This window comes from Faecalicoccus acidiformans (assembly GCF_014202635.1).
GTDB lineage: Bacteria > Bacillota_I > Bacilli_A > Erysipelotrichales > Erysipelotrichaceae > Faecalicoccus > Faecalicoccus acidiformans.
Map to the genome: position 1 here is coordinate 56,546 of NZ_JACHHD010000006.1, position 45,839 is coordinate 102,384.

Consider the following 45,839-nt stretch of genomic DNA (forward strand, 5'->3'; position numbering starts at 1 on the left):
GTGTTCTCGAACTTCTATTTTTAAGGCAGCAAAAAGACTCCTGAAATAAGTTTTTATTTTATGCATGATGGAATCGACTCCTTAATGTATACATCAAGATTCCTCCGGCAATCGCAACATTGAGACTTTCAAATTGTTCCATTTCGATTTTAATCAGGTCATCACAAAGATCCAGAAGTTCTGGATGAACTCCTTGTCCCTCATTGCCTAAAACAATTCCATAGGGCTCTTGAACGCGTACTTGGCTTAGAGGTACAGATTTTTGATGTAGACAAGTGCCCAAAATTCTCATTCCTTTTTTTTGATGGGCGGATATCACATTCTGGAGATTGTCTCGTTGGATGGGAATATGGAAAATGGCACCTTGAGAAGCTTGTAAAACTTTTGGATTATAAAAATCAACTGTATGCTCTGAACAGTAGATCTTATCAATTCCAAATGAAAAAGCGGTGCGTATTAGGGTTCCGGCATTTCCAGGATCTTGGATATCGTCCAGAATTAAGACTGCATTTTCTTGCACAGGATCTTGTTTTGGTTTTTTACATAGTCCAATGATCTTGGCTTGAGAGTTTTGGTTTGATAGTTTTTGTAAGACGGGAGCAGAACAGAAGGTTGTCCGATCTTCAAAAAACGGATTCATTCCTTCTAATAAAAAGACTTCCATTAGGCATTGGGCACGTTCTGCTTCTTCAATCATATGTGCACCTTCTACAAGAAAGAGTCCAGTATGGTCTCTTTCTTTTTTTGTATGAAGTTTACAAAGCTGTTTTAAGTTTTTGTTCTGTGTTGAGTTGATGATTTTCATGGCTCTATTGTAGCATGCCTTTTGGAAAATGCCACGTTAACTAGGATGAGGTTCACGAAGGTAGAAAAACTGATCTCGGTACTGGCCGTGATATGTCCCGGGATACAAAGGCAGAGAAAAGAGAATGCGAAGCTAGTCAATAATACTTTTTCCCAAAAAACGAGATCCTTTTTCCAGCCAAAGTAGGTAAGCCATTCTAGAACAAAAGCACCTACACTTAGAATAGCAAGCCAAACATGAAGATCCTGAATCCAAACAGAAGATTGAGGCACATAAGGAATCGTGCAGGAAAGCACCATACTTATACAGATGATCTGATGAAGTCTCTTTTTAAAAGGAAATAATGTTTTTTGCCAACAACGTAAAGATAGATCATAAAAACCAAAAGCACTTATACAAGCCCATAAGATCAAATAGACCGGATGGCCAAGAGTATTTCCAATGTAACTGAGGTTATCATAAAAAACATCGATCCAACAAAAGGGCAGCAGGTTGATTAAAGGATTGAAGACACAAAAAATAAACAAATAGATCCATCTCTTAATACTCATGAAAAAATTTTATCGTTTTTTTGTTTTTTTGTCATTGTCTACCGTATCTAATAGTGAGGTTACAAAGAGGTGAAACACTATGCAAGAATGGGTCCGCGTCATTTCAAGAACATCTTCGGCCTTGGACGTTGTTTTAAATCGTCCAGATCAATTAGATGTCAATATTTTCAAGAAGATGGCAGCGGATGATTATTGCCTGAAATCGATGCTTCATGATCCAAAGCGGGCCTTGATTCGATATTCTACACAAGACCTGGTCACTTTATCCGATTTTTTAGACCAAGTATCCTTTGAAAATGAAGATGGATATCTTTTCTTAAAGAATCTTTTCGAATGTGCGATAGCAGTCAATCGCAACAAACCTGTCTTATTCGATCCATCATTTGTTTTTGTTTCAGGATACGGGGATGCCTTTTTCTTTTTGGTTGTACCTTTGCGTCTGGAAGAATGGATGTTTCAAAAAGTCCAGATTCAGGAATGGGTCCAGTATCTTCGTGATCATTTTAAGACGACGACAGATTATGAGATTCCGGGATTTCTGGTTCGGTTTTTACAGGCAAAAGAGTTCTCTTTGCCCAACCTGGTCTTAGGGTTAGATCAATTAAAACGAACCTTTCATCCGAAACGGTCCATATTTTTCTGGAATCATAAAAAAGAGATCTTTCGTTTAAAAGAGCCAGTTCGCATTTTATACGATTCATCTGTTTTATGGCAAGACGAACCATTATCATCTCAAGATCAGACGCAGTTGATTGGCCATACCATTGATCAAGGGGCTTGTTTAGAGTCTCTGCAAGATAACCAGCGCTTCGAATTGCGCTTCGAGACTACTTTGATCGGTCGCTCCATCGCATCGGATATACGATTACCTGACGACTCTATTTCCTTAAAGCATGCCGAGATTCTTTGTGAGAATGACCGATACTATATCAAAGATCTGAAAAGTAAAAACGGTACTTATCTGAATGACAAAAAAGTGATTCGAAAGATGCGCCTCAAGGATCAAATGGTTATTTCTTTTGGAAGTTGTAGTTTCCGCTTTCATCAAGAAGATGCCGGATCGTGATCGTTACCGACTCTGTAAACATCTGTCTGATAAAAACAATCTGAAAGTCGATCTGGTCGAAGATCAAATGACAGGGAAACGTTACATAAAAAAATCATTGGACCGCTTACAATGTTCTCCTCTTTTTTATCACCAGTTCAAGATGGAAATCGATGTATTGTCTCAAATTCAAACTCCGTATATTCCGCAACTAGTCGATGTATGGGAAAATGATCATTTGATTGCGCTGATAGAGACATGGTTTGAAGGAGAAGACTTAAAATCATGGGCTCGAGCACATCGAAAAAGTTTGCGACGATGTCGCAAACACTTCGTTTTGGAACTGATGGACCTCTTGGGAAAACTTCATGAACAGGGATTTCTTTATATTGATCTAAAGCCGGAAAACCTGATTGTCGTACAAGAGCATCTTTGTTTGATCGATTTTAACGCTTGTATTCCAACGGGTTCTCATCGGGCAAGTTTAGGAACACAAAGATATATGGCTCCAGAGCTTTTGGATTCACGAAGAAAGGAGGAATCAGCAGATATCTACACGATAGGAGCTGTGTTTAAGCAATTCTTTCCATTAGGGCTCATACGGTTCTGGCTGTGGAAATGCAGACGAAAGGATCCGTTGAAGAGGTATGCTTCTATTTCTGAGGCTCGACATGGATTGAATCGGCTGTTATGGGGAAAAAGAATCGGAATTTTAATGATTTCAATCATTCTGTCTGTTTTCTTCTCCATGTTTCGATCTTTTACACCCGCAGATGTTGTTCAAGAATATGAAAAGGAATTTCTGGAATTACGAGGATCGCGTCCTATCAAGGCACAGGAGCTTTTATCAAAGTGGATTATCGATCAACGTTTTGAAACAGATGTTTTGAAAGATGCAGATGTAGCTTCATTTTTTTTAGATCAAGGGATCTTGAGCGGAAATGAAAACATTATTCAGTATCTGATGGATCATGTGCCCCAAAGAACCTTGGAGTCTCTTTCATTAGAGTCGCAACTGGCTGTTTTACGCTTTCAGGATCCTTTGACATATCCCAATATACAAAAGCTTTTGAAACAAATTGTTCAGGAACCTTCCGGATTAAATCAAGCTTATCATTTTTTACAATTCGAACAAGTTTTATTGGATAAAGAGATCATATTAGAGAAAGAAGAACGAAATCTGGTTAATGATCTGATTTCCTCTTGGAATCAAGAATTAGTTTTAAAGGAAAAAGAGAGTTTCTTAGAACTGACACTTGTTCATACGGAGTACATCCTGTTTTTAAGAACGCGGAATATAAAAGATTTAGATGTACCAGAGCTGTGGCTGCAAGAGTTTCAGAATGAAGAGATCGTAGAGATCTTTAAGGATTTGGACAGGAGGACAGCATGAAAAAGATACTATGCTTATTGTTTTGTCTCGGCTTGGGAATGCCAATGTCAGTGCTGGCTCAAGAAGACAAGCCACCACCCGTGGAAGTGAAAGAGGAGCCTGTTTTATCGGTATGGTGTAATCAAAGAGAGGTGCTAGATCATCTTGATCTGTATGACGAGAGTGTTTTAGAAGTATATGTCGAAGAGGATGTCCAGTCAGTTTCGGTATGGATCGATGAAAACCCTTATCTCTTTGAGATCGTTGATGGAACTTTTGAGATCCCGGTGGGGCTGGATAATCAAAAGATACAAATCGAAGTTATCAACGTCTTGGAAGAAACCTTTACAAAAGAAATCCGAGTACATGCATTATCCAATCTGGAAGCTCAGTTACAATTGGAAAAAACATACACATTAAAAGATACACATCAGATTGAGTTTGGATCGGTTTGTTTAGACAAAGTACAGGCAAAAATCTATGTCAATGATGAACTTACGCAGACCATCGACTGTCAGGGAAAAAAACAAGTTTCATTCACTTTGTCAAGATCTGGAAAGATACAAGTGAAACTGGAATATTTAGATTGCAAAGAACCGGTATTGATCAATGGTTCAGAATCGCTCATGTTTTTCTTTTCGTGTGAACAGCCAAAGATTCAAATTCTTTCTCAAACCACGATATCTAATCAAGACATTCCTATACAATTTATCGGGCCAGATTTTATTGAGAGGGTAGAGGTTCGAGTGGACGATGGACAATCCGTTCATACGTATACAACTTTAGAAGATCTAACGCTATTAAAAAGAGAGGGAGAAGCAGTCACATATAGAATTACAGTGAATGGCAACGATTTGTTTGGTCGATTCTTTTCACACGATCAAATTGTAACGATCGATGCCAAGAAACCATATTTAACTGTATTACATGGTGATCAAATCTTGCATCCTGGTACTTTGAATCTGTTCTCTCAGCGCTCAAGTTTGAACATGGTTTGGGATGAGCCAACGTCGACGAAGGTTTTTGCCTGGGTACAAGGAAAGCAAATTGAAATCGAAAATTTGAATTCTCTTTGGACTTCTTGGCCTGATTTTTCCGCTTTTTCTGTGTTGATTCAAGGGCAAGATCCAGTGGGAAATGTTTCGAACTATACATTTGATCTTCAAGTGATACCTCCGGTTTTGCCTACAACTCCGAAAACTCCGATTCAGGATACAATGGAAGAGTTGAAGTCAGAAAAGCAATCCGATGAAAAAGAAGAAAAAGAAATAGAAACAGTCAATACAAGTTGGATACCTGGAAATATACAAGATATTCAAAAAGTGCATAGAACATGGAAAATCAATGATTCTCAACAAGTGATATTAGAAAAACAAGAAAAAGAGATCGAAGATCATACGCGACCGTTGATTCAAGTCCGTGCAGGAAAAGATTGCGATCTTGCGAAACTTCAACTGCATGATCGCGTTCTTATCACTTTAGTCAATACACAGTCGTATTCGCAAGATCGATTTGTCGAGATTGTGATTAATGGGAAAAAAGCAGACCTGGATCTTTTAAAAAAAGATGTCTTAGGGAATGAATTTCTTGAGTTTGTAATTGAAGATCCAACGACGACGATCGAAGCAAAGGCGATTGACAATTCAGATAACATCACGACATTTTATAAAACTTTAAAAGTTATGGAAGAAAGACCATTCTCATGGCTGCCCATAATCGGGATTGGAACAATCGTTCTTATCGGAGCTGTGGTTTTGATCATTTTAAGAAAACATGATAAGAATCAAGATTTTGAAGGATGATCGTTGTCTGTTTCAGGAAGTGGATGAGGAACTTGTATACGAAAATCTCAAATTTCAAAAAGAACGAGAATCGATCTATGTGGTTTTACCGGATCAAAAGATTCGATTATCAAAAAAAGGAGCTCGAATTCAGGCGGAAGACCAAGAATGGATGATCCAACTGGCACCCAATCCAAATATTTGGAAATTGCTTCCTGTTTTTAAAAAGATAACTTTTGGCAGGGATTCGACATGCGATGTTTCTTTATCAGATCCAACGATTTCTAAAATCCATTTTGTATTGAGTCAGGATCATTTCCAGGATCTAGGCAGTACCAATGGTACATATATCAATGGGATTCGGAAAAAAGAATGTCGATTGAAACCGGGAGATCATATTGTGTTTGGCAATCAGGAATTGTATTGGTTTGATGAAGTGATGGTCACTGGTTTTTCCTGCAAGGGACAAATATCTGTCATTTCTTCTTTTTCAAAACCAGACATTCCTCATTTATCTACGGGTCTTGTCCCTTTGGCAAAATGGGATGTCGTAGAAACGGAGTTGGAAAGTCCTCAGAGTGTGACTCCTATCAAAAAAACAAAATGGTTTCAAGCCGTAGGCTCTTCTTTTTTGATTTTGATTTCCGGTTTATGCAGTGCCATTGTGATTTGGTTATGGATGCCTGAGCAGAAATCTTCTATGAATATGCTTTTGTTGAATTCCCTTTCTATGGGATTGGCCTTTGCCGGCTATGGTTTATGGAATCGACATGTAACTTTTAAAGATCAGCAGACGGATATCAAAAAGCAAGAAACGAAGTATTTAACATACTTAGAACAATTTCGATCGCAGATTGTCATGCAAAAACAAAAGATTGAACATATCATTCAACAGCAACTCCATTTTTATCAACTTGATCTGTCGAATTTCCAAAATCAGGCAGATTGTGATTTTGAACTTTGGATTGGTTATTTGGATGTTCCATGGCTTAAAGTGATGTATCGAAAGCCAAATTATCTGCAGGCTGATGAACCATTGTATCAAAGGCAAGCAAACTTAGTAGAAAGTTTATTAACTCCTATCAAGGTGCCCAGGGTGCTTCATCAGAATGAGTCTGTCTGTATCCACCCTTTATCGGAAGAGATGATTGAGTCTTTCTTTCTGCAGTGGGTTTTGCGCGGCTATCGAAAGGGTCGTAAATGGATTTGGATTGATTCCAAAATGAATCCTCATCATCCCTTTTTGATGCATCCTGGTTGTCGTATCAGCGGTCATTCGACTTTGGTTCGGGACAAAAAAGAATGGGAGTCCTTACAACAAAAGATCGATCCTAAAGATGAATTCATTTTCTTGATTCGAGAATCGTTTGTTGACCTTAGTTCTATTTCACAAAAGATCTGTATCACTGATGTCATAAAGGATCCACAAAGAGTTCTATCTCCTGAACACATCGCTTGGACTCGGCCTTCAAGGAAACTGTATCGTGAGGTCTGCTTGTTGCAGAATCAAAAAGAATTGTCTCAATCTATTCTGCCGGCCTTTCAGAAAACAGAGAAAAGTCACAATCGTCCCGATTTGAATGTGATATTAGGAATGACGCAAGATCATGAAAAAGTGCATTTGGATCTAAGTGAAACTCAACATGGGCCTCATGGATTTATTGCGGGAATGACCGGAAGCGGAAAGAGTGAATTATTAACCAATCTTTTATTACAGTTGGTCTCTTTGAATACTCCAAATGAGCTTCAATATCTGCTGATTGATTTCAAAGGTGGAGCTTTTGGACAGGCGTTTTATGAGTTTTCTCACTGTAAAGGATATCTGACGAATTTAGAAGTTGAAGAAGCTGCACGCTTTGGAATCAGCCTTCAGGCATTTTTGAGACAGCGACAAAAGAGACTTCAGATCTTTGCGAAGGATCATCCGGGGATGAAGGTTCATATCGATGCTTATAATAAAGTTTTTTTTGATCATCCAATGCCCCATGTTTTGGTGGTAATTGATGAAATGGCACAGCTGAAGATGATCCTTCCGGATTTTATGAGTCAACTCAAAGAAATCGCCCGTATCGGCAGGTCATTAGGGATTCATTGTCTGATGTCAACTCAAAAACCTATGGGTGTGATCGATGATCAAATTTGGGCTAATACAGGTTTTCGAATTTGTTTGCAGGTAGGATCGAAAATGGATTCCTACGAAGTCCTTCATCATGAGAAAGCGCAAGATCTGAAACTGCCTGGAGAATTTATCTTACAAGTACAAAATGAGTCAACCGAATGGAGAGGGAGAAGCTTTTATCTTCAAGAAAAGATCTATCGGTTTGCGGACGGCTATCGCGAAGTGGATGCCAAAGGAAAAACGATTGGTCAGTACCATCAAGATCGATGCACTGTATTTGAACATATTGCATCGACTATACCAAAATCAGACTCACAAAGAGACTGGATCGTTTGTCCTCTGGATCAGAACGCTTTTGAAAATGAAGAAATTGCTTTGATTGATTACTGTGAGACTTGTTCAATGTCTGCATGGATCCCTAGACCGCAAACAATTACACTGGTTTATTCATCTTTCTTTTCAGAAACGAAAGAATGGTTACGCAATTTTTGCGGATGGGTGAAGGAACCTGTATTTGGGATGGAACCAATATACCTTTCATTTTGTGATCAAGTTTTAAGCATGCATGAAGTTTGCCGCATTCACAGTTTCCAAAGTCAGTCTCTATGGCTGATTCCTGGAAATCAATTGACATTTGATCAGTTACAGCCTCTTCAAAATGCGATGTGTACTTGGATCGTTCTATTGGATACATGGGATCAGAAAGCAAAATCCTGGCTCTCTTTGGCTCATCATAGAATCTGTATTTCTTATCGGTCGGTCGATGAGATTCGAGAATTTTTTGGGTGCTATGTTCAAGTTAATGTCTCTTGCACGCATGAGATAGGTTTAATCTTGGAAAAGAAACAATTGCATAAAATTCTATTTCATCATTTTGAAGGGAATAGGATCAAAAGTAAAAATTCAAGTTTTTCATTAAAGGCAGTTGAACATGATTTTTATTTAGGTTTTGATCCAGTTCAACAAAAAGAAGTATTTTGGACTCAACAAAGAAAACTGGTTTTTGCCTATGTGCAGCCATCTCTGCAAGAAATACTTGAAAAAGAATATATTTCACGACTTAAACAGATGAATCTTGTGATTCAAAAGAATTCTTTAAAACCAGCAGATGTCTATTTATTTAATTTGTTGTCTCCTGGATTAGATCCGCAAAATCCAGAGTTTCTTTCATTGATTTATGATGCGGATATCGTATGGATGGGAAATGGATTGCGAGAATATGTGTATTTATTGAAACGCTCCATGCCTTTGGGTTTGCCGACGAATCGTATTGTCTGGATTGGCAATGAAGTCTTTTATTTAGAAGAAAAAGAAGAGGAAGTATGAATGAGTTTTTGTTGCATATTCGAATATTCGATCAAAGAAAAATGCACCATGTTTGGATCCGGGATGTCGTATTGGTTCGAACTTTTTTAGAAGATATCTCTTTATCTTGGGATCTTCCCAAAACGGAGTTTGACCACTTCTTTTATCATTTAGAAAATCACAGAGTTTTGGATCCTGAGTTGTCTTTTGGAGACAATGCCGTTATATCCGGAGATCATTTTATTTTAGTATAGGAGTGAAAGTTTAATGAAAATAACAGTCAACATTGAAGAAGTGGCACAAGGAGCTGCTTATCTGAAACAAAAATCTTCTCAATATCAGCAGATGATCGAACAAATCTATGCACGTATGCACCAAATGCAGGCAGTTTGGCACGGAAGTGATCATCAAGCTTTCATCAATCAATTAGATCAATTTCGACCTCATTTACAAAAATTGACCAATGTAATTGATGAATATGCTCAATACTTGTCTCAAAGTGCTCGTCTATATCAACAAGTTCAGGAAGATCGTGTTGCCAAGGCGAGAACGTTGGCATAAAGGAGGTCACATATGTCATCTTTACATATTTCTTCTCAGGAAGTTTTTGATTATGCCAATCAGTTAAAAACAATGAATCAAAATGTTCAGGCTTTGTTTCACGATATCCAAAAACGCATGCATCAGATCGAATCGATTTGGCAATCGCCTGCTTCTATGCGATTGATGGAGCAGTTTCAACAATTGGATCCCGTATTTCGTTCTTATGTAGAAGCCTTGGATCAATATGCAATCTTTTTAGATCAAACAGCACAGACTTATCAGGAAAATGAACAGATTCTTTCGCAAGGGATCCAGGTATGAATCAAAGCTTGAAGTGGTATTACGAAGAATTAGCACAATATGTCTTATGGGCAAAGCAGCGAATGGAACTGGGGGCGGAGCCTAGAGAAGGTGTCGCCCTGGCTCTTCAATTTTCAAAATTGTATCAAATGATCCAACTTCAGATCCAGGAGCTGATCATTGATGTCGATTGATACAGGGATTTATCGTGATGTTGCCCTGGGCCTGGCTTGTCGCAGAAAGGCTTTTGTTGAGAGTGCAAATTATTCGATCGTTCAACGTCATTCCCAGATCCAGAGCCTCGTCAATGGCCTCGTGAATCATTTGAATCAAAGCGCCAATGTATATGAAGCAGCTGAAAACAATCTATGGAATAGCGGCTATATATCAACCTACATCCAAAATGGAACTGTGCAGACCACTCATTATGAAAACTGGAATGCGGTTGCGCATTTGATGAAACAAGATAAAAAAACACATTTATCAGCAAGTGCTTCTTGGGCGTATAAAGAAGCTGGTGCAACCTTTCATATGCGCTATGCGAGTGTCGCTGCCCGTGCCAAGATCGGCGACTTTCAAGTCAAAGGGTCTTGTGAGCTTGGGCTTTGGAAAGACAAACAGTGGGATCCGCGCCTGGAAATAAATGCTAAAGCGCAGGCTTCGTTGTTGTCTGCGCAAATCAGCGGCCGGGTTGGTACGAATAATGTGTATGCTACGGCAAGCGCTAAAGGATCGGCAGGGACAATCTATGCAGAAGCAACTTGTGTTTTGAACAAAAATGAACAGACTTTAGAAGCAGGCATCGGAGCAGCAGCACTTAAAGGGGAGGCGAGCTTGGCATTTAATTTTTTTGGAGCTCGCATCACTCTAACAGCGGAAGGTTCCTTAGGAAGTGCCGAAGCTAAACTTTCTTATCATCATAAGAATCGTGAATGGGAGTTTGGAACAAAATTGGGATTTATTGCGGGTCTAGGTTTTAAGATCAATGTCAGCTATTAAACAAAGAAAGGAGTACGATGCGCATGAAAGAGCTGATGCCGATTGGAACCGTAGTCACCTTAAAAAACGGTACAAAAAAATTGATGATCGTCGGTCGATTACAAGCACAAAAAGACTCGTCTAAAGTGTATGATTATGCCGCTTGTCTTTGGCCGGAAGGAACGTTGGATTCACAACATTTTTATCTTTTTGATCAGGAAGATGTCCATCTTCTGTATCATATTGGGCTACAGAATGTTGAAGAATTTCAGTTCCGCAGTGTTCTTGATGAAGAAATGAAGAAACTAAAAGAGGAAGGTCGTTATTGACCTTCCTCTTCTGCTAATTCAGGGTGATTGACGATATATTCTGGATTTGTGGAACGAATGCTGTCGAAGATCTCTTGATCATGGAATTCTAAATTATGCTTCTTCATATAGTAAACCAAACAATCGTTATCAATTTGATCACTGTTGCGTAATGTTAAGTTTTCCTGAATTTTCTCTTTGTTTTCGTCATAATCCTTGCTAACGAGGATGGCGACATAATATGGACCATCTTCCGATTCGTCGTCGGTCATGACTTCGTCGACGATTCCAGCTTCATCTTGCGAATAGAGGGTGTTGATGACATATGTTGGTAAAGTTTCTTCCATTAATGTCGATACGACGATTTCTTCGTTAGAGAAGTTAGCGGATTCTCTAGAATAAGTATCCCATACGGTTGCTTCATCTTTTCCGTCTTGAAGGGCGCTCAGAGCATTTTTGGCATCTTCTCGAGTGTCACATTCCAAGATTTTGGCAATCGTCGGTTTATAAGTTTTAGTAATTTCTTCTTTTGCATCCGTGAAATATTGATCGAGGAGCTTTTCTTGTTGGATTGTAGGGATGATCACTTTTTCGATGTAATCATCTTTGTCTTTATACCCTGCTTCTTTTAAGCTTTCCTCATAATTGTCCACACTGGAAGCATTGGACTCGTATTGTTCTTCTGCTTCTTTCTGGATTTCTTCGGTTCTTCCAATTTCTTCATCCATGATAGCTTGTCGAACTAATTCAATCGTCAAAGTTGAACCATTTGCATTTTTGACAAGATCATACTCATCACCACGAGTCACAGTGGTTTCACCTACCGTAAATAAAACATCGGAAGCATTATTGATGGTTGCGGAATTGCTGCAGCCTCCTATAAGCATACAGGTACATCCAATAACCAAAAGTCCCTTTACTTTATTCGCTTTCATCACTATCATCTCCTAACTGCTGGGCCAGATAGTCTTCCAGCTTATTCTGTGTTTCTTCATCTTCGAATTGGATATCTAGATCTTTAGCATACTCTTCGACGATACGATAACTTAATGTTGAATCAGCATTTAATACTGCAGAAAGAATGCTGTTTGAAACAGTTTCATTTTTAGAATCCCAAATGGATTGAATATCAGTTTCATCAACATGGACACGATATAAACTAGATAAGCCAGTATTTGAATCAGTAACTGTAATCCAGTCACTGGTTTCTCCTTTGTCCAGATCTAAAGCAGCTTGCACAACGGTAGCATCTAAAGAATTTGACGAGCTGCTGGATAAAGCTCCCGTGTCAATGTAGCCATAGAATCCTTCATTAGAAGCTGTTGAGGTATCTTCTGAATATGCTGTTGCGGCATCCGCAAAGCTTTCGCTTTCTAAAGCTTTATCGATGTTATCCTTTTTCTTTTGTTCATCCTCGGTCAAAGAAGTAGGATCGGTGACACTCATGGAGATGATGGAAATCGTACGCGGATTGTTTTCTTTTAAAGGCTCGGTACACTCTTCAAAATGATCTTCAATATAATCACGCTGTAACTGTGCTTCTTTGACGGTCATCAGACAATAATCATAAAGCTGCTCATACCCCTTATAACCATACATAGCCAACTCTTGAGCAATCGAAGCTTCATAATTTGTAGTGCCGGAGCTATTCGAGTTGATTGCATCTTCTAATTCTTTTGCATCCGTTTCCATGTCCTCGGTTGCTTCAATGCTTTGTTCCACGACCTGATTCCGATATAAATTATAGATTAGAGAACTGTCAAATGGTGTTGAATAATCGTATAGATCTTGAGCCGTGATGGACTTTTCATCGATGCTTGCCAGAACTTCCTGACCATCTGCAGATGCCTTGCTGACATTATATTTAGTCTCATCATAAATGAAGTAAGAAATAAATGCGATGATGATAACGGCGATCACGACAACAAACCAGTTGTTTCTTAAAAATTCATTCATGTCGATCCTCCTTAAAAATCTTTCTCATTATAGCCAATAACGACTTAAAATGCAATGAATCTTCCAATCGTCTGAATTGAGATTTAAGGACTTATTTGTTACACTAGTACAGGAAAAGAGGAAAGAGAAATGACAGAACTCGTTATTAAGGATTTACATGTATCTGTAGAAGATAAAGAAATATTAAAAGGATTGGATTTGGTGGTTCGTTCTAACGAATGTCATGCTTTGATGGGGCCAAACGGAAACGGAAAGAGTACTTTGTTGGCAGCCATCATGGGAAATCCAAAATATACGATTACGCAAGGATCGATTACATTAGATGGAAAAGATGTCTTGTCCATGGAGGTGGACGAAAGAAGCCGTGAAGGGTTGTTTTTAGGAATGCAGTACCCTAGCGAGATCAGCGGAGTAACCAACTCTGATTTTTTGCGGTCTTGCATCAATGCACGGCAAGAATCTCCTATTAGTTTGTTTCGCTTTATCAAAGAAATGGATAAAGCTATCCAAAAATTAGAAATGAAACCCGATCTGGCACATCGGTTTTTAAATGACGGATTCTCGGGCGGAGAAAAGAAACGGAATGAAATCGTTCAAATGATGATGTTGAAACCATCGATCGCTATGTTAGATGAAATTGATTCAGGTTTAGATGTCGATGCCCTAAAAATCGTAAGCGAAGCGATCCATGACTGTCAAAAGGAGACAGGAGCCGGTCTTCTTGTAGTTTCTCACTATGCTCGGTTTTATGAGTATTTGAATCCGACTCATGCACATGTTTTGATTGATGGAAAGATCGTTGTATCTGGCGGCAAGGAACTGATAGAAAAAATTGACAGCCAAGGGTATGAATGGCTGGAAAAAGAATACCAGGTCTCTGCTCGAAAACAAGAACAGACCTCTCGCCCTTCCAGTATCGGTCTTTGCGGAGCGAAGCGATGATCATGGAAAAGCGATATAGCCAGTCTTTTAAGGAGACTTTGCATCTGGGCCAGGAAGAAAAATTAGAGGTGCAAATCGATTCAGGGCAAACGGGTTCTTTATTTTTGTCCTTAGATGAAGGAAGCCAAACCAAACAAGTTCATATTGTTTTGGCACCATATGCCCAATGTGATCTAATGGTTTATCATGCACAAAAGTCCCCAATTGAATTTGAATGCCAAATTGAACTTCAAAAAGAGGCAAAATGCCAGATGGGTTTTTTAGATATGGAAGAGGCTGCCTTTGATTTAAATTTAAAGGTTACGCTTTCTCAAGAAGGAGCTTTTTTTGATCTTTTGAGCGGACAATTAGGACAATCTGATCTGCAAAAACACAATACGATCGAGGTTCTTCACTTGGCAAAACATACAACTGGATTGATGCGCAATTTTGCGGTTCTCCTAGACCGGGCAGATTATCAAATGGTTGCCACTGGAAACATTAAAAAGGGGTGTAAAGAAGCCGCATCTCATCAAACAACGCGCGTTTTGACTCTAGGAAAGGATCATAAGGCCAAAGTTATCCCTTTATTGTTGATTGATGAAAACGATGTCAAAGCCAGTCATGCGCAAACGATTGGACAGCCGGATGAGGATCAATTATATTACTTGCGCTCTCGCGGCTTAACACATAGACAATCGATGGGGCTGTTGAGCATCGGTTATTTACTTCCTGTCTTAGATAGAATTAAAGATCAGGAATTGAAAAAAGAACTTCAACAGACGATGGAAAGCAAGGTGGGACTGTATGAAGATCGATGAGTGTCGGAAAGATTTTCCAATTTTACAACGGACGATGAATCATCGTCCTTTAGTCTATCTTGATAATGGCGCAACGACTCTGAAACCGCAACCTGTCATCGATGCAGTTATGCATTATTATACGTATTTAGGTGCCAATGCTCATCGCGGGGATTACGAAATGAGTGCTCAGGTTGATGCGGCTTACGAAGGGACTCGAAAGAAGACCGCGGCCTTTCTGAATGCACGATATCCAGAAGAGATTATTTTTAATTCAGGAAGTTCTGAGGGGTTGAACCAAGTAGCTTTGATGTTGTCAAATCAGCGCCTTCAAGCAGGTGATGTGATTTTGAGCGATGAAAGTGAACACGCCAGCAGCGTGTTGCCTTGGATCCATGCGAGCCAAAGCCGGAAGACCAAAGTCGAATATATTCCTTTAGATGAAGAAGGAAAGATCACGATTGAAAACTTTAAAAAAGCTTTGCATGAAAAGGTCAAGGTGGTTTGTCTGGCACAAGTCTCCAATGTTTTAGGCTTTGAGGCACCTATCAAAGAAATCACTAAGCTGGCCCATGAACATGATGCACTTGTAGTTGTGGATGGGGCGCAAAGCACACCTCATATCCCAATTGATGTTCAAGATTTGGATGTGGACTTTTTTGCCTTCAGCGCACATAAGATGTGCGGACCTACAGGGGTGGGCGTACTTTACGGGAAAAAAGAATTATTGGATGCCTTGGATCCTGTTTACTACGGAGGCGAAAGCAATGCTCGTTTTGATCGCAGCGGAACATTGATCTTAAAAGAGACACCTTTAAAATATGAAAGCGGTACACAGCCAATTGAAGGTGTTCTTGGATTAGGTGCCGCCATCGATTATATTCAGTCAATTGGAAAAGATGTGATTCATGCCCATGAATGGGAATTGAAACAATACTTTTTAGAAAAAGCGAAGTCTTTAAAGACCATTCATTTTTATAATGAACATGCCCAAAGCGGAATTTGTACATTCAATGTTTTTGATAAAGGCCAAATGATCCCGGCGCAAGATGTGGCGAGCTTTCTGAATACGAAAGGGATTGCAGTTCGCTCTGGAACTCATTGTGCTAAGATGCTGGTCGATGTCCTGCAGGTTCCTGGAACTTGTCGTGCCAGTTTTTATATTTATAACACGAAAGAAGAAGTAGATCAGCTGGTGTCAGCTCTTCAGGAAGCCACACTGGAAAATTGTATTGGAATCTTTTTTTAAAGGGGGCTAAAACATGAGTGAAATTGATCCAAACTTGTTGCGAGATATTATTATGGATCATTATCAATATCCGCGAAATCATCATTTAAGCGATGAGCCATCGTACCAATCGAAACATATGGCTAGCGAATCTTGTATTGACGATATTACGGTACAAGTTAAATTCGATCAAGATCGTATTGAAGATGTGCGTTTTGACGGACAGGCTTGTACGATCTCTACGGCCAGCACTAGTATTATGAGTGAATTGGTTAAAGGAAAGACAAAGGAAGAGGCTGTTGAGATCATTCGGAATTATTTCTCGATGATCGATCAAAAAGAGTATGACGAAGATCTTTTGGAAGAAGCAATTGCCTTTCAAAATGTGGGTAAACAAGCCAATCGAATCAATTGCGCTACGATTGGCTGGAAAGCCTTACGTGATATGATCAAAGAAAGCGAAGGAAAGTAATGGAAGAAAAAAATCTAAAATTATCCAATGAATATGAATATGGCTTTCATGATGAAGACACCAGTGTTTTCAAAACACAAAAAGGATTGAATGAAGATGTGGTTCGAACGATAAGTTCTATTAAAAAAGAACCAGAATGGATGTTGGATCTTCGCTTAAAAGCATATCAATCCTTTGTAGAACAAAAAAATCCGAACTGGGGTCCAGATTTGAGTCATATTGATTTCGATGAATATACATATTATATCAAGCCAAGCGATAAACAAGAGAAATCCTGGGATGAAGTTCCTGATACGATTCGTAATACGTTTGATAAATTGGGAATACCGGAAGCAGAACAAAAATTTTTAGCGGGCGTCAGTACGCAATACGAGAGCGAAGTCGTATATCACAATATGTTGGATGAGGTTCAAAAGAAAGGTGTCTTATTTTTTGATACCGATACTGCCTTGCGAGAATGCCCGGAGCTCGTCAAAGAGTATTTTGGCAAGATCGTTCCGTATACAGATAATAAATATGCTGCTTTAAATACGGCGGTTTGGTCCGGGGGCTCTTTCATCTATGTTCCTAAAGGAGTGACTTTGGAAAAACCGTTGCAGTCATATTTCCGTATCAATTCCATGAGCATGGGACAGTTTGAAAGAACCTTGATCATCGTGGATGAGGGAGCCGATGTGCATTATGTTGAAGGGTGTACAGCTCCGATTTACTCCAAGGATTCTTTACATGCAGCAGTCGTAGAGATCTATGTACATAAAAATGCCCGCTGTCGCTATAGTACAGTTCAAAACTGGTCAAACAATATCATAAACTTGGTGACTAAACGCGCTATAGTTTATGAAAACGGACATATGGAATGGATAGATGGAAATATTGGTTCGCATATCAATATGAAATATCCTGCTTGTATCTTGGCAGAACCTTATGCAAAAGGAACGACCGTTTCGATTGCTGTTGGAAGTAAAGGACAGAAGCAAGATGCTGGAAGCAAAATGATCCATTTAGCGCCACACACCACGAGCAATATTATTTCCAAATCGGTGGCACGACAGGGCGGAGAAGTGAACTATCGCGGATGGGTCAAGCATTCTAAAAAAGCGGCCTATGCTAAAAGCAAAGTGGAATGCGATACTTTGATTCTGGATGAGATGTCTCGCAGCGATACGATTCCATTGAATTTCTCGGAAAATGATACCTCACAGATTGAGCATGAAGCGACCGTTTCAAATATCAGCGAGGAACAACTGTTCTATTTGATGAGCCGCGGTTTGACAAAATCACAGGCAACGGAAATGATCGTCATGGGCTTTTTAGAACCATTTACCAGAGAATTACCAATGGAATATGCTGTGGAACTTAACCAGATGTTGAAATTAGATATGAGTGATTCCATTGGATAGAGCACAGTGTATTCAAAATAGAAAGGCATTGACCCCCTTGCAAAGAAGACAAAAGGAAGAGGCAATTGTTACTCAACTTTTGCCTTTTTTAAAAGGGAATATCGGTCTTTATGTTCCAATTCAAGGTGAAGTGGATGTTTTCACTCCTTTACTTTCGTATCCAAATTTATATTTACCCAAAGTTACAGGTCCAGAGTCCATGAATTTTTGTCGGTATCAGGGGGAATTGGAAGAAGGAGCTTATCATGTTAAAGAACCTGCCGGACAGGCTTGTCGGCCAAAAGATTTGGATGTGATCATCGTTCCGATGACCGGCTTTTGCGGTTTTCATCGCAAAGGATATGGAAAAGGGTATTATGATCGGTTCTTAAAGCAGACAAAAGCCTTAAAAATCGGAGTGGCCTTTGATTGTCAAGAAATGATCTTTAAGAAAGAAGAACACGACGTGGATATGGATGTTTTGATCACGGAGACACAATGCAGGAGGAAATAAGATGCGAATTCTTTTTTATGGTGACAGCAATACATGGGGGTTTAACGCCCAAACTGGCATGCGGTTCGAAAACCGATTTACAGCGCTTTTACAAAAACGAATGCCTCACGATACAATTATTGAATGTGGCTTGTGCGGACGGACAATTTGCCATGATGATCCTTATGCCTTGGAACAAAGAAATGGCGCCAAGACGATCGCGATGGAATTAAAGACGCATGTTCCTCTCGATTTGGTCGTAATCATGTTAGGGACCAACGATGCCAAAAGACACTATGGAACCAATGCTTTATTTTCTGCAGAAAAGGGGATGGATATTCTTCTGCACGAGGCCTTGGATCTCAATAATTTTAAACACGCTGAAAAAATCCCTCGGTTTTTGGTGTTGTGTCCCCCGAAGATGCATCCGGATTATCAGAAAAATATTCGAACTTTGACAAATTTTGGTCAAGAGGGTTATCAGATGATTGAAACCATGGCTTTACAACTTCAACCTGTCTGTCAAAAATGGAAGGTAGATTTTAAGGAATTGGATAATATCATCGCCGGTTCATTTGATGGACTGCATCTAGATGAAACAGGACATCAAAAAATAGCCGAGCAATTGTTATTGATTTTGGAGGATTATCGATGAGTGCTCTAGAGAACGCAAAACGATTCTGGAAAGATTTTTCGAAACGTGAGCCAGAAATCAAAAAAGCTTTGATCAATGAAGATTATGAAAAATGCCAAGAATTGATCCTGGATCTGGATGAGTATGCTTATGCACATTTTGGCTGCCATTTCTTTGTGGATAATGCTTACTCTGATTTTGAAATGACATGGGATACAGGTCCGAATAAAACAACACAGTATCTCGCATCGATGGTTTGTGAAACGGCACCTGTATCGATTCAAAAATCTTGGATATTGCAGCCCTTTTTACCGCCTTTATCTCAAAAAGCAATCCAGGCACAGGTGCAGATTAAAGATGAGATCTATTCTTTAACGGATTTTCTTTTATTTTATGAACCTCAGGAAGCACAAAATACTTGGAAGTGCTGGATCTATTGTCCGGGCTTTTCTTTGATTCCTAATGCAGAGAATAAACGGGAAATGTCAATCTATCTACTTGAGATGGCTTTAGGACAGTGTGCTTATGAAGCGTATGTGGGTGAGGTGGATTCTTTGGATGCACCTGATCCTAATAGAGCATTCTGTAATCTGGTTGATGCGTATGAAACCTTTATGGATCAGGTAGAAAAAAAAGGCTGGAAGACCTATTCTTCTCCTTTGGATATCTACAGTGTTTATCAACCGATCAAAGAGATTGCGGATGATTCTTTTCGTAAAGATATGAAGTTTCTCTTTACGACCCATCCTTTATTTACGGAGGATACAATCGAAGGCAATAGCGATGTTTTAAAGGATTTGGAAGCAAAAGAGGGAGAATTTGGAACAATATACTATGGAAATCTTTTTGGATCACGAGAAGATGCTTTATTCCGTCAACAGCTTTCGATGCAGTTGGGAAAGGCATTTACACCTTATGCGAAAGTGATTGCAGGATCGATAGGAAAGAGTTTCTCTTATATTGATGTGATTGTTTTTGATCGCGAGCAATTCAATCTTGGGCTTCAGAAGATACAAAAAAAGCTCGACAAACAAGTCAAGCTCTATTATCAAAAATTTTAATCGTTGATATCAGCCAGCGAGTCAATCAAACGTTGTTTACGGATGCCGGTCAAAGGCTTGGTGGGATCTTCTAGAAAACGAGCCAGAATATCGGCATCTTTTAAACATTCACAAAGTGGAGAATCAAACTGATCTTTCCTGGAATGCTGTGCAATCGCAAAACAGATATCATCGATCTCAATTACTTTATAATTTTTTGCTTGGGCCAGATACTGATGGGCATACAGACTGGAGAGCCTGGCGTGCTCACTGTGTTTGCAGTTATCGATGTATTGTGCATAGTCATGAAACAAGGCTGCAATTTTTGCTCTTTCTAGAGGAATGCTTCGAGTGATAGCAAGAAGCGTTATACAAGTATCGACCATCGAGGTGTGGGTGATTGCAGCAATTCGTAAAGATTCATTGGCAATGCGGGCATATTGTTCATAGACGTATGCCTTGACAGTTTCATAACGATTCAGTTCCATATTTTTCATTATACTATAACTTAAAGAAAAAAAGCGCTTGTGTAGCGCTTTTTTTAGACAATTACGATCTAAGCGGCTTCGTCGACTACGGTTACATCGCTAGCTTGTTTTCCACGATCACTTTCAATGACGTTGTAAGTAACTGTCTGACCTTCGTCAAGAGTTTTAAATCCTTCAGCGTTGATTGATGAGTAATGAACAAAAACGTCTTTGCCATCTTCACCGGTGATGAATCCATACCCTTTTTCGGCATTAAACCATTTTACCTTACCTGTGTTCATGATGTCCTCCTGAATCACTATCTTCTGTTGTTAACTGGGGGTATGCCGTATTCATACTCGCAATCACTCAAGACGATATCGTGATTTACATTTTGATTGTAACACTCGTAGACCATTTTGTCCATTTTTTACCCGAAATCGATATCTTATACTAGTATATAAATTTTACGTTTTCTTTAAAGCGTTTTTACAAGATAAAGAAAATCAACGGATGTATTTTCTTTGTTTTTGATAACACAATATTTCAGTTTTGTTGTATCATAAAAGTAATGATAGAGAGGATAGTACTATGTTGATCAAGGATGAAATATTAAGACAAGTCGTGGCCCGAACATTGCGAATCAAAGAAGAGGAATTGACCCCGGAAGCGATGTTAGAATTGACACATTTGGATGCTCCGGATTATGAAATCAAAACTTTGGAAGGTTTGGAAACAGCAGAAAACCTGGAAGTTTTAAATGTATCGAATAACCAGTTGGAAACCTTGGAACCGATTCGTGATTTAAGAAATTTGGAAGTTTTGGATGTTTCTGGAAACCAGCTTCGTGATTTACAAGCATTGCATGGGCATCGTCAGTTAAAAAAATTGAATCTTTCGCGAAACAAGCTCTATACGATGGATATCAGCAGCGTGGCAGCTATGATTGATTTGGAATATTTAAATCTGGAACGTGCAAAAGTTGATAGCCTGGAATATTTGGAGCGTTGTAAAAAATTAAAAGAAGTTTACATCAATACAGAAAACGGCCCTTTTAGTTTTGCGATTCTAGGTTCATTGAAACAATTGAAGAAATTGCACATGGCCGGTATGCGTCTTTTCAACATTCAGGATCTATCCTATCTCGAAAACCTTGAAGAACTGGATTTATCAACGAATTTGATGAGTGATATCTCTCCATTGATGTTGATGACAAATCTAAAACGACTGAATTTAAGTAATTGTCCTTATATCCATAATTATGATGTATTAAAAGACTTCCCAAATCTTCGCTCGATCAATCTAGCTTATAACCAAGCTGATGATTTTCATTTTTTGAAAGATTTGGAGTTCTGTGAGTCTTTGCATTTGCAGCAGACAGGATTTACGGATTTGACACTTTTAAATAAGATGAAGAATCTGAAAAGACTTAACGTCTCGAAAAATGAGATTAAAAATATGAATCGCTTTAAGGCAATCGAAAACCTTGAAGTGTTCAAAGCTCAGTTCTGTCAGCTCGAGAGTATTGATTTCTTAAAGAAAGCTACGAAATTAGTATATTTGGACCTTTATACAAATCGTATCAAAGATATTTCTGTCTTGAAAAATATGAAAAATATGGTCTATCTTAATGCCGGGCGCAACGAAATCAAAGATATCAAATGTCTTAAAGACATGAAGCAGCTTCAGATTCTCTCTTTAGAAAACAATGATGTGAAAGATTTGACGCCTTTAAAAGATTTGGTGGATCTGTGCAATGTTGATCTTTACAATAATGTGATCTCCGATTTGAAACCATTGGAGAAATTGGGATTCATCTCGTATCTTCGTCTTGACCACAATGCGATCACTGATCTGGCCCCATTATCGAATCTAAAGTTCTTGCGTTCCTTGACTTTAAAAGCCAACTATATTACGGATGTGAATCCTTTAAAGAATCTGGAACTTCTGGAAGCTTTACGATTGGATGATAATCCAATTGAAGATACCAGTGTTTTAGAAAGCATGAAGTTTTATGATAAGTTTACCGATTGATCCCATGGATGCATGTGTGTTTCTCAGGCATTTCGGTATTATAATTATAGAACGTAAAATTATAAGTCAGAGATAATAAAACGATTCTCAGAATCAAAATTCATCATATGTATGAGCCAGGATGAAATCATTCTGGTTCTTTTTATTTTGAAAAAAAATAGAAGAATTTTAGAAAAAGATAAGAATTTTGATTTATTCTTTTTTTGATCCAAAATATGATAAAATTTATTCGAGGTTTTTATGGAACAAAGACAAAATTCGGATTGGGAAAGACTGCTAAAAAAACATTTTGGATTTAAAAAGATCTCTCTAAAAGAAGGGATCCACGATGTGATCGAATGGGCTGAATCGTGGACGCAGGATGAGTCTGTGACCAATACACCTTTACATAGAAAGAAGGGAACTGATGGAACAGACAAGTAAACTTTCGACAAGGGCTCGCTTTGCCCAAATTTTGCAGATTTTGCGAAAGCATCACATTCGTCAGGGGATGGATCCGGTCAAATTTCGTCGTATTTTGGAAGATCTAGGACCGACATTTGTGAAAATTGGTCAGATTATGTCTACTCGGCAAGACATGTTTTCAGAGCGCTATTGCCAAGAATTGATGAAACTTCGCAGCCAGGCAACACCAATGCCGTTTGAAGATGTCGAAAAAATGATTGAGAAGGCCTATGGAAAACCGATGAATCAGGTTTTTTCATCTTTTACAGTGATTCCTTTAGGTTCGGCATCGATTGCGCAAGTTCATGAGGCTGTTTTAAAAGATGGAACGCGTGTCGTGGCCAAAGTACAGCGTCCTTATATCTATGAGTGGATGGAAAGAGATGTTGGCCTCTTGCGGAAAGCTGTTAAAGTTTTGAATTTAAGCGAAATCGTCAGCAGTGTAGTTGATCTGGATATGGTCATTGATGAATTTTGGACGGCGGCTCAACAAGAGATGGATTTTACCAATGAAGCGAAGTTTGCCAAACGGTTTCGTAAGACATATGAAGATTGTGCCTTTATTGATGCACCGCGAATCATCGATCAGTATACGACCAAAGAAGTGTTGGTCATGGAATATATTGATGGAATCGAGATCAATAATATATCAGCTTTAAAGGATCAAGGATACGATATCAAGGAAATCGCCGATAAATTAGCGTATAACTATATTTCTCAAATCATTGAACACGGTTTCTTTCATGCCGATCCGCATTCAGGTAATATTCGAATCCGTGATGATAAGATCGTTTGGATCGATTTTGGCATGATGGGAATATTAGAGGATCGGGATCGTCAAATCCTTAAGGAGGCGATTCGCGGGTTGGCAACCAACGATGTCGGTAAGGTCGTAGATTCGATATTAGCAATTGGAGTCACGAAACAAGAGATCGATTATACCGCATTTACTAATACAATTGAGATGTTTATGTCACAGTATATGGATCAATCTTTTGCGAGCATGGATCTTGCGAAAATGGTACAAGATATTTTTACAATCTGTCATCAGTATAAGATTTCTTTGCCAAAGGGCATCTCGATGCTTGCCCGAAGTATGATGACGATGAACGGGACTTTACTGACTTTGGATCCTCACTCGAGCATGGCACAGATCGTTGCGAATCATAAAGCAACTTTGACCCAGTTAGATTTATCAAAAGAAGCTACACGTACTCTCAAGCGCAGTTTGGAAGCGTTATCGCGCTCAATTGATATACCAGTACAGGCTAGTGATGTATTAAAGCTATTTCAGCATGGCCAGATCAAAGTAAATCTGAACTTAATGGGCAGTGATGCTCCGATCGCTAAGATTGATCGAATGGTCAATCGCCTCATTGTATGCATTTTGATTGCGGCCTTGTTGCTGGGATCGTGTTTAGTCTGTACGACGGATATGGAACCTAAGATCCTAGGGATTCCTTTGATTGGATTTTTAATGTTGGTGGTTGCCCTTTTGATGGGAGTTTGGCTCTTTGTCAAAATGTTCTTTTTACATCGCAGAAATAAGGCGTTTTAATGAAAGGTAGATATGAAAAATAAAGTAATAACGATTTGCGTTGCATTGATCGTTGTGTTTTTGACCTTAGGATTGGATCAATGGACTAAATGGGCTGTTGAGCGATCTTTAGATCTTTACGAAAGAGTGGAGATCATCAAAAACTTTTTCACTGTGACGTATGTACAGAATACAGGAGCGGGTTTTAGTTTGTTTGAAGGCTTTGGCATCTGGTTTTTTGCGATCATCACTTTCATTGCTCTTGTGGTGGTTGTTTGGATGTTTATCAAAAGCAAAGATGCACGAACGCAGCTCTGTTTAGCACTGGTTTTTTCAGGTGCTTTGGGCAATTTGATCGATCGTCTATGTTTTGGCTATGTTCGGGATTTTCTCAGTTTTAATCTTTTAGGGTGGAATTTTCCGGTTTTCAATGTAGCTGACATCTGTATTACGGTCGGTTTTGCTTGTCTGATCGCTTGTGCGATCTGGGATGAAATACAGGAGAAAAAAAGATGCCGATAGAAAATATAGAACCCGTTATATCTGGGGAACGCTTAGATAAGACCGTGGCTCAGGCTTTAAATTTATCTCGTAGCCGTATCAAAGAACTTTTAGAAGATGATCGTATCTTGGTCAATGGATCAGTCGAAAAACCCAGTTATCAGGTACAGGAAGAAGACCAGATCCAAGTCGATCTTCCTGAAGCAGAAGAAGTAGAGATCTTACCCGAGCCGATGGATCTGGATATTGTGTATGAAGATCAAGATCTGGTTGTAGTCAACAAACCAAAAGGATTGGTCGTTCATCCGGCACCTGGGCATCATACAGGGACTTTGGTCAACGGATTGTTGGCGCATTGTCAGGATCTGAGCGGGATCAACGGAAAGTTGCGCCCGGGGATCGTTCATAGAATTGATAAAGACACAAGCGGTTTATTGATTATCTGCAAAAACGATCATTCTCATCACGAGATTGCCAAACAGCTGCAAGATAAAACGTGTCATCGTGAATATGTAGCTTTGGTCCATCATCCTTTTGATCATGACCATGGAACGATCAATGCACCCATTGGCCGAGACGAGAAGGACCGTCAGAAGATGGCGGTAACGGCAAAAAATTCTAAATCTGCCATCACACATTTTCGCGTTCTTAAGAATTATAAAGATTATGCTCTTGTTTCTTGTTTATTAGAAACTGGCAGAACGCATCAGATTCGTGTGCATATGCAATATATTGGGCATCCCGTCGTAGGAGATCCGAAATATGGATACCGAAAGACGATGGATACGCAAGGGCAACTGCTGCATGCAGCTCGCATTGAGTTTATTCATCCCTCTACACGTGAAAAAATAACGTTAGATGCCCCATTGGACCCTATTTTTGCCAAGGTAATAGAACAGTTAGACAAGGAGTAAATAGATGAAACGAAGTGATGTTTTAAGCTGGGATCAGTATTTTATGGCTATGGCTCATTTAAGTGCTAAAAGAAGCAAAGATCCAAACACTCAAGTAGGGGCTTGTATCGTCAATGCCCAAAAAAGAGTTGTCGGCCTAGGATATAACGGATTTCCTAAAGGATGCGATGATGATGAATTTCCTTGGGAAAGAGAAGGAGAGTTCTTAAATACAAAATATCCATATGTCGTGCATGCGGAGCTGAATGCGATTCTAAACAGTATTCAGTCTTTGAGCGGCTGTACGATCTATGTGTCTTTGTTTCCATGCAATGAATGTGCCAAAGCGATCATTCAGTCGGGAATCCGCTGCGTAGTCTATGAGAGCGATAAATATAATGGCACAGACGAGAACATCGCCAGCAAGAAGATGTTTCGCGATGCCGGTGTGGAACTGGTGCAATTGACGTATCAGACGCATGTGGATGTTCAAGTCAATCGTGGTGAAAAGCAGTCCTAAGGGGCTGTTTTTATTTGGACTGGATATCGATGACTGTGTGAGAATAAGGCAGGATCTGAAGTTGGATCGTATCGGATTTTTTCGTATCCGCAAAGAAAAGAGGATCCAATGCAAAGATATGTTGTTTTCCTTGGCTGTCGGTGCCAGATAGACAGAAAGTCATGGAAGAAACATCACTGGTCCATTGAACATGATCTAAATTCAGCGTTTGAGCAGAAAAAAGATAAGGAATCTCTATAGCGGGGATCAATACGCGATATATAAATAAAATGATACCCGTTCCAGTCAAGATGACGCTAGAGATACGGCAATAAAAGATCCATTTTGGCCGGGTCCACTCTATAGGCTTTGGTCTTTTCCATAAAAACCATGCCAAGATAATGGCATCCAAACAAAAGAGAAGAAAGAAAGGCAAGAAAAGATAGCGAGTATAAATTCCTCTTTGGGGTGTATCTAATAGGGAGAATGGATCTATTCCATATAGAATAAGTGAAACCGATGTGATCCCGATGGAAAACCACATCAAAAGGCGATGTCGTTTTGAAATGTTCATATTTAAAGTATATGCTCCATTGATCATTCGTGTGTTAAATGCTTGTAAAACGTAGTTTTTCTGTGTTTTTAAAATGCAGTTTTGCGACCTTTTCGAGTTCTTTTGATCCATATTGGTCCACAAAAGACTGAGCGCAACGATCTACTTTGGGGCCAGCCCCTTTTTCAAAATGAAAATCATAAGCTTCTTCCATTTTGTCCAAGCTTTCTAAAAACGCATTGCGGGCTAAGATGCTGGCACAGGCAACCGCCAAATATTTATTCTCAGCTTTTGTTTCAAAATGGATCCCGCGGATGATTTGAGGTTCGTTTTGCAGATAGCGATAGTAGCTTTTTTCCTGAACAAACTGATCGACAATGATCGTTTTTGGAAGGGCGTATCCTTTTTTTTGCAAATTGACATAAGCCTGGTTATGCAATCGACATTTGATATCAACCATATTGTGCGTTTTATGAACTAGATTGTATTTGGCATTTTGTACAACCAAGATGGAATGGGGGCAGACTTCCTTGATTTTAATGGCAAGTTTTCGGATTTTTGAATCAGTGATTTGTTTTGAGTCTTGAATCCCTAACGGCTTTAATTGATTGGCGCTTTCTAAATCGACGATACAGGCAGCCACTGTAACAGGGCCAAAATAATCTCCGGTTCCCACTTCATCACTGCCAGCTTGAGGATATTCGTTTTTCAAAGAATTGGTTTCGAGCCATCCTAAATCATTTCCTTGAAAGACAACTTTTAAGGAAGTATAAGCAGTGATCGTACAACTCTCGGTCTTGATTTGATAAAAGGTATAGTCAGGTTGCGAGAGCTTTAGAGTAAAAGGCTTCAGTTTTTCTTTGAGTTGTTCGATTTCTGGTCGAGTCATTGTTTTTGTTATTGTTGCCATAAAATCACCATCCTCAGTGTAACACAATCCGAACATTTGAAAAACTCCTCACATTTTTTGGGATATGTTAGAATACTGTATATGAGTTTGGATACGAGATATTTTTTGTACTATGACCTCGCTTTAATGGTGCTGGGATTCATAATCGTCTATGTTGCCTATCGGAAGGGTTTTGCCCGCCAGTTAGGGGATGTTTTGACTTTGATCGCTACTATGGTGATTTCTATCTTGGCAAGTCCTTTTCTTGCCAGCGAAATTCCATTGATGACTGCCAGTTCAGAGATCGAGATTATTAAACTTTTACAAAACTCGGCTTTACAGATCGTCAATACTTTTTTGTGGTTTTTGATCCTTTTCCTTGCCTTGCGAATTCTTTATCGCATCGTGGCTTTTTCTTTGCGATCAAAAAAGAAAACGGTCTTGTCGTTTACAAATCACCTTTTAGGTCTGGTGTTGGGAATCGTTAAGGTGTTCTTATTAGGAGCTGTACTTTCCTTGATTTTGCGATTTCCGTTGATACAATATGGGGATGTTTATTTGAATCAGTCGGTTTTACGTGCATGGGATCCGGCAATTGATTCAATGATTGATTATTGGGAAGGATGGATTCATCATGAAACAGAATGAACAAGCGTTTCGAAATGAATTGAATCATGCGATTGATTTTGACAAAGTCTTGTCTCAATTTGCGGCCAAAACCTCCTTTTCCTTGAGCCGCCAAAGGATTGAGCAAGCTTTGCCGAGTCAGGACTTGTTTATGATCAGGGAACAGCTGGATCTAGTTCGTGATTCAATCGAATTCTTTCGTGAGGGAAGTACACTTTCGCTGCAAGGATGCAGTGATATTGAAGAGAGTGTACGCAAATCAGAAAAACAAATGACTTTACAGCCCAAGGAATTAGCTGAAATTTCATTGTTTCTTTCAACATGCCATCGCGTAATCAATGCTTTACAAGACACAGATCTTGATAAATTGAAGGAATATTCGAATTCTATGGAACGTGTTCATGATTTGCAGATGGCTATTGATTCCTGTATCGATCTGTCGGGGGCGATCAAAGAAGATGCTTCGGCGGGATTGGTCCATTGCCGCAATCAGCTGATGGATATTCGCAAAGCACTCAACGAAAGAACACGTGATTTTATCAAAAAACACAGTTCTTCCTTGATGGAATCGCTGACGACATCGATCCAGGGACGAGTGTGCGTCCTTGTCAAAGCCAGTGATAAAAATGCTTTTGGCGGGATGATCCACGGGCAGTCTCAAAGCGGACTGGCGTTTTATGTGGAGCCGTCAAGCTTTGTCGCTTTCAACAACCAGATCCAAATGACATTATCCAAGATTGAAGCTGAAAAGGCGCGGATCTGTCAGGATCTGTCTTTACGGGTCAAAAAAAGATCACAGGCTCTTTTGGCCAATTTAGAAACGATGACACTTTTGGACATGGCTTTCGCCAAGGCAAAATGGTGCCTGGAAAAAGATGGGGTCGTTCCTCAGATCCAAAAAAGAGATCATACTTTGATCTTAGAAAATGCCGGCCATCCTTTGATCGATCCTAAGAAGGTTGTACGAAATACCTATCGCTTACAAAATGAACAAAAAGCTTTGATGATCACCGGTCCGAATATGGGCGGAAAGACCGTAACGTTAAAAACGATTGGACTTTTTGTGGCGTTGGCTCATGCCGGATTTCCGGTGGCAGCGCATCGCGCCTTGATCCCTTATTATGATTCAATGTGGTTTACGATCGGCGACCAGCAATCAATTGAAAATGACTTGTCCACATTTTCGAGTCATATTCAATCCTTATCCAAAATCTGTTCTCAAAGCAATCAGAATTCGTTTGTTTTATTAGATGAGATTGGAAACGGCACGGATCCACAAGAGGGAAGTGCTTTGGCTATAGCAATTCTGGATCATTTGATTCAGAAAGGATGCACGGTTTTGACCAGCACGCATTTTAATGCTTTGAAAAGCTATGGAAAGACCAATGCGGCGATTTTAGTCGCAAGCATGCAGTTTGATGAAAAGACATTAAAGGCAACTTATCACTATATTCCTGGTGTGTCGGGAGCCAGTTATGCGTTTTCTATTGCCCGTCAATATCATTTGGATGCGACTATTTTAGAAAAAGCGCAGGCCATCAAGGAGGCAAACAAAGATCAAAACAGCCAAGAGTTAGAAAAATTGGAACGTCTTCAAAATGAAGTGGAGCAAGAAAAAGAAAAATTTGATCAGTTGATTCAAAAGGCTCATCAGCTTCAAAGAGAGGCAGTTTCACAGAAACAAAAATGGGAGAAGGCTAAAAAGCGCTTTGATCAAGAGTATGAAAGTCGTCTAGAGACTTTGCTGCAAGAAAAAGAAGAGCAGATGGAAAAGCTATATGAAGAAATGCGACAAGCTCAACAGATCAAACCGCATCAAAGAGCAAAGTATTTACGAGATATGGATGCTTTGCGTTTAAATCAGGCAGAAGGTGATGAAACAGAATCATTTTCAGTCGGAGATTATGTGCAAATTGAAAACCTGTCTACACATGGAGAAATTATTGAATTACGAAAGAAAGAGGCAATGGTTTTGGCCAACGGAATGAAATTAAAGGTCAAAACCAACGGATTAAAGAAAATCAGGAGGCCCAAAGTCCAACAAATTCCTCAATCACACAGAGAACATACGGACAAGACTTTTTCTTCCGTGCCGCTAGAACTGAATATCATTGGCTGTCGAGTAGAAGAAGGATTAAGAGCTTTGGATCATTACTTGGATCAATGTGTGGCTCATCATGTAAAACAAGTTCGAATCATTCATGGAATGGGGACCGGAAGATTGCGCAACGCGGTGTTGGCGGATCTTAAAAAGCATCCGGCCGTGAAAAGTACAGCTTCTGGAGGACCGCGAGAAGGGGGCCTAGGGGCTACGATCGTAGAACTGAAATAAGAGGTGCTTATGGCGATATCGGAGTTATTGAAAAATAAATTAGCGCTTTTACCGGACCAGCCGGGTTGTTACATTATGAAGGATAAGAAGGGAAAGATCCTTTATGTGGGGAAGGCAAAAGTTTTAAAGAATCGGGTTCGAAGCTATTTTCATGGTGTCCACGATAATAAGACCACTCGTCTGGTTTCTAAGATCCATGATTTTGAATTTATCGTGACAGGTTCGGAAAAAGAGGCGTTATTGTTAGAAATCAATCTGATCAAAAAAAATCATCCGCCTTTTAATATCATGTTCATGGATGATAAAAGCTATCCGTACATCGTCATGTCAAAAGAGCCGTTTTTTACGGTTCGCATGACTCGTCAGATCAGGCGCAGTACAGATGAGGTCTTTGGCCCTTATCCAAGTGCACAATCGTGCTTTGATATCGTACGTTTGATCAATCGTATTTTTCCGGTCCGCAAATGTAAATCGATGCCGAAATCTCCTTGTTTGTATTATCATATGCATCAATGTTTAGGACCTTGTTTTCAAACGATCGATCTGAAACAAAATGAAGAGATGCGCAAACAGATTCGACGGTTTCTGCAAGGAGATCCAGGTTGGATCCGCAAACAGATCCAAGAAGAGATGGAAAGAGCTTCACAAACGATGGCTTTTGAGAGGGCTCAAGAATATTATGAAATCTTACAGTCAATCGATCATGTGATGGAAAAACAGACAATTGATCTTAAAGATCGAAAGGTGCGCGATGTTTTTGGCTTTTATGCAGATAAGGGGTATATATCTTTACAAGGATTCTTTCTTCGAAGCGGTCAAATTATCGAGCGAACTTTTACGATCCAGGAATTGTACGAAGAGCCAATGGATGCTTTTTTGAGCTTTATAGTTCAGTATTACCAGGAAAACATGATTCCAACAGAGATTTTAGTACCGGAGGGGACACCGGTCGAGGTTCTTGAAGATGTGCTAGATTGTCATGTACGAATTCCGCAGCGAGGCACGAAGCGTTCTTTGGTCGAGATGGTTTTAAAAAACGCGAAAGAGGCACATGATCAAAAATTTGAGTTGACTTTGCGCAAAGATCAAGATTTGCAGGCTGCTAATGCGAAGCTGAATTCTATATTTGATAAACCGATCCATACTGTGGAGATCTTTGATAACTCGCATATACAAGGCGCTTTTAATGTCAGCGGTCTGGTCGTTTATGAAGATGGGAAACCCGATAAAAGCCAATATCGTCATTATAAGCTGGATACCTATCGCAGCGATGTAGATAGTATGAAAGAAGTTTTATACCGAAGATATTTTCGCTTGCTGAGTGAAGAGAAATCGATGCCCGATCTATTGTTGGTTGATGGGGGCGCCCAACAAATACAGGCAGCAAAAGCAATCAAAGAAGGACTGGGACTGGACTTGTGCATTGCCGGATTGGTTAAGGATGAGCGTCATACAACGCGCGCTTTGATGAATGAGGATCTGCAAGAGATCCCATTAGATAAAAAGGAACCATTATTTTTTCTTTTGACAAGGATGCAGGATGAAGTTCATCGCTATGTTATTACCTATCATCGTAAGCTCCGATCACAATCGATGACCAGATCCGCTTTGGACATGGTAGAAGGAATTGGACCGAAGCGAAAAAAAGAACTGCTGCGAAAATTTAAATCCATGAAGCAGATCAAGGCGGCTTCCATTGAGGAACTGGAGACTGTCTTGCCGCGCCGAACCGCGCAAGCATTGTATGCACATCTGCACCCCGGGGAAAAATCGTGATATAATACCCGCGAGGTAATACCATGAAAGAAAAAAAGGTCTTAATGGTCCGAGTGGTTTTGATCTTAGTTTGTCTGGCAATTTTTGTAACCTGTTTTTGGGCGATGAACCAGACTTATGATCCTTTAGCTCGTTATCCTTATGCGACAGAAGAAAACCGAGAGACGATTCTTCAGCACTTAGACAGCGAAGATATCGAGTATATTATTTCAAACCAGATCCGGCCGGAGGAATTTTTAGAATTTATTGATGAACCAGGTTTTGATGTTCGTTATTGCCGCTTATATACGATTGCCAAGCAGACGCAAGATGAAAGCAATGCCTATATCGTGAATTTTGTAAATCGATATCGATCTCATTTCAGCATGAGTACTTTGGAAACTTTGCTACAACATTACTCTTATTTGGATCTGACGACTTTTTATGAAAATGAATTGGCCAGTCATGAGAATCTGGCTTTGATATCTGATCCGAGTTCTCCACTTATCGTGCTGAACGATTCTACTTCTGTTTATAAATATGTGCCGGATCATTTAACTTCCATCCAGGGAGTTTCTCTGAAAGAAGAAGCGGCTCAAGCTTTTCAAAATATGGAAGAGGCCTATCGTTCCATGATTGGACAAGATCAATCGTTGAGTTTGGAGAAGGGGTATATTCCTTATGATCAGATTTTTACAGAATATACTTCTTGGAATGCTTTGAATGCCCAGTATTGTGATGAGGTATTTTTACCGGCCGGCCAAAATGAGTTTCAGCTGGGCTATACTGTTGCCCTTACGGGATATAATGACTGGGTTCGTCAGTGCTTGGAAAAGGAAACCATCTATCGACAGAATCAGTATGATGAAATATTGGAAACTTATGATGAAACCATGATTCAAAAGATTACTTGGCTGGAAGATAATGCATATCGGTATGGTTTTGTGATTCGCTATCCGCAAGGGAAAGAAGAACAGACCGGGCAGTTGTACAACCCTTTTGTGTTGCGATATGTCGGGCAAGAGAACGCCAAAACTATGCGGGAATCAGATAGGGTCATGGAAGAAATGAAACTTGAGGAGTTAGAATGATGCAAATCGTGGTAGTGAGTGATACGCATTCTCGAAATGAGATTCTCGACATTTTAGAAGAAAGATACAAAGATGCTTATGCCTTTATTCATTGTGGAGACTTAGAAGATGATCCTCGTTATTATCCTCGCTGGCTGATTGTTCGGGGAAATAATGATTATTTTGGAAAGTTTCGGGAGGACTTGCGAATCAAAGTTGGATCTCATCGGATCTATGTGACTCATTCTCATCGTTGTTCGTATCTTTATAGAGAAAAGAATCTGGAGCGGCTTGCACAAGAGTATGGATGCGATATCGTATGTTATGGTCATACGCACATCTCGAAGGTTACGAATCAAAATGGGATTTTAATGGTCAATCCGGGATCTTGTTGGCTTCCGCGTGCTGGAAAAGAACCCAGTTACGCTTTGATCAACATTGAAGGGAGTCGTGTAGAGGCCAAAATCATTGAACAGAAAGACTGGGATTTTTGATAAAATTCATTGTTTCTGCTTTGATTTGTTGTATAATGAGCATTACAGATTTGAGGAGATAAGATATGAATGGGGAAGTTCTTTCTATAGTTGTATTTTTGGCTTTATTTGGATTTGGTATCTATGAGATGTATCGTGGAGTCAAGCAGCTTATGGAGCATAATAAGAATCGTAAAGAGTATATGGAAAATCATAATAAACCTTATGATTTTTTCGAGGAATATAAACTTTGGTTTACAATCTACAGTGGAGTTGCTGTATTCAGTATAGGAGCTTGTATCTATCAGGCAGTAAATTATCGGGACTGGATGTATGCCATGGGTTTTTTGGTGTTGGCTGCTTGTTGTGTCAGTTTTGCGATGGATTGTTTGGTTAAGCGAAGAGCTTGGTTTTATGAAGAGGGCTTCTTTTATGAAAAAAAATTTTATCGTTATCGCAGTGTTGCCCGAGTTTCTAAAACAACGGGGTTTAAACCGGGATATGATGTGAATTTCATGAAGGATCCGTCCATGATCGTCACGAAGAAAATGGCTTTTGAGATCCAAAAACGGATGGAAGCTTATAAAGCGAACAAAAAGAAAGGGAAATAAGATTTATGAGCAAAAAAGATAACAGTGCCCGAAAAACAGCAGCTCGTATCGTAATGGATGCCTTTATCAAGAGGAAAGCGACTTCTCCAGAAACGGCGATTCCAATCGAAAAATTCAAAGATGTAAAACTCTCTACATCTGTGATTTCCTATACGATCGCCAATTTTATGGAAGATGAAGTTGTTTATAAGACTGGGGATGACCGCTATTATTTTTCCATGGAGAACTGGAAAAAATTGGAAAAGAAGGTAACGCGTGGTTATTGGATCATGGTGGCAATTCCGATTATTTGCTTGGCAGGCGTTTTACTATTGCGGCATATTGGAGATATTATTGCTTGGTTCTAAAGATGGAAATTCCATCTTTTTTTATAAAATGGTTTTCTAGTATTGACACAAACATTATAATGTTCTATTTTATAGATAAGTTTTCGTATTTAAACAGATTTCAGAATTCGCAATTTGTTTGATTTTTTGTTAATATCATTCGATTTTATTTGTTGAAAAATACTTGATTTTGCGATATTTATCTGTTTTTGATCGATTTTGTAACCCCTTTAATTTCATTGACGAAATGTATAAAAAGGGGTATCATATTGTGTGTAAAATGTCAAAATGACGTGTGAAATTATGCCTGAAAGGCAGAAGGAGAAAATCATGAAGTATGTAGTTATGGTTAGTCATGGTGAGTTTGCGCCAGGTTTGCACAGCGCTGTCAAAATGATGACAGGAGATCGTGAAGATGTTTTGAGCACATCATTGAAGGATGGAATGAGCGCAGATGAATTCGCAGAAAACTTCCGCGAATTGGTATCGGGATTTCAAAGTGACGATGAAGTCATCTTATTGGCTGATATCTTGAGTGGTTCCCCTTTTACGAATGCTTTGAGTGTTTTGGATGAAAAAGGACTTTTGGCTAATACACTTGTTATTGCTGGTGTGAATATGCCATGTGCTGTTTCTGCAGTTTTAATGAAAGATAATATGGATAGAGAAACTTTGAAACAGACACTTCTAAGCGAAGGCCGTACTGGTCTTTGTGATTTCGCAACAGAATCAAACGATGATGATGACGATATCTAGTCGAGGATGTCGTATCATAAACTAAAGGAGGAGAAGTTAAAATGATTAGTTTTATTCGTGTGGATGACCGCATTATCCACGGACAGATCGTTACACGCTGGTCTAAAGAATATCCATGTGACGGTATCATCGCGGTCAATGACAAAGCAGCAAATACGCCTGTTTTGAAACAGTCTTTCAAGGCTAGTACAGATAAAAAAGTATTTATCTGGACAATGGAACATTTCTTGGAAAAAGCAGATACTGTTGTAAACAGTCCAAAGAAATACTTCCTGATCACAAAGAATCCTGTTGATATGAAGAAGATCCTTGTTGATCATGGATTTGTTCCAAATGATGTTAAGCGAGTTGTTGTAGGTCCATGTAATGACCGCCCAGGATCAATCAAATTAGGAAACAACCAGTCTTTGATCCAGGAAGAAGCTGACGCTTGCGAAGCGATGACAAATGCCGGATACGATGTTTATTTCGCATTGTTGAAAGAAACAGCTATCGGATCTTGGCCAAAATTCAGATCTAAATTTGGTTACTAATTGGGAGTAGTACCAAATATAGATATATAAGTAAAGGAGAGAAAATATGTCTTTATTTCAAGCAATCTTGATTGGTATTATGAGCTGTACAGCTGCTAGTACCATTGCTTGTTTAGGAACAACTGTTGGTAACTATACGTTAAACCGTCCGTTGGTTGCATCTCTCATCGTTGGTATCATCATGGGTGATGTCCAAGGTTGTATCCTGATTGGTATTCCAATGCAGGTAATGTGGATCGCATTAGTTACACCTGGTGGAACTGTTGCATCTGACTTACGTGCCGTTTCTTATATTGGTATCCCATTGGCTTATGTTGGTGCAAAAGCTGCTGGATGGGACTTCGGTGGAGCTGATGCTCAAGGATTAGCTTCTACTATTTCAGCCATGACTGGTGTAATCGGTATCTCATTGTTCTACGGAACAGCAATGTTCAACCTGATTTGGCAGCACTATGGATGGGCTCAATTGGATAAAGGAAACATCGAAGTTGTTGGTAAAGTCGACACAATCATGCCTTTAGTTTCTCACTTCGTATTGTCTTTCTTGCCAGTTACATTATTGTGCTACTACGGATCTACTGCTGTACAGGAGATCTTCAGCGTATTGAACACAGATATGTGGTATGTTAAAGCGTTGTTAGCTGTTGGTGCTGTATTACCTGCAGTTGGTATCGCTATCTTGTTAAAATCTGTAATTTCTAAACCAACTGACTTGATCTACTTCGTATTCGGTTTCGCAGCTGCTAAATCTATGGGTCTGACTTTGTTGGCCGCTACAGCAGTTGGTGCCGCATTCGCATTGATCAACTATCAGTTAACTATGATGAAAGCCGGAGGTGTTGCTACGGCAGCTGCTTCGGATGATGATGACGAGGAGGATATTTAATTATGAAAAAGATTTCTAAAAAGACATTAAATAAATCCTTCTGGCATTGGTGGTATGGAAACTTGACTTGCTTCTCTCAAGAACACATGCAGACATTTGGTTATATGTGGGCTATGTTGCCTATCATCAAAGAACTGTACAGTGATCGTAAAGAACAGCAAGAAAAGTTGACTACTTACTATCCATTCTTCAATACTGAACCTCAGATTGGTGCAATGGTAGTTGGTATTACAGCAGGTATGGAAGAAGCACGTGCTAACGGTGCTGAAGCTATCGATGATGAAATGATCAATGGTATCCGTGCAGGTCTAATGGGACCTTTGGCTGGTATCGGTGACTCTTTGATCGTTGGTACTTACATTCCTATCTTATTAGGTATCGCTGTTGGTTTGGCTGAAGGTGGATCTGCTATCGGTCCTATCTTCTATATTATCGTTTGGAATATCACTTCTACTTGGTTCCAGAAATTTGTCTTCGACAAAGGTTATGAACTGGGTGGATCTGCTGTTGAATTGATCGTTGGTCAGCAAGCAACTGCCTTCCGTGAATCTGTAATCGTTATGGGTCAGGTTATCGTTGGTGCTATGGCTGCTAGCTGGGTTAACGTATCTACAAGCGTTCAGATCGCTACTAACTCTGAAGGTGAACCAGTAATGTTGCAAGGTCAGTTAGACGGTGCATTCCCTGGTATCCTTACGATGTTGTTCGTATTGCTCGCTTGGTTCTTAATGGCTAAGAAGAACATGTCTCCTATCAAAGTGTTGTTACTGTATGTAGTTATCGCTATCGTTGGTAACATCATTGGTAGTGACATCTTGTTCGGATTCGGATCTTTGATCGGATAGTCATTTTTAACACAACATTTTCAAAATCATCCCTTTCTCCCAAGAGGGGTGATTTTGTTTATTCAGTTATGACAAGGAGCGCGATAACATGAAAAAAAAGGAACGAGAAGATTTAAAGAATGAGATCGCTTACCGTAATGTAATGACAAAGCGGTTGGGGCGTTCCTTGAAGATGTTCTTTTTTATTTTCTTATTATTTGCAGCGATAGCGGTCTGGGGATTTACCGGATGGACTGACAATTTTTTGATTGTTTCTGATTCTGTACGAAATGTATTGAAATGGATCGGTCTGGTTCTGGCTATTGTATTTGGTGTTTTGACTGTGATGTATTTTTTGAGCTTTAGAAACTCTAAAAAGTACACTCTGTCACTGATCGATAAACTGCAGAAGAAATAAAAAGCACGGATGTGCTTTTTTTTATATAATGAATAAAAACACCCAGATTCGATTGAATCTGGGTAAATTGTGCTATCTGTGATCCTGATTGTTTTTTGCTTTATTCATGGACCTTAAGAGAAGCTCCGGATCTATGAATGTTTTTTCCTTCTTTTCTTCTTCCAATAAAATGGTTTCATTATATTTATCAAAGTAATTTTGATACAGATCCATATTATCTTCAGCTGTGATCATGCCTCCAAACAAGGCGTCCGGATGATTCTGTAACAATTCTTCAGTTAAGGGCTTAGCTCCTGAACTTTCTTGCCAAGATCCATCAGGACCCACCACCCGATAATCCTTATTGATATGATCGTCTTCGCGTCCGTTAATGTATACGAATTTATCCATCATCATTGGGATGTACATCTCTTCCGGATACCATGAGAGTTTAAAGGTATTGGAGACATAGTCAAAATGCTCTGCCAAAATCTGACCGGTACGACCAGTCAACATAAACCATGGACTTCCAATCTGATAAGGTTCTGATAGATGTCTTTTGAATCCAAACTTCGCAAAGAAAGTGGCACTCGCTTTTGTCATTCCGCGAATGAATCGGCTTCTCGGGAAGGCGATCACGTTTGTAAAAGTATAATACTTGTCTGCTTTCTTTTTAAGTTCAGGGGTTTCCTGGTGAGCTACATAGTAGTAATCTTTCGTTGGATCCTTTTCAAGAAATTTTACAATATCTTCTCTTTTTTTTATCGGGATCATGCCATCGGTCAAGTTGATATAATAATCAAAATGATCATATTGTAAGGAATCCTTAATTTGAATAATAGTTCCTCTGGCTAGGGAAAGATCTCCTTCTTGCGCAAATTCCTGTGTTCTTGAAATATGAACGCGGGGATGATCGGCAAAGGTAAAGGACACTTTATCACGCAGATCATCGCTATTGATCATGATGAACGCATGATCATTCTGTTTTACCAATTGATTCAGGGTTTCTACAACTTCATCATAGTCTCGATCTGATTGAAGTAAATATGCGATTTTCATGTTTATTAACACCTCATTTTCTCGTATTATATCATAAAAAATAAGGAATAGAAATTGACAGAAACATTATAATGTTATAATCTTTGAATAGGAGGCTGTTATGGAAATCAGAGAAAGCAAATGGATTGAAAATTTTAAAGAAAATTGGATATCAGGTAACGAGATCAAGACATCTCAAAAGCTTTACAAAGATGCCAGAATGTTTTATGAATCGATCGATGAATCCCTGGATCCACAGACTGTGATGTACACAGTTTATTCTTGCGAACAAGGGGAAATTAAAACGGGGAACTTAAACTGGGGGCTGTCTGTATTAGAACCCGTAACTGTCAAAGGGGAATGCAATGTGACGCGAGGGCATTTTCATGAAGATTTGGATTGTGACGAAATTTATGTTTGTGCCCAAGGAGAAGGTTTTTTATTGTTAATGGATGCCGATGGAAAATGTACAGCAGAGATCATGAAGCCGGGGTCGATCCATCATATTGACGGACATCAGGCTCATCGTCTGGTTAATACAGGGGATACACAATTGGCCGTGATGTGTTGCTGGCCCAGTACGGCCGGACATGATTATGGGCGAGTAGAGGCGCTGCCATTTTCAGTTAGAGCGTTTAAATGTGATAATAAAATTATTTGGAAAGAAGGAGAATAACATGCACTATATTAATTTTGAATCAAAATATGATCGTTTTCCCACTACAAAAATATCTGGATTTCAAGCTTATCGCGGATATGATTCGATTTACGAGGAACTGTGTTCAAAATGCGGAGCGAACACGGTTTTGGTATTTGATTATTATCCAGGCGTAGATGAAAAAGAAGTGATGCAGTTGATCGATCGCTTTGATGCCAATATAAAAATTGCTACATATGATATCTTTAAAGAGTCAGCACAAATCAACGAGCAATTAAAATATCATATTACCGAAGATCGTGTTTTCGGGAAAATGTATTATGGTGATTTTATTGACTTGATCGATGAAGAGAAATTATCAAAAGCACAAGAACAAGTTCAAAATACAAGTGGTTTACGTATTGTTTATGGTGTCGCTGCTTCTTTGGTCGCAAAAGGAGATGTTTTAGTTTACTTTGATATGGCTCGTTGGGAAATTCAAATGCGCTTCCGTAAAGGAATGCCAAACTATAAAATGGATAATGCCGACGAGGACAATCTTAGAAAATTTAAACGTGGTTATTTCATTGAATGGCGTTTGGCAGATAAGCATAAAGCCCGTTTGTTTGATCAGTTTGACTACGTAGTCGACACAAATAAATCGAATGATCCCAAGATGATCAGTGGTGAAGCTTTTACTACTAGTTTAAAAGCTTTGGCACAGAAACCTTTCCGAACTATGCCTTATTTTGATCCCGGAGTATGGGGCGGTCAATGGATGAAGGAAGTCTGTCATTTAGATTGCGATCAGGATAATTTTGCTTGGAGTTTTGACGGTGTACCGGAAGAAAATAGCATCCTGTTTGATTATAATGGAGTTGTTGTTGAGTTGCCTTGTATGGATCTGGTTTTATATCAGCCTAAAGAACTTTTAGGAGAACAGATCTATGCTCGCTTTGGCGCTGAGTTTCCAATCCGTTTTGACTTCTTAGACACGATGGATGGGCAAAATCTTTCTTTGCAGGTGCATCCGGTTACGGAATATATCAAAAAGAACTTTGGGATGAATTATACTCAAGATGAAAGTTATTATATTTTGGATGCTCAAGAAAATGCCTGTGTATATTTAGGTTTACAAGAAGGAATTGATAAAAAGCAGATGATTGATGATCTGCGTGCAGCCCAAAAAGGGGAGATCATCTTTGATGCGGAGAAATATATCAATAAATGGCCAGCTAAAAAACATGATCATTTTTTGATTCCGGCAGGAACTTGTCATTGTTCGGGCAGCGGAGCGATGGTTTTGGAAATCAGTGCTACGCCATATATCTTTACATTTAAACTTTGGGACTGGGAACGCCTTGGTTTAGATGGTTTACCGCGCCCAGTTCATGTGGAACATGGTAAAGAAGTAATTCAATGGTATCGTACGACTCAGTGGGTTAAAGATAATTTAGTCAATGCGACTTACGAAGTGCAAGAAGAGGGAAATGATTGTCGTATTGAACATACTGGGTTACATGCTCTGGAATTTATTGAGACAAGACGATATACTACAGATAAGGTCACAGTCCATGATACGAAAGGAACTGTGAATATGTTGAATCTTGTCGATGGAAAAGAAGCTATCATCGAAAGTCCAGATCATTCGTTTGAACCATTTGTCGTTCATTATGCAGAGACATTTATTCTTCCGGCATGTATCGGCGCTTATACGATTCGGCCTTATGGAATGAGTGAAAACGAAGAGATCAAATTTATCAAAGCGTATGTACGATAGGAGGTGTTATAATGCAAATCGATACGCATCGAGGCGCACCCCCTTTATATCTCCAAGTCAAAAATGATTTGAAGCGAAAAATTGAAGAAGGGTTTTATCCAAGAGGATCGCTGATTCCACCAGAGCCACAGTTGGAAAAGATGTTTCATGTAAGCCGTATTACGATTCGTCAAGCTATATCCGAACTCGTTACAGAAGGATATCTCAATAAGAAACGCGGGAAAGGGACCAGTGTGACTTATAGTGATAAAATCAACGAAAACGCTTCGGCTATCCGCAGTTTTACAACAGAATTGGAACAACGAGGCATAACGCCGGGAACATCTCACGTTTCCATAGAATTAATGTCGGCTTCAAAGGAGATTCAGGATTTGCTTGAATTGGCACCGAAAGAAAAAGTCTATTGTTTGGTCCGAATTCGAACTGCGAATAAGACACCTGTCGTTTTATTTAAAACATATATACCGGGGCGTTATGATCTCTCATTAAATGCTGCCGACTATATGGGTTCTATGTATAGTCTCTTTGATCAAAGAGGCATCGGTCGACCGGTTACGATCAAAGAAACATTTTCTGCGATGTCATCATCAAAAGAAATTGCCAGAGCTTTGGAAATCTTGGAGCAAGAACCTGTCTTAAAACGTGTACGCCTGGCGTATGATGAACATAACCAGCCTATTGAATATACTATCTCTTATTATAATGGTGCTCGATACGAATACTCGATTGAATTGCATGACCGTTAAAAAAACAGCATACTGCTGTTTTTTTTTCTTATTCTGGATGATAATGGGCAACCAGATGCTTGTCACCGATGCTGTTGGAAACAATACAATGGATAGGATTTCCTCTAAGATCGTACCATCCATCAAAGATATAACCTTTTTTTCGAGCAGGCAGCAATGGTTGATCTTCATCTAAATAGGTATATACATGAGGATTTTTTCGTGAAGCGACACCGCCCTGGGCATCGTAATGGATCCGGTAGTAGACAAGATCCCATTTCGCATACAAGGTACAGGATTCCTTAATTTTTTGATTGAAGGCAAATGGTTTTGTATAGGCTTGATCATAGTACCATCCGTTAAATTCATAACCAAGACGAAGCGGATGTCGAAATGGCTTAAGAAATCCATCAGAACCGATGGTCTTGTCTTTGATTTGGCCGCCTCCATTGCTTTCAAAATGAATGCTGCAGAGTTCTCGATAATGCGCGACCAGAGTGATTTCTTCTGCTTGATTTTCCGGGATGACGTCTACTCGTTTGCCGTTGAGTGTCCAATAATCAAAAGCCATATTCTGCTTTCTAGCAGGATACAAACGCAGGACACCGGATTCTATGTTCAAATATTTTGGATTGAGACGAGAGTTCATTCCTCCCTGAAGTTCATAGTGGATCTTATACCATATGGGAATCCATTTATCATAGAGTGTCATAGTGGTCGGCAAGATTCCGCCGGGATTTAATCGTTTTGTACATGCTTCATCTATAAACCAGCCCATAAAGACATAGCCTCTTCGCTGTTCCTGTTGTGGATTTTCCATTTTCTTTTCCCTCATCCGTTGAATTCATAAACTAGGTTTGTTATAATAATCGTGCTGTCCTCGTAGCTCAGTTGGATAGAGCATGCGCCTTCTAAGCGCACGGTCGGGGGTTCGAATCCCTCCGAGGACGCCACTTTGATTTTGAATGTCTGATAAAACCTCTTAAATATGCTTTATATAAAGGATATTATGCAAGAGGTTTATTTTTTATTTCATCTTGCAACGCCAAATCAACGCCATTTTTGTTGAAAACACTATTTACAATGTCAATTTTGCTTTTTTCTCTAACGTGGGTATAAAGAGATAATGTTGTATCAGAACTTGAATGTCTCATTAGTTCTTGAGCAACTTTAATATCGACATCGTTAAAAACAAGTGTTGTAGCATATGTATGTCTTAATAAATGAAAGTGAAAGTCTATCCCCATGTGTTTGGTAATAGTTCTAACTGCGTTTCCTAAACTTGTGGGGTTTATATATTCGCCCTTTTCATTACATACTACTTTATCATAAGGATTGATTGAATACCAATATTCTAATATGGTTTTTAGTTGGTCTGGCAGAGGAATAATTGCTTTCGACTTTTTAGATTTCATTTCATGAGTTACGTTGTACTGAGATTCCTTCAGGCCCTTATAATTTAGCTTTTTGTTAACGTCAATGATATTTTTATCGAAATCAATATCAGATTTTTCTAATGCCAGAACTTCACTGATTCTTAATCCTGTATAGTAGCCAATCTGTATAGCCACGGCATATGCGTCATATCTGAATGTATTTCTGTTTTTTAATTTTTTTAGAAGTTCTTGATAGTCTTCATAGCTTATGGGTTCTTTGGGTTGACTTCTGTCTTCTCCTTTAACTTTAACGTATTCTAATGGATTAGAAGTTATGTATTCATTTCTAATCGCAAATACAAATGCTCCATGAAGTGCTTTACGAATACTCTTATTCATTTGCAATCCTTCATTTGCTCTGGAGTTAAAAAAGGTTTGTAAATCTTTATGTCTGATTTCCGTTATTACAAATTTACCAATCGAATTTTCAAAGTATTTTTTACACTTTTTCATGCCATATATCGTATTGTGTTGATAATCAATATTGGCGGTTCTGATAAACTCATCAAATACTTCATTCAAAGTTAAATGAATTTCTTTTTGGATATAACCTTTATCAATTAATTGCTTTCTAACTTCAGATTCATGGCGTTCAGCCTCTTTTTTTGTTTTGAATCCTCTTTTTGTGTATCTCTTTGGTATTCCTTTCTGCTTATACCTAAAATTCACTTCATAAATGCTCCCATGTTTTAATTTTCTTTTAGCGACTGCCATTTTTTTTGCCTCCTTTTTCTTGTTACAAGTTGATAGTCTGCTATAATAGGAGCGTAAACGCGTACGCCAATACAGTTTACGCTCTATGCCTTATGAATGTATCAATCATAGGGCATTTTTATTTGCCTACTTTTAATAACATCACCTCCCTAAATTAAAGAATCCTTATCATAATTTTTTAACTTTTTTATTAATTTAGATAATTCATCTATTTCTTCCTCTGTCAAATTTTCCTTGAATATTCGAAGTTCTAATTCATCAATTTTTTTATTTCTATATTGTTCATCAAACTCGTATTTTAAATGAGATTTAAACCCTTGTGCAGCTTCAGTTAATTCGAATAAAAGAATTTTTTCTTTGTCATAATCTAACATACTTCTATTTAAATCTTCATGATTTCCGTATGTTTCACCAATTGGATAAATAGATAAGTAATCATATAAAGAAGATAGTAATAAATCGTTATTCTCTAAAAGTAAATTTAATGCTTTCAGTTTACGATCAGAAAGTTTATTGTTTTTATAACATATTAACTTTTCAATGCTTTTAACGCTTAATCCTGTTTTTTCTGATATATCTTTAAGTGATACATCAATAGTCGATTCTTCAGAAACGCCCAATAAATAATCTATAGATATATCTAATTTCTTTGATAATTCAATTACGTTGTCTATTCTTGGGTTGTTATTTCCTCCTAGCATTCTACTAAACGATTGAAGCGACATATTCATTTGTTGAGCTAACCAACTTTTAGTTTGTTTCAATTCATTTAAACGCTTTTCGATTCTGTCTTTTCTTAATTCATTCATGTTAAACCTCCTAAATAATTTCAAAGCAAATAACAATATGGGTTAAGTGTGTTGATTCACATTATCACATGCGTATAATATTGTATGTGTTAATGTTGTTGTTGACTATTAACACATACAATATATCAAGAAGCTTTCTTAGTGTCAACAGCAACACGCAAGTTACGAAAGGAGACCAGCTATGAATCTGTCAAGAAAAAATAGCTGATTTTCAATAAATGTTTGTTTATCGTTGATTCCTTAAAATTGGGTATACGAAAAAC

52 protein-coding genes and 1 tRNA gene (1 of these 53 cut by a window edge) are annotated in these 45,839 nt (G+C 39.0%); 40 read left to right on the forward strand and 13 right to left on the reverse strand.

Annotation, left to right across the window (positions count from 1 at the left end):
• The 3 genes in view from HNQ43_RS03995 to HNQ43_RS04005 are tightly spaced (each overlapping or abutting the next) and all read right to left on the reverse strand, a layout consistent with a single transcriptional unit that may run on beyond the window.
• A protein-coding gene (locus tag HNQ43_RS03995) for a DUF2238 domain-containing protein (RefSeq protein WP_183375009.1) crosses the window boundary here: on the reverse strand, nucleotides 1-66 show its 5' portion. 780 nt of this gene lie to the left of the window's left edge; the window shows 66 of its 846 coding nt (coding positions 1-66); it begins with the start codon at nucleotides 64-66; the stop codon falls past the left edge of the window.
• Nucleotides 59-805 (reverse strand): TrmH family RNA methyltransferase, encoded by a 747-nt coding sequence (locus HNQ43_RS04000; RefSeq protein WP_183375011.1) that lies wholly within the window; start codon nucleotides 803-805, stop codon nucleotides 59-61. The genes HNQ43_RS03995 and HNQ43_RS04000 overlap by 8 nt, the downstream gene beginning before the upstream one ends.
• Complete coding sequence (locus HNQ43_RS04005; protein ID WP_183375013.1) at nucleotides 802-1,356, reverse strand: hypothetical protein; 555 nt, start codon at nucleotides 1,354-1,356, stop codon at nucleotides 802-804. Before HNQ43_RS04005 ends, HNQ43_RS04000 begins: the two co-directional genes overlap by 4 nt.
• 79 nt (nucleotides 1,357-1,435) lie before the next feature.
• On the opposite strand from HNQ43_RS04005, the gene HNQ43_RS04010 reads away from it, so the two are divergent.
• Genes HNQ43_RS04010 through HNQ43_RS04055 form a run of 10 tightly spaced genes read left to right on the forward strand, consistent with a single transcriptional unit; the run spans nucleotide 1,436 to nucleotide 11,128 of the window.
• On the forward strand, nucleotides 1,436-2,422 hold the full coding sequence (locus tag HNQ43_RS04010) for an FHA domain-containing protein (RefSeq protein ID WP_183375014.1): 987 nt from the start codon (nucleotides 1,436-1,438) through the stop codon (nucleotides 2,420-2,422).
• Nucleotides 2,376-3,794: a serine/threonine protein kinase gene (locus tag HNQ43_RS04015; RefSeq protein ID WP_183375017.1), complete on the forward strand. Its 1,419-nt coding sequence runs from the start codon at nucleotides 2,376-2,378 to the stop codon at nucleotides 3,792-3,794. Before HNQ43_RS04010 ends, HNQ43_RS04015 begins: the two co-directional genes overlap by 47 nt.
• Nucleotides 3,791-5,575: a hypothetical protein gene (locus HNQ43_RS04020; protein WP_183375019.1), complete on the forward strand. Its 1,785-nt coding sequence runs from the start codon at nucleotides 3,791-3,793 to the stop codon at nucleotides 5,573-5,575. The genes HNQ43_RS04015 and HNQ43_RS04020 overlap by 4 nt, the downstream gene beginning before the upstream one ends.
• Nucleotides 5,547-8,999, forward strand: a complete 3,453-nt coding sequence (locus HNQ43_RS04025; protein ID WP_183375021.1) for an FHA domain-containing protein — start codon at nucleotides 5,547-5,549, stop codon at nucleotides 8,997-8,999. The genes HNQ43_RS04020 and HNQ43_RS04025 overlap by 29 nt, the downstream gene beginning before the upstream one ends.
• Complete coding sequence (locus HNQ43_RS04030; RefSeq protein WP_183375023.1) at nucleotides 8,996-9,232, forward strand: hypothetical protein; 237 nt, start codon at nucleotides 8,996-8,998, stop codon at nucleotides 9,230-9,232. Before HNQ43_RS04025 ends, HNQ43_RS04030 begins: the two co-directional genes overlap by 4 nt.
• A gap of 13 nt (nucleotides 9,233-9,245) precedes the next feature.
• Nucleotides 9,246-9,539 (forward strand): WXG100 family type VII secretion target, encoded by a 294-nt coding sequence (locus HNQ43_RS04035; protein WP_183375025.1) that lies wholly within the window; start codon nucleotides 9,246-9,248, stop codon nucleotides 9,537-9,539.
• Between the two features lie 12 nt (nucleotides 9,540-9,551).
• Nucleotides 9,552-9,842 carry a WXG100 family type VII secretion target gene (locus HNQ43_RS04040; RefSeq protein ID WP_183375032.1) on the forward strand — a complete coding sequence of 97 codons (291 nt, stop codon included), beginning with the start codon at nucleotides 9,552-9,554 and terminating at the stop codon, nucleotides 9,840-9,842.
• Nucleotides 9,839-10,015, forward strand: coding sequence for a hypothetical protein (locus HNQ43_RS04045; RefSeq protein WP_183375034.1), 177 nt, complete (start codon nucleotides 9,839-9,841; stop codon nucleotides 10,013-10,015). Before HNQ43_RS04040 ends, HNQ43_RS04045 begins: the two co-directional genes overlap by 4 nt.
• Nucleotides 10,005-10,820, forward strand: a complete 816-nt coding sequence (locus HNQ43_RS04050) for a hypothetical protein (RefSeq protein WP_183375036.1) — start codon at nucleotides 10,005-10,007, stop codon at nucleotides 10,818-10,820. Before HNQ43_RS04045 ends, HNQ43_RS04050 begins: the two co-directional genes overlap by 11 nt.
• A 23-nt stretch (nucleotides 10,821-10,843) precedes the next feature.
• A complete protein-coding gene (locus HNQ43_RS04055) occupies nucleotides 10,844-11,128 on the forward strand; it encodes a DUF4176 domain-containing protein (RefSeq protein WP_183375038.1) in 285 nt (94 codons plus the stop codon).
• Here the strand turns inward: HNQ43_RS04055 and HNQ43_RS04060 are convergent.
• Nucleotides 11,122-12,042 (reverse strand): peptidylprolyl isomerase PrsA family protein, encoded by a 921-nt coding sequence (locus HNQ43_RS04060; RefSeq protein WP_183375040.1) that lies wholly within the window; start codon nucleotides 12,040-12,042, stop codon nucleotides 11,122-11,124. The two genes, HNQ43_RS04055 and HNQ43_RS04060, sit on opposite strands and share 7 nt — an antisense overlap.
• On the reverse strand, nucleotides 12,029-13,063 hold the full coding sequence (locus HNQ43_RS04065; protein ID WP_183375042.1) for a peptidylprolyl isomerase: 1,035 nt from the start codon (nucleotides 13,061-13,063) through the stop codon (nucleotides 12,029-12,031). The genes HNQ43_RS04060 and HNQ43_RS04065 overlap by 14 nt, the downstream gene beginning before the upstream one ends.
• Nucleotides 13,064-13,192: 129 nt before the next feature.
• On the opposite strand from HNQ43_RS04065, the gene sufC reads away from it, so the two are divergent.
• Genes sufC through HNQ43_RS04105 form a run of 8 tightly spaced genes read left to right on the forward strand, consistent with a single transcriptional unit; the run spans nucleotide 13,193 to nucleotide 20,051 of the window.
• The gene (gene sufC, locus HNQ43_RS04070; protein ID WP_183375045.1) at nucleotides 13,193-14,005 is read left to right on the forward strand and encodes a Fe-S cluster assembly ATPase SufC; all 813 of its coding nucleotides are present in this window, start codon (nucleotides 13,193-13,195) and stop codon (nucleotides 14,003-14,005) included.
• 2 nt (nucleotides 14,006-14,007) lie between these two features.
• Nucleotides 14,008-14,805, forward strand: a complete 798-nt coding sequence (locus HNQ43_RS04075) for a SufD family Fe-S cluster assembly protein (RefSeq protein ID WP_183375047.1) — start codon at nucleotides 14,008-14,010, stop codon at nucleotides 14,803-14,805.
• Entirely contained in the window at nucleotides 14,792-16,033 is a 1,242-nt protein-coding gene (locus tag HNQ43_RS04080; protein ID WP_183375049.1) for an aminotransferase class V-fold PLP-dependent enzyme, read from the forward strand. Before HNQ43_RS04075 ends, HNQ43_RS04080 begins: the two co-directional genes overlap by 14 nt.
• 13 nt (nucleotides 16,034-16,046) lie before the next feature.
• Nucleotides 16,047-16,484, forward strand: a complete 438-nt coding sequence (sufU, locus tag HNQ43_RS04085; protein ID WP_183375051.1) for a Fe-S cluster assembly sulfur transfer protein SufU — start codon at nucleotides 16,047-16,049, stop codon at nucleotides 16,482-16,484.
• Nucleotides 16,484-17,884 (forward strand): Fe-S cluster assembly protein SufB, encoded by a 1,401-nt coding sequence (gene sufB / locus HNQ43_RS04090; RefSeq protein WP_183375053.1) that lies wholly within the window; start codon nucleotides 16,484-16,486, stop codon nucleotides 17,882-17,884. The genes sufU and sufB overlap by 1 nt, the downstream gene beginning before the upstream one ends.
• Entirely contained in the window at nucleotides 17,877-18,377 is a 501-nt protein-coding gene (locus HNQ43_RS04095) for a 5-formyltetrahydrofolate cyclo-ligase (protein WP_183375055.1), read from the forward strand. The genes sufB and HNQ43_RS04095 overlap by 8 nt, the downstream gene beginning before the upstream one ends.
• 1 nt (nucleotide 18,378) lies before the next feature.
• Entirely contained in the window at nucleotides 18,379-19,011 is a 633-nt protein-coding gene (locus HNQ43_RS04100) for a GDSL-type esterase/lipase family protein (RefSeq protein WP_183375057.1), read from the forward strand.
• Entirely contained in the window at nucleotides 19,008-20,051 is a 1,044-nt protein-coding gene (locus tag HNQ43_RS04105) for a hypothetical protein (protein ID WP_183375059.1), read from the forward strand. The genes HNQ43_RS04100 and HNQ43_RS04105 overlap by 4 nt, the downstream gene beginning before the upstream one ends.
• On the opposite strand, the gene HNQ43_RS04110 is transcribed toward HNQ43_RS04105, so the two are convergent.
• On the reverse strand, nucleotides 20,048-20,518 hold the full coding sequence (locus HNQ43_RS04110; protein WP_244957034.1) for an HD domain-containing protein: 471 nt from the start codon (nucleotides 20,516-20,518) through the stop codon (nucleotides 20,048-20,050). The genes HNQ43_RS04105 and HNQ43_RS04110 overlap by 4 nt on opposite strands.
• Nucleotides 20,519-20,586: 68 nt before the next feature.
• A complete protein-coding gene (locus tag HNQ43_RS04115) occupies nucleotides 20,587-20,799 on the reverse strand; it encodes a cold-shock protein (protein WP_183375061.1) in 213 nt (70 codons plus the stop codon).
• Nucleotides 20,800-21,088: 289 nt separating this feature from the next.
• Between HNQ43_RS04115 and HNQ43_RS04120 the strand changes: the two genes are divergently transcribed.
• The 6 genes from HNQ43_RS04120 to HNQ43_RS04145 all read left to right on the forward strand — a co-directional run bounded on the left by HNQ43_RS04120 (nucleotide 21,089) and on the right by HNQ43_RS04145 (nucleotide 26,426).
• On the forward strand, nucleotides 21,089-22,531 hold the full coding sequence (locus HNQ43_RS04120; protein ID WP_183375063.1) for a leucine-rich repeat domain-containing protein: 1,443 nt from the start codon (nucleotides 21,089-21,091) through the stop codon (nucleotides 22,529-22,531).
• A gap of 240 nt (nucleotides 22,532-22,771) precedes the next feature.
• Nucleotides 22,772-22,954 (forward strand): hypothetical protein, encoded by a 183-nt coding sequence (locus HNQ43_RS04125; protein WP_183375065.1) that lies wholly within the window; start codon nucleotides 22,772-22,774, stop codon nucleotides 22,952-22,954.
• Nucleotides 22,938-24,533 (forward strand): ABC1 kinase family protein, encoded by a 1,596-nt coding sequence (locus HNQ43_RS04130; RefSeq protein WP_183375067.1) that lies wholly within the window; start codon nucleotides 22,938-22,940, stop codon nucleotides 24,531-24,533. Before HNQ43_RS04125 ends, HNQ43_RS04130 begins: the two co-directional genes overlap by 17 nt.
• A gap of 12 nt (nucleotides 24,534-24,545) precedes the next feature.
• Entirely contained in the window at nucleotides 24,546-25,034 is a 489-nt protein-coding gene (gene lspA, locus HNQ43_RS04135) for a signal peptidase II (protein ID WP_183375069.1), read from the forward strand.
• Nucleotides 25,025-25,927, forward strand: a complete 903-nt coding sequence (locus tag HNQ43_RS04140) for an RluA family pseudouridine synthase (protein ID WP_183375071.1) — start codon at nucleotides 25,025-25,027, stop codon at nucleotides 25,925-25,927. Before lspA ends, HNQ43_RS04140 begins: the two co-directional genes overlap by 10 nt.
• Nucleotides 25,928-25,931: 4 nt before the next feature.
• The gene (locus HNQ43_RS04145; protein ID WP_183375073.1) at nucleotides 25,932-26,426 is read left to right on the forward strand and encodes a deoxycytidylate deaminase; all 495 of its coding nucleotides are present in this window, start codon (nucleotides 25,932-25,934) and stop codon (nucleotides 26,424-26,426) included.
• 10 nt (nucleotides 26,427-26,436) lie between these two features.
• On the opposite strand, the gene HNQ43_RS04150 is transcribed toward HNQ43_RS04145, so the two are convergent.
• The gene (locus tag HNQ43_RS04150; RefSeq protein WP_183375075.1) at nucleotides 26,437-26,979 is read right to left on the reverse strand and encodes a hypothetical protein; all 543 of its coding nucleotides are present in this window, start codon (nucleotides 26,977-26,979) and stop codon (nucleotides 26,437-26,439) included.
• 34 nt (nucleotides 26,980-27,013) lie between these two features.
• On the reverse strand, nucleotides 27,014-27,868 hold the full coding sequence (gene rnhC, locus HNQ43_RS04155) for a ribonuclease HIII (RefSeq protein WP_183375077.1): 855 nt from the start codon (nucleotides 27,866-27,868) through the stop codon (nucleotides 27,014-27,016).
• 81 nt (nucleotides 27,869-27,949) lie between these two features.
• Between rnhC and HNQ43_RS04160 the strand changes: the two genes are divergently transcribed.
• The 12 genes from HNQ43_RS04160 to HNQ43_RS04215 all read left to right on the forward strand — a co-directional run bounded on the left by HNQ43_RS04160 (nucleotide 27,950) and on the right by HNQ43_RS04215 (nucleotide 38,458).
• Entirely contained in the window at nucleotides 27,950-28,495 is a 546-nt protein-coding gene (locus HNQ43_RS04160) for a CvpA family protein (RefSeq protein WP_183375087.1), read from the forward strand.
• Nucleotides 28,482-30,806, forward strand: a complete 2,325-nt coding sequence (locus HNQ43_RS04165; protein ID WP_183375088.1) for an endonuclease MutS2 — start codon at nucleotides 28,482-28,484, stop codon at nucleotides 30,804-30,806. Before HNQ43_RS04160 ends, HNQ43_RS04165 begins: the two co-directional genes overlap by 14 nt.
• Nucleotides 30,807-30,815: 9 nt before the next feature.
• On the forward strand, nucleotides 30,816-32,582 hold the full coding sequence (gene uvrC / locus HNQ43_RS04170; RefSeq protein ID WP_183375090.1) for an excinuclease ABC subunit UvrC: 1,767 nt from the start codon (nucleotides 30,816-30,818) through the stop codon (nucleotides 32,580-32,582).
• Between the two features lie 23 nt (nucleotides 32,583-32,605).
• Nucleotides 32,606-33,652: a M15 family metallopeptidase gene (locus tag HNQ43_RS04175; RefSeq protein WP_183375092.1), complete on the forward strand. Its 1,047-nt coding sequence runs from the start codon at nucleotides 32,606-32,608 to the stop codon at nucleotides 33,650-33,652.
• On the forward strand, nucleotides 33,649-34,125 hold the full coding sequence (locus HNQ43_RS04180) for a metallophosphoesterase (protein ID WP_244957035.1): 477 nt from the start codon (nucleotides 33,649-33,651) through the stop codon (nucleotides 34,123-34,125). Before HNQ43_RS04175 ends, HNQ43_RS04180 begins: the two co-directional genes overlap by 4 nt.
• A gap of 65 nt (nucleotides 34,126-34,190) precedes the next feature.
• Nucleotides 34,191-34,715 carry a hypothetical protein gene (locus tag HNQ43_RS04185; RefSeq protein WP_183375094.1) on the forward strand — a complete coding sequence of 175 codons (525 nt, stop codon included), beginning with the start codon at nucleotides 34,191-34,193 and terminating at the stop codon, nucleotides 34,713-34,715.
• A 5-nt stretch (nucleotides 34,716-34,720) separates the two neighbouring features.
• The gene (locus HNQ43_RS04190; RefSeq protein ID WP_183375096.1) at nucleotides 34,721-35,062 is read left to right on the forward strand and encodes a hypothetical protein; all 342 of its coding nucleotides are present in this window, start codon (nucleotides 34,721-34,723) and stop codon (nucleotides 35,060-35,062) included.
• A gap of 309 nt (nucleotides 35,063-35,371) precedes the next feature.
• Nucleotides 35,372-35,797 carry a PTS sugar transporter subunit IIA gene (locus HNQ43_RS04195; protein WP_183375098.1) on the forward strand — a complete coding sequence of 142 codons (426 nt, stop codon included), beginning with the start codon at nucleotides 35,372-35,374 and terminating at the stop codon, nucleotides 35,795-35,797.
• A 41-nt stretch (nucleotides 35,798-35,838) separates the two neighbouring features.
• Nucleotides 35,839-36,330, forward strand: a complete 492-nt coding sequence (locus tag HNQ43_RS04200) for a PTS sugar transporter subunit IIB (RefSeq protein WP_183375100.1) — start codon at nucleotides 35,839-35,841, stop codon at nucleotides 36,328-36,330.
• A 46-nt stretch (nucleotides 36,331-36,376) separates the two neighbouring features.
• A complete protein-coding gene (locus HNQ43_RS04205) occupies nucleotides 36,377-37,216 on the forward strand; it encodes a PTS sugar transporter subunit IIC (protein WP_183375102.1) in 840 nt (279 codons plus the stop codon).
• Nucleotides 37,217-37,218: 2 nt separating this feature from the next.
• On the forward strand, nucleotides 37,219-38,061 hold the full coding sequence (locus HNQ43_RS04210; protein ID WP_183375104.1) for a PTS system mannose/fructose/sorbose family transporter subunit IID: 843 nt from the start codon (nucleotides 37,219-37,221) through the stop codon (nucleotides 38,059-38,061).
• 88 nt (nucleotides 38,062-38,149) lie between these two features.
• Nucleotides 38,150-38,458 carry a hypothetical protein gene (locus HNQ43_RS04215; RefSeq protein WP_183375106.1) on the forward strand — a complete coding sequence of 103 codons (309 nt, stop codon included), beginning with the start codon at nucleotides 38,150-38,152 and terminating at the stop codon, nucleotides 38,456-38,458.
• Between the two features lie 72 nt (nucleotides 38,459-38,530).
• Here the strand turns inward: HNQ43_RS04215 and HNQ43_RS04220 are convergent, their stop codons facing one another.
• Nucleotides 38,531-39,496 (reverse strand): beta-1,6-N-acetylglucosaminyltransferase, encoded by a 966-nt coding sequence (locus tag HNQ43_RS04220; RefSeq protein ID WP_183375108.1) that lies wholly within the window; start codon nucleotides 39,494-39,496, stop codon nucleotides 38,531-38,533.
• A gap of 100 nt (nucleotides 39,497-39,596) precedes the next feature.
• Here HNQ43_RS04220 and HNQ43_RS04225 point away from each other — a divergent pair, with 100 nt between their 5' ends.
• Genes HNQ43_RS04225 through HNQ43_RS04235 form a run of 3 tightly spaced genes read left to right on the forward strand, consistent with a single transcriptional unit; the run spans nucleotide 39,597 to nucleotide 42,638 of the window.
• Complete coding sequence (locus HNQ43_RS04225) at nucleotides 39,597-40,151, forward strand: glucose-6-phosphate isomerase family protein (RefSeq protein WP_183375110.1); 555 nt, start codon at nucleotides 39,597-39,599, stop codon at nucleotides 40,149-40,151.
• A 1-nt stretch (nucleotide 40,152) separates the two neighbouring features.
• Nucleotides 40,153-41,892 carry a class I mannose-6-phosphate isomerase gene (locus tag HNQ43_RS04230; protein WP_183375112.1) on the forward strand — a complete coding sequence of 580 codons (1,740 nt, stop codon included), beginning with the start codon at nucleotides 40,153-40,155 and terminating at the stop codon, nucleotides 41,890-41,892.
• 11 nt (nucleotides 41,893-41,903) lie between these two features.
• Nucleotides 41,904-42,638 (forward strand): GntR family transcriptional regulator, encoded by a 735-nt coding sequence (locus tag HNQ43_RS04235; protein ID WP_183375114.1) that lies wholly within the window; start codon nucleotides 41,904-41,906, stop codon nucleotides 42,636-42,638.
• 28 nt (nucleotides 42,639-42,666) lie between these two features.
• Here the strand turns inward: HNQ43_RS04235 and HNQ43_RS04240 are convergent, their stop codons facing one another.
• Nucleotides 42,667-43,437, reverse strand: a complete 771-nt coding sequence (locus tag HNQ43_RS04240) for an InlB B-repeat-containing protein (RefSeq protein WP_183375116.1) — start codon at nucleotides 43,435-43,437, stop codon at nucleotides 42,667-42,669.
• 56 nt (nucleotides 43,438-43,493) lie between these two features.
• Between HNQ43_RS04240 and HNQ43_RS04245 the strand changes: the two genes are divergently transcribed.
• Nucleotides 43,494-43,570, forward strand: a tRNA-Arg gene (locus HNQ43_RS04245).
• A gap of 54 nt (nucleotides 43,571-43,624) precedes the next feature.
• Here HNQ43_RS04245 and HNQ43_RS04250 read toward each other — a convergent pair.
• Nucleotides 43,625-44,767 carry a site-specific integrase gene (locus HNQ43_RS04250; RefSeq protein ID WP_183375118.1) on the reverse strand — a complete coding sequence of 381 codons (1,143 nt, stop codon included), beginning with the start codon at nucleotides 44,765-44,767 and terminating at the stop codon, nucleotides 43,625-43,627.
• A gap of 149 nt (nucleotides 44,768-44,916) precedes the next feature.
• Complete coding sequence (locus tag HNQ43_RS04255; RefSeq protein WP_183375120.1) at nucleotides 44,917-45,576, reverse strand: helix-turn-helix domain-containing protein; 660 nt, start codon at nucleotides 45,574-45,576, stop codon at nucleotides 44,917-44,919.
• Nucleotides 45,577-45,839: the final 263 nt, after the last annotated feature.

What these genes read in the sequence shown, in the direction of transcription:
- HNQ43_RS04000 (WP_183375011.1), bottom strand. Translation starts at nt 805, where the DNA reads ATGAAAATCATCAACTCAACACAGAACAAAAACTTAAAACAGCTTTGT.
- HNQ43_RS04005 (WP_183375013.1), bottom strand. Translation starts at nt 1,356, where the DNA reads ATGAGTATTAAGAGATGGATCTATTTGTTTATTTTTTGTGTCTTCAAT.
- HNQ43_RS04010 (WP_183375014.1), top strand. Translation starts at nt 1,436, where the DNA reads ATGCAAGAATGGGTCCGCGTCATTTCAAGAACATCTTCGGCCTTGGAC.
- HNQ43_RS04020 (WP_183375019.1), top strand. Translation starts at nt 3,791, where the DNA reads ATGAAAAAGATACTATGCTTATTGTTTTGTCTCGGCTTGGGAATGCCA.
- HNQ43_RS04025 (WP_183375021.1), top strand. Translation starts at nt 5,547, where the DNA reads ATGATAAGAATCAAGATTTTGAAGGATGATCGTTGTCTGTTTCAGGAA.
- HNQ43_RS04030 (WP_183375023.1), top strand. Translation starts at nt 8,996, where the DNA reads ATGAATGAGTTTTTGTTGCATATTCGAATATTCGATCAAAGAAAAATG.
- HNQ43_RS04035 (WP_183375025.1), top strand. Translation starts at nt 9,246, where the DNA reads ATGAAAATAACAGTCAACATTGAAGAAGTGGCACAAGGAGCTGCTTAT.
- HNQ43_RS04040 (WP_183375032.1), top strand. Translation starts at nt 9,552, where the DNA reads ATGTCATCTTTACATATTTCTTCTCAGGAAGTTTTTGATTATGCCAAT.
- HNQ43_RS04045 (WP_183375034.1), top strand. Translation starts at nt 9,839, where the DNA reads ATGAATCAAAGCTTGAAGTGGTATTACGAAGAATTAGCACAATATGTC.
- HNQ43_RS04050 (WP_183375036.1), top strand. Translation starts at nt 10,005, where the DNA reads ATGTCGATTGATACAGGGATTTATCGTGATGTTGCCCTGGGCCTGGCT.
- HNQ43_RS04055 (WP_183375038.1), top strand. Translation starts at nt 10,844, where the DNA reads ATGAAAGAGCTGATGCCGATTGGAACCGTAGTCACCTTAAAAAACGGT.
- HNQ43_RS04060 (WP_183375040.1), bottom strand. Translation starts at nt 12,042, where the DNA reads ATGAAAGCGAATAAAGTAAAGGGACTTTTGGTTATTGGATGTACCTGT.
- HNQ43_RS04065 (WP_183375042.1), bottom strand. Translation starts at nt 13,063, where the DNA reads ATGAATGAATTTTTAAGAAACAACTGGTTTGTTGTCGTGATCGCCGTT.
- sufC (WP_183375045.1), top strand. Translation starts at nt 13,193, where the DNA reads ATGACAGAACTCGTTATTAAGGATTTACATGTATCTGTAGAAGATAAA.
- HNQ43_RS04075 (WP_183375047.1), top strand. Translation starts at nt 14,008, where the DNA reads ATGGAAAAGCGATATAGCCAGTCTTTTAAGGAGACTTTGCATCTGGGC.
- HNQ43_RS04080 (WP_183375049.1), top strand. Translation starts at nt 14,792, where the DNA reads ATGAAGATCGATGAGTGTCGGAAAGATTTTCCAATTTTACAACGGACG.
- sufU (WP_183375051.1), top strand. Translation starts at nt 16,047, where the DNA reads ATGAGTGAAATTGATCCAAACTTGTTGCGAGATATTATTATGGATCAT.
- sufB (WP_183375053.1), top strand. Translation starts at nt 16,484, where the DNA reads ATGGAAGAAAAAAATCTAAAATTATCCAATGAATATGAATATGGCTTT.
- HNQ43_RS04100 (WP_183375057.1), top strand. Translation starts at nt 18,379, where the DNA reads ATGCGAATTCTTTTTTATGGTGACAGCAATACATGGGGGTTTAACGCC.
- HNQ43_RS04105 (WP_183375059.1), top strand. Translation starts at nt 19,008, where the DNA reads ATGAGTGCTCTAGAGAACGCAAAACGATTCTGGAAAGATTTTTCGAAA.
- HNQ43_RS04110 (WP_244957034.1), bottom strand. Translation starts at nt 20,518, where the DNA reads ATGGAACTGAATCGTTATGAAACTGTCAAGGCATACGTCTATGAACAA.
- HNQ43_RS04115 (WP_183375061.1), bottom strand. Translation starts at nt 20,799, where the DNA reads ATGAACACAGGTAAGGTAAAATGGTTTAATGCCGAAAAAGGGTATGGA.
- HNQ43_RS04120 (WP_183375063.1), top strand. Translation starts at nt 21,089, where the DNA reads ATGTTGATCAAGGATGAAATATTAAGACAAGTCGTGGCCCGAACATTG.
- HNQ43_RS04125 (WP_183375065.1), top strand. Translation starts at nt 22,772, where the DNA reads ATGGAACAAAGACAAAATTCGGATTGGGAAAGACTGCTAAAAAAACAT.
- HNQ43_RS04130 (WP_183375067.1), top strand. Translation starts at nt 22,938, where the DNA reads ATGGAACAGACAAGTAAACTTTCGACAAGGGCTCGCTTTGCCCAAATT.
- lspA (WP_183375069.1), top strand. Translation starts at nt 24,546, where the DNA reads ATGAAAAATAAAGTAATAACGATTTGCGTTGCATTGATCGTTGTGTTT.
- HNQ43_RS04140 (WP_183375071.1), top strand. Translation starts at nt 25,025, where the DNA reads ATGCCGATAGAAAATATAGAACCCGTTATATCTGGGGAACGCTTAGAT.
- HNQ43_RS04145 (WP_183375073.1), top strand. Translation starts at nt 25,932, where the DNA reads ATGAAACGAAGTGATGTTTTAAGCTGGGATCAGTATTTTATGGCTATG.
- HNQ43_RS04150 (WP_183375075.1), bottom strand. Translation starts at nt 26,979, where the DNA reads ATGAACATTTCAAAACGACATCGCCTTTTGATGTGGTTTTCCATCGGG.
- rnhC (WP_183375077.1), bottom strand. Translation starts at nt 27,868, where the DNA reads ATGGCAACAATAACAAAAACAATGACTCGACCAGAAATCGAACAACTC.
- HNQ43_RS04160 (WP_183375087.1), top strand. Translation starts at nt 27,950, where the DNA reads ATGAGTTTGGATACGAGATATTTTTTGTACTATGACCTCGCTTTAATG.
- HNQ43_RS04165 (WP_183375088.1), top strand. Translation starts at nt 28,482, where the DNA reads ATGAAACAGAATGAACAAGCGTTTCGAAATGAATTGAATCATGCGATT.
- uvrC (WP_183375090.1), top strand. Translation starts at nt 30,816, where the DNA reads ATGGCGATATCGGAGTTATTGAAAAATAAATTAGCGCTTTTACCGGAC.
- HNQ43_RS04175 (WP_183375092.1), top strand. Translation starts at nt 32,606, where the DNA reads ATGAAAGAAAAAAAGGTCTTAATGGTCCGAGTGGTTTTGATCTTAGTT.
- HNQ43_RS04180 (WP_244957035.1), top strand. Translation starts at nt 33,649, where the DNA reads ATGATGCAAATCGTGGTAGTGAGTGATACGCATTCTCGAAATGAGATT.
- HNQ43_RS04185 (WP_183375094.1), top strand. Translation starts at nt 34,191, where the DNA reads ATGAATGGGGAAGTTCTTTCTATAGTTGTATTTTTGGCTTTATTTGGA.
- HNQ43_RS04190 (WP_183375096.1), top strand. Translation starts at nt 34,721, where the DNA reads ATGAGCAAAAAAGATAACAGTGCCCGAAAAACAGCAGCTCGTATCGTA.
- HNQ43_RS04195 (WP_183375098.1), top strand. Translation starts at nt 35,372, where the DNA reads ATGAAGTATGTAGTTATGGTTAGTCATGGTGAGTTTGCGCCAGGTTTG.
- HNQ43_RS04200 (WP_183375100.1), top strand. Translation starts at nt 35,839, where the DNA reads ATGATTAGTTTTATTCGTGTGGATGACCGCATTATCCACGGACAGATC.
- HNQ43_RS04205 (WP_183375102.1), top strand. Translation starts at nt 36,377, where the DNA reads ATGTCTTTATTTCAAGCAATCTTGATTGGTATTATGAGCTGTACAGCT.
- HNQ43_RS04210 (WP_183375104.1), top strand. Translation starts at nt 37,219, where the DNA reads ATGAAAAAGATTTCTAAAAAGACATTAAATAAATCCTTCTGGCATTGG.
- HNQ43_RS04215 (WP_183375106.1), top strand. Translation starts at nt 38,150, where the DNA reads ATGAAAAAAAAGGAACGAGAAGATTTAAAGAATGAGATCGCTTACCGT.
- HNQ43_RS04220 (WP_183375108.1), bottom strand. Translation starts at nt 39,496, where the DNA reads ATGAAAATCGCATATTTACTTCAATCAGATCGAGACTATGATGAAGTT.
- HNQ43_RS04225 (WP_183375110.1), top strand. Translation starts at nt 39,597, where the DNA reads ATGGAAATCAGAGAAAGCAAATGGATTGAAAATTTTAAAGAAAATTGG.
- HNQ43_RS04230 (WP_183375112.1), top strand. Translation starts at nt 40,153, where the DNA reads ATGCACTATATTAATTTTGAATCAAAATATGATCGTTTTCCCACTACA.
- HNQ43_RS04235 (WP_183375114.1), top strand. Translation starts at nt 41,904, where the DNA reads ATGCAAATCGATACGCATCGAGGCGCACCCCCTTTATATCTCCAAGTC.
- HNQ43_RS04240 (WP_183375116.1), bottom strand. Translation starts at nt 43,437, where the DNA reads ATGGAAAATCCACAACAGGAACAGCGAAGAGGCTATGTCTTTATGGGC.
- HNQ43_RS04250 (WP_183375118.1), bottom strand. Translation starts at nt 44,767, where the DNA reads ATGGCAGTCGCTAAAAGAAAATTAAAACATGGGAGCATTTATGAAGTG.
- HNQ43_RS04255 (WP_183375120.1), bottom strand. Translation starts at nt 45,576, where the DNA reads ATGAATGAATTAAGAAAAGACAGAATCGAAAAGCGTTTAAATGAATTG.